General features: G+C 32.3%; 52 protein-coding genes, 1 rRNA gene and 2 riboswitches. Of the genes, 44 read left to right on the top strand and 9 right to left on the bottom strand.

Annotation, left to right across the window (positions count from 1 at the left end; genetic code table 11):
- Positions 1 to 298 precede the first annotated feature (298 nt).
- Positions 299 to 718, bottom strand: a complete 420-nt coding sequence (locus tag B8965_RS03315) for an LAGLIDADG family homing endonuclease (RefSeq protein ID WP_084052443.1) — start codon at positions 716 to 718, stop codon at positions 299 to 301.
- A gap of 762 nt (positions 719 to 1,480) precedes the next feature.
- On the opposite strand from B8965_RS03315, the gene B8965_RS03310 reads away from it, so the two are divergent.
- The 5 genes from B8965_RS03310 to B8965_RS03295 all read left to right on the top strand — a co-directional run bounded on the left by B8965_RS03310 (position 1,481) and on the right by B8965_RS03295 (position 3,416).
- A complete protein-coding gene (locus B8965_RS03310; RefSeq protein WP_278336328.1) occupies positions 1,481 to 2,092 on the top strand; it encodes an IS3 family transposase in 612 nt (203 codons plus the stop codon).
- Between the two features lie 133 nt (positions 2,093 to 2,225).
- The gene (locus tag B8965_RS03305; protein ID WP_084052441.1) at positions 2,226 to 2,546 is read left to right on the top strand and encodes a hypothetical protein; all 321 of its coding nucleotides are present in this window, start codon (positions 2,226 to 2,228) and stop codon (positions 2,544 to 2,546) included.
- A 147-nt stretch (positions 2,547 to 2,693) separates the two neighbouring features.
- Entirely contained in the window at positions 2,694 to 2,816 is a 123-nt protein-coding gene (locus B8965_RS12910) for a hypothetical protein (RefSeq protein WP_278336324.1), read from the top strand.
- A 26-nt stretch (positions 2,817 to 2,842) separates the two neighbouring features.
- Entirely contained in the window at positions 2,843 to 3,103 is a 261-nt protein-coding gene (locus B8965_RS12730; protein ID WP_242941918.1) for a hypothetical protein, read from the top strand.
- 43 nt (positions 3,104 to 3,146) lie between these two features.
- A complete protein-coding gene (locus tag B8965_RS03295; RefSeq protein ID WP_084052440.1) occupies positions 3,147 to 3,416 on the top strand; it encodes a 50S ribosomal protein L7/L12 in 270 nt (89 codons plus the stop codon).
- A gap of 454 nt (positions 3,417 to 3,870) precedes the next feature.
- Here B8965_RS03295 and B8965_RS03290 read toward each other — a convergent pair whose 3' ends face one another.
- Both B8965_RS03290 and B8965_RS03285 read right to left on the bottom strand, forming a co-directional pair.
- Positions 3,871 to 5,577 carry a sensor histidine kinase gene (locus tag B8965_RS03290; RefSeq protein WP_084052439.1) on the bottom strand — a complete coding sequence of 569 codons (1,707 nt, stop codon included), beginning with the start codon at positions 5,575 to 5,577 and terminating at the stop codon, positions 3,871 to 3,873.
- Positions 5,578 to 5,579: 2 nt separating this feature from the next.
- The gene (locus B8965_RS03285; RefSeq protein WP_084052438.1) at positions 5,580 to 6,260 is read right to left on the bottom strand and encodes a response regulator transcription factor; all 681 of its coding nucleotides are present in this window, start codon (positions 6,258 to 6,260) and stop codon (positions 5,580 to 5,582) included.
- A gap of 118 nt (positions 6,261 to 6,378) precedes the next feature.
- On the opposite strand from B8965_RS03285, the gene B8965_RS12420 reads away from it, so the two are divergent.
- The 11 genes from B8965_RS12420 to B8965_RS03230 all read left to right on the top strand — a co-directional run bounded on the left by B8965_RS12420 (position 6,379) and on the right by B8965_RS03230 (position 17,110).
- Positions 6,379 to 6,543, top strand: coding sequence for a hypothetical protein (locus B8965_RS12420; protein WP_159446256.1), 165 nt, complete (start codon positions 6,379 to 6,381; stop codon positions 6,541 to 6,543).
- Positions 6,544 to 7,245: 702 nt separating this feature from the next.
- Positions 7,246 to 8,556 carry a TRAP transporter large permease gene (locus B8965_RS03275; RefSeq protein WP_084052436.1) on the top strand — a complete coding sequence of 437 codons (1,311 nt, stop codon included), beginning with the start codon at positions 7,246 to 7,248 and terminating at the stop codon, positions 8,554 to 8,556.
- Positions 8,557 to 8,760: 204 nt separating this feature from the next.
- The gene (locus tag B8965_RS03270; protein WP_084052435.1) at positions 8,761 to 9,852 is read left to right on the top strand and encodes a TRAP transporter substrate-binding protein; all 1,092 of its coding nucleotides are present in this window, start codon (positions 8,761 to 8,763) and stop codon (positions 9,850 to 9,852) included.
- Positions 9,853 to 9,897: 45 nt separating this feature from the next.
- Entirely contained in the window at positions 9,898 to 10,446 is a 549-nt protein-coding gene (locus B8965_RS03265; RefSeq protein WP_084052434.1) for a TRAP transporter small permease subunit, read from the top strand.
- Positions 10,447 to 10,643: 197 nt separating this feature from the next.
- Positions 10,644 to 11,591, top strand: a complete 948-nt coding sequence (locus B8965_RS03260) for a sensor domain-containing diguanylate cyclase (RefSeq protein ID WP_084052433.1) — start codon at positions 10,644 to 10,646, stop codon at positions 11,589 to 11,591.
- Positions 11,592 to 11,614: 23 nt separating this feature from the next.
- On the top strand, positions 11,615 to 12,664 hold the full coding sequence (locus B8965_RS03255; RefSeq protein ID WP_084052432.1) for an AI-2E family transporter: 1,050 nt from the start codon (positions 11,615 to 11,617) through the stop codon (positions 12,662 to 12,664).
- Between the two features lie 235 nt (positions 12,665 to 12,899).
- The gene (locus B8965_RS03250; protein WP_084052431.1) at positions 12,900 to 14,414 is read left to right on the top strand and encodes an N-acetylmuramoyl-L-alanine amidase family protein; all 1,515 of its coding nucleotides are present in this window, start codon (positions 12,900 to 12,902) and stop codon (positions 14,412 to 14,414) included.
- Positions 14,415 to 14,609: 195 nt separating this feature from the next.
- A complete protein-coding gene (locus B8965_RS03245; RefSeq protein ID WP_084052430.1) occupies positions 14,610 to 14,984 on the top strand; it encodes a GntR family transcriptional regulator in 375 nt (124 codons plus the stop codon).
- A gap of 2 nt (positions 14,985 to 14,986) precedes the next feature.
- On the top strand, positions 14,987 to 15,835 hold the full coding sequence (locus B8965_RS03240) for an ABC transporter ATP-binding protein (protein ID WP_084052429.1): 849 nt from the start codon (positions 14,987 to 14,989) through the stop codon (positions 15,833 to 15,835).
- A gap of 1 nt (position 15,836) precedes the next feature.
- Positions 15,837 to 16,445 carry an ABC-2 transporter permease gene (locus B8965_RS03235; RefSeq protein ID WP_084052428.1) on the top strand — a complete coding sequence of 203 codons (609 nt, stop codon included), beginning with the start codon at positions 15,837 to 15,839 and terminating at the stop codon, positions 16,443 to 16,445.
- Positions 16,446 to 16,456: 11 nt separating this feature from the next.
- Positions 16,457 to 17,110 carry an ABC-2 transporter permease gene (locus B8965_RS03230; RefSeq protein ID WP_084052427.1) on the top strand — a complete coding sequence of 218 codons (654 nt, stop codon included), beginning with the start codon at positions 16,457 to 16,459 and terminating at the stop codon, positions 17,108 to 17,110.
- Positions 17,111 to 17,218: 108 nt separating this feature from the next.
- On the opposite strand, the gene B8965_RS03225 is transcribed toward B8965_RS03230, so the two are convergent.
- Together B8965_RS03225 and B8965_RS03220 are read right to left on the bottom strand one after the other, a co-directional pair.
- Positions 17,219 to 17,491, bottom strand: a complete 273-nt coding sequence (locus B8965_RS03225) for a type II toxin-antitoxin system YafQ family toxin (RefSeq protein WP_084052426.1) — start codon at positions 17,489 to 17,491, stop codon at positions 17,219 to 17,221.
- Positions 17,478 to 17,750 carry a type II toxin-antitoxin system RelB/DinJ family antitoxin gene (locus B8965_RS03220; protein WP_084052425.1) on the bottom strand — a complete coding sequence of 91 codons (273 nt, stop codon included), beginning with the start codon at positions 17,748 to 17,750 and terminating at the stop codon, positions 17,478 to 17,480. Before B8965_RS03220 ends, B8965_RS03225 begins: the two co-directional genes overlap by 14 nt.
- A 321-nt stretch (positions 17,751 to 18,071) precedes the next feature.
- Here B8965_RS03220 and B8965_RS03215 point away from each other — a divergent pair, with 321 nt between their 5' ends.
- The 10 genes from B8965_RS03215 (at position 18,072) to B8965_RS03170 (ending at position 30,396) form a co-directional block, all read left to right on the top strand.
- A complete protein-coding gene (locus B8965_RS03215; RefSeq protein WP_084052424.1) occupies positions 18,072 to 18,461 on the top strand; it encodes a GntR family transcriptional regulator in 390 nt (129 codons plus the stop codon).
- Entirely contained in the window at positions 18,454 to 19,353 is a 900-nt protein-coding gene (locus B8965_RS03210; RefSeq protein WP_084052423.1) for an ABC transporter ATP-binding protein, read from the top strand. The genes B8965_RS03215 and B8965_RS03210 overlap by 8 nt, the downstream gene beginning before the upstream one ends.
- Entirely contained in the window at positions 19,328 to 21,343 is a 2,016-nt protein-coding gene (locus B8965_RS03205; RefSeq protein ID WP_084052422.1) for an ABC-2 family transporter permease, read from the top strand. Before B8965_RS03210 ends, B8965_RS03205 begins: the two co-directional genes overlap by 26 nt.
- A 167-nt stretch (positions 21,344 to 21,510) precedes the next feature.
- Entirely contained in the window at positions 21,511 to 21,843 is a 333-nt protein-coding gene (locus B8965_RS03200; RefSeq protein ID WP_084052421.1) for a cupin domain-containing protein, read from the top strand.
- A 16-nt stretch (positions 21,844 to 21,859) separates the two neighbouring features.
- Positions 21,860 to 22,192 carry a cupin domain-containing protein gene (locus tag B8965_RS03195; RefSeq protein WP_084052420.1) on the top strand — a complete coding sequence of 111 codons (333 nt, stop codon included), beginning with the start codon at positions 21,860 to 21,862 and terminating at the stop codon, positions 22,190 to 22,192.
- 215 nt (positions 22,193 to 22,407) lie between these two features.
- Positions 22,408 to 24,579: a type IA DNA topoisomerase gene (locus tag B8965_RS03190; RefSeq protein ID WP_084052419.1), complete on the top strand. Its 2,172-nt coding sequence runs from the start codon at positions 22,408 to 22,410 to the stop codon at positions 24,577 to 24,579.
- Positions 24,580 to 24,724: 145 nt separating this feature from the next.
- Positions 24,725 to 27,871, top strand: a complete 3,147-nt coding sequence (locus B8965_RS03185) for a DEAD/DEAH box helicase (RefSeq protein WP_084052418.1) — start codon at positions 24,725 to 24,727, stop codon at positions 27,869 to 27,871.
- Positions 27,872 to 27,903: 32 nt separating this feature from the next.
- Positions 27,904 to 28,170: a DUF1294 domain-containing protein gene (locus tag B8965_RS03180; RefSeq protein ID WP_084052417.1), complete on the top strand. Its 267-nt coding sequence runs from the start codon at positions 27,904 to 27,906 to the stop codon at positions 28,168 to 28,170.
- 61 nt (positions 28,171 to 28,231) lie between these two features.
- Positions 28,232 to 29,146 (top strand): ABC transporter ATP-binding protein, encoded by a 915-nt coding sequence (locus tag B8965_RS03175; protein WP_084052416.1) that lies wholly within the window; start codon positions 28,232 to 28,234, stop codon positions 29,144 to 29,146.
- A complete protein-coding gene (locus B8965_RS03170; protein ID WP_084052415.1) occupies positions 29,146 to 30,396 on the top strand; it encodes an ABC transporter permease in 1,251 nt (416 codons plus the stop codon). Before B8965_RS03175 ends, B8965_RS03170 begins: the two co-directional genes overlap by 1 nt.
- Before the next feature lie 48 nt (positions 30,397 to 30,444).
- Here B8965_RS03170 and B8965_RS03165 read toward each other — a convergent pair whose 3' ends face one another.
- The gene (locus B8965_RS03165; RefSeq protein WP_084052414.1) at positions 30,445 to 31,383 is read right to left on the bottom strand and encodes a DMT family transporter; all 939 of its coding nucleotides are present in this window, start codon (positions 31,381 to 31,383) and stop codon (positions 30,445 to 30,447) included.
- 271 nt (positions 31,384 to 31,654) lie between these two features.
- Between B8965_RS03165 and B8965_RS03160 the strand changes: the two genes are divergently transcribed.
- On the top strand, positions 31,655 to 31,972 hold the full coding sequence (locus B8965_RS03160; RefSeq protein ID WP_084052413.1) for a hypothetical protein: 318 nt from the start codon (positions 31,655 to 31,657) through the stop codon (positions 31,970 to 31,972).
- 41 nt (positions 31,973 to 32,013) lie between these two features.
- On the opposite strand, the gene B8965_RS03155 is transcribed toward B8965_RS03160, so the two are convergent.
- Positions 32,014 to 33,360 carry a YeiH family protein gene (locus B8965_RS03155; RefSeq protein ID WP_084052412.1) on the bottom strand — a complete coding sequence of 449 codons (1,347 nt, stop codon included), beginning with the start codon at positions 33,358 to 33,360 and terminating at the stop codon, positions 32,014 to 32,016.
- 207 nt (positions 33,361 to 33,567) lie between these two features.
- On the opposite strand from B8965_RS03155, the gene B8965_RS03150 reads away from it, so the two are divergent.
- The 3 genes from B8965_RS03150 (at position 33,568) to B8965_RS03140 (ending at position 39,010) form a co-directional block, all read left to right on the top strand.
- The gene (locus B8965_RS03150) at positions 33,568 to 34,230 is read left to right on the top strand and encodes a LuxR C-terminal-related transcriptional regulator (RefSeq protein ID WP_084052411.1); all 663 of its coding nucleotides are present in this window, start codon (positions 33,568 to 33,570) and stop codon (positions 34,228 to 34,230) included.
- Positions 34,231 to 34,411: 181 nt separating this feature from the next.
- Positions 34,412 to 34,494, top strand: a riboswitch (cyclic di-GMP riboswitch).
- Between the two features lie 120 nt (positions 34,495 to 34,614).
- A complete protein-coding gene (locus B8965_RS03145) occupies positions 34,615 to 36,666 on the top strand; it encodes a methyl-accepting chemotaxis protein (protein WP_084052410.1) in 2,052 nt (683 codons plus the stop codon).
- 244 nt (positions 36,667 to 36,910) lie between these two features.
- A complete protein-coding gene (locus B8965_RS03140) occupies positions 36,911 to 39,010 on the top strand; it encodes a stalk domain-containing protein (protein WP_084052409.1) in 2,100 nt (699 codons plus the stop codon).
- A gap of 8 nt (positions 39,011 to 39,018) precedes the next feature.
- Here the strand turns inward: B8965_RS03140 and B8965_RS03135 are convergent, their stop codons facing one another.
- On the bottom strand, positions 39,019 to 39,411 hold the full coding sequence (locus B8965_RS03135) for a hotdog fold thioesterase (RefSeq protein ID WP_084052408.1): 393 nt from the start codon (positions 39,409 to 39,411) through the stop codon (positions 39,019 to 39,021).
- A 122-nt stretch (positions 39,412 to 39,533) separates the two neighbouring features.
- Between B8965_RS03135 and B8965_RS03130 the strand changes: the two genes are divergently transcribed.
- From B8965_RS03130 to B8965_RS03085, 10 genes are all read left to right on the top strand, one after another.
- Positions 39,534 to 40,928 (top strand): isochorismate synthase, encoded by a 1,395-nt coding sequence (locus B8965_RS03130; RefSeq protein ID WP_084052407.1) that lies wholly within the window; start codon positions 39,534 to 39,536, stop codon positions 40,926 to 40,928.
- A 4-nt stretch (positions 40,929 to 40,932) separates the two neighbouring features.
- Positions 40,933 to 42,687, top strand: a complete 1,755-nt coding sequence (gene menD / locus B8965_RS03125) for a 2-succinyl-5-enolpyruvyl-6-hydroxy-3-cyclohexene-1-carboxylic-acid synthase (RefSeq protein WP_084052406.1) — start codon at positions 40,933 to 40,935, stop codon at positions 42,685 to 42,687.
- Positions 42,677 to 43,492, top strand: a complete 816-nt coding sequence (menH, locus tag B8965_RS03120) for a 2-succinyl-6-hydroxy-2,4-cyclohexadiene-1-carboxylate synthase (protein ID WP_084052405.1) — start codon at positions 42,677 to 42,679, stop codon at positions 43,490 to 43,492. Before menD ends, menH begins: the two co-directional genes overlap by 11 nt.
- Positions 43,482 to 44,300 carry a 1,4-dihydroxy-2-naphthoyl-CoA synthase gene (gene menB, locus B8965_RS03115; protein WP_084052404.1) on the top strand — a complete coding sequence of 273 codons (819 nt, stop codon included), beginning with the start codon at positions 43,482 to 43,484 and terminating at the stop codon, positions 44,298 to 44,300. The genes menH and menB overlap by 11 nt, the downstream gene beginning before the upstream one ends.
- A gap of 56 nt (positions 44,301 to 44,356) precedes the next feature.
- Positions 44,357 to 45,925 carry an o-succinylbenzoate--CoA ligase gene (locus tag B8965_RS03110; protein WP_084052403.1) on the top strand — a complete coding sequence of 523 codons (1,569 nt, stop codon included), beginning with the start codon at positions 44,357 to 44,359 and terminating at the stop codon, positions 45,923 to 45,925.
- A gap of 74 nt (positions 45,926 to 45,999) precedes the next feature.
- Complete coding sequence (menC, locus tag B8965_RS03105) at positions 46,000 to 47,109, top strand: o-succinylbenzoate synthase (protein WP_207651165.1); 1,110 nt, start codon at positions 46,000 to 46,002, stop codon at positions 47,107 to 47,109.
- 10 nt (positions 47,110 to 47,119) lie between these two features.
- Positions 47,120 to 47,737 carry a LysE/ArgO family amino acid transporter gene (locus tag B8965_RS03100; RefSeq protein ID WP_084052401.1) on the top strand — a complete coding sequence of 206 codons (618 nt, stop codon included), beginning with the start codon at positions 47,120 to 47,122 and terminating at the stop codon, positions 47,735 to 47,737.
- A gap of 29 nt (positions 47,738 to 47,766) precedes the next feature.
- Positions 47,767 to 49,089, top strand: coding sequence for an MATE family efflux transporter (locus tag B8965_RS03095; RefSeq protein WP_084052400.1), 1,323 nt, complete (start codon positions 47,767 to 47,769; stop codon positions 49,087 to 49,089).
- A gap of 147 nt (positions 49,090 to 49,236) precedes the next feature.
- The gene (locus tag B8965_RS03090; protein ID WP_084052399.1) at positions 49,237 to 50,556 is read left to right on the top strand and encodes a nucleobase:cation symporter-2 family protein; all 1,320 of its coding nucleotides are present in this window, start codon (positions 49,237 to 49,239) and stop codon (positions 50,554 to 50,556) included.
- 23 nt (positions 50,557 to 50,579) lie between these two features.
- Positions 50,580 to 51,941 (top strand): amidohydrolase, encoded by a 1,362-nt coding sequence (locus B8965_RS03085; RefSeq protein ID WP_084052398.1) that lies wholly within the window; start codon positions 50,580 to 50,582, stop codon positions 51,939 to 51,941.
- A gap of 48 nt (positions 51,942 to 51,989) precedes the next feature.
- On the opposite strand, the gene B8965_RS03080 is transcribed toward B8965_RS03085, so the two are convergent.
- Entirely contained in the window at positions 51,990 to 52,196 is a 207-nt protein-coding gene (locus tag B8965_RS03080) for a zinc ribbon domain-containing protein (protein ID WP_084052397.1), read from the bottom strand.
- Positions 52,197 to 52,457: 261 nt separating this feature from the next.
- On the opposite strand from B8965_RS03080, the gene pepV reads away from it, so the two are divergent.
- From pepV to B8965_RS03060, 4 genes are all read left to right on the top strand, one after another.
- A complete protein-coding gene (pepV, locus tag B8965_RS03075; protein ID WP_084052396.1) occupies positions 52,458 to 53,831 on the top strand; it encodes a dipeptidase PepV in 1,374 nt (457 codons plus the stop codon).
- A 117-nt stretch (positions 53,832 to 53,948) separates the two neighbouring features.
- A riboswitch (ZMP/ZTP riboswitch) is annotated at positions 53,949 to 54,033 on the top strand.
- Between the two features lie 70 nt (positions 54,034 to 54,103).
- A complete protein-coding gene (gene pflB / locus B8965_RS03070; protein ID WP_084052395.1) occupies positions 54,104 to 56,338 on the top strand; it encodes a formate C-acetyltransferase in 2,235 nt (744 codons plus the stop codon).
- A 9-nt stretch (positions 56,339 to 56,347) separates the two neighbouring features.
- The gene (pflA, locus tag B8965_RS03065; RefSeq protein ID WP_084052394.1) at positions 56,348 to 57,049 is read left to right on the top strand and encodes a pyruvate formate-lyase-activating protein; all 702 of its coding nucleotides are present in this window, start codon (positions 56,348 to 56,350) and stop codon (positions 57,047 to 57,049) included.
- Positions 57,050 to 57,503: 454 nt separating this feature from the next.
- Positions 57,504 to 57,671 (top strand): 16S ribosomal RNA (locus tag B8965_RS03060); the annotation flags it as partial.

The raw sequence follows: 57,671 nt of genomic DNA, 5'->3' as shown, positions 1-57,671 counted from the left end.
AGATAGTGGAAAATTTGGCTTGATCGGTGAAACCTAAGTCCTATATGGATATGGCAATACCGAGGAGTATGAGGCGAAAGCTTACAGCTCTGTATCGACTTATAGGCTCCTAAATTCATAAGAACATGGAGTACTAGGATGAAAGTTAAAAGGTTAAAAGGTTAAAAGAATATAGCTTTCATAATACGCCAGATAGCTCAAAGAGCTAAAGATATAGTCAGTACCTATAGAAATATAGGATTAATACGTCCCCTCACCTCCACCATTAAAAAAGTACTTAGCATTGGCTAAGTACTTTTTAATTTAATTCCATAAATTTTTTATAAAAAAGTCCTTTTTGATTTAAAGTTTCTTCTGAATATCTTCCATTTCTAGGTGTTAACTTTTTATATTCATTTAAAATAAGTTCTGCTCTTTTCTTTTTGTTTACAATAACTAAATATGGCTCAATATATTCTAACAATGTTAATACATTATTATATTTAAGGACATATGACCAAGAATCCTTGTGTTTATCAGGATTATAATTTTTCTTTTTAATAATTTGACCAGCATTTATAGTTTTTTTCAACCAAGAAATTAATTCATAATCTGAAGATGCAACGGTAATAGTTGGAGAAGGATAACAGCCCTTTTTATGCGTAGTTAAGGTTATAGTTCCTTCACCATCAATGATGCCAGCAATATAAGCTATTTCAATTGGGGAGAGAATATTCATGATAAGTACCTCGAAAAATAAATGTCTTAATATTAGTATTAACTATATATATTTTAATATTACATATAAAAAATTATTTCCCAGTGAGTAAACTAAATACGATCATTAATATGTTCTGGACATTCGTCTATACTAGTGACAAGAAGCCTTTTAGTGTTAGTATAAAAACATAGACACGAAAAGTGAGATATAATATAAATATTTGAAAGGACGTGTCTATTATGAAAAAAAGTAAAAGTAGTAGATATAATCAAGAGTTTAAGCAGATGATTGTTGATATCTACAATTAGGCGGAACGTAGTTATGCAAGTCTTGAAGGCGAATATGGCGTCCCAGCTGCAACAATCCAAAGATGGGTAAAGCAACTTACACCTATACAAGTTGATACTGATGAATCCGTAACTCCTCAGGAAATAAAAGCATTTCAAAAGGAAATGGCAAAACTTCGAGAAGAGAACGAAATATTAAAAAAGGCTATGGCCATATTAGCCAAAAAGTAAGTAGATCTAACTTATTCGAGACTGCAAATAAATTAGGAGAAATATTTCCCGTTAAAAGTATATGTAAGGATTTAGGTCTTTCAAGAAGTTCTTTTTATGCCTTAAAACAGGTTAAACCTTCAAAACGTTCATTAGAAAGTAAAGTAATTAAAGAGCATATCCAAAGGATGTTTGACCAATCTAAAGGACGTTATGGTGCTCCCAAAATACGAGAAATTATGAAAAAGAAAATTTATTAAACTTAACTCCTAGTTTAAAGCGAATCGGGCGTTTTATGAAAAACTTAGGTTTATTTGCTGTGGTTTTTAAGAAGTTTCGTCCTCAAAGTTCAAAACCTGAAGAAAAAAATTTACCTAACCTATTAAAACAAGATTTTAAAGCACAGACAATTAATCAGAAATGGGTAGCTGATATTACTTATATTCATACTTTAAGTGATGGCTGGTGCTATCTAGCTTCTATAATGGATTTAGCTTCACATAAAATTATTGGTTATGAATTTAGTCGCTCCATGGACTCGAAAATTGTTACCGATGCACTACATAATGCTATGCTCAGTCAAGGAACTCCAAGGGATGTAATAATACACACAGACCGCGGCAGTCAGTACCTTAGTTCAAGCTATCTAGAAACTACTGATAAATATAATGTCAGACGTTCTTACAGCGCAAAAGGAAACCCCTATGATAATGCAGTGATAGAATCTTTTCACTCAATTTTAAAAAAGGAAGAAGTTTACCAAAAAACATATTTAAGCTTTGAACAAGCAAAATTAGCTTTATTTGAATATATAGAAGGCTGGTATAACAGAAATCGAATTCATGGAAGTATAGGATTTATGACTCCTGATGAATTTGAAAAATCAGTTGCATGAAATATCTTATTTTTTGTGTTTAAAATATTGACTCAAGTCCATAATATGAAAAAGGTATTAGGAATCATGGCATTTTTTATTATGGTTATGATTTTTGGTGGTGGAGGTATTTGCATTGTAATGGAGGGTTGAAATGAAGAAAACAATATTTTATCTACCTGCTATTATCTTTACAATTTTTTATGGTTTTGCGGTAACTGCTTGGAGTATTGGAGCTGTTTCACCCATTGTTGTTATTTGGCTATCTTTGTTTTTTATTAGTGGCTTTATTCTAAGTAGGAATGTATATTGGGGCGGTTTATTGGGAGCATTACCCGCGATTAATTTAATATATATGGGAACACAAGAAACAGGGCAAATTATCAATGAAATGCCAATAGGAGTTACTATATTAATTTATTATATTACTTGTGGATATATAGTCCTTATAAATAACAGAAAAGGCAATGATTAAATTATATCACTCACCTCTGTTATAGGAATTATTTGGAGAAATACTTATTTTCATATAAGTAGATAAGTGTAAAGTAACCGTAGAAACACGATAACTGTAATTATAACTAGAATACTTACGATAATTTAAGTATAGAGAGGATAAAAAATGAAAAAGAATATATTCTTAGTTTTAACAAGAACTTTTTACACCTTATTTATAACTGGAACTATAATTTCACTTTTTATTGTTTATAAAGATATAGATAGTGCCTTGCTTTTAAATACATGATATGATATTTACTTTTAACCTTCTTCATGATATTATATGTTCCTTTCGTTACTATTTTAAATTCAAGAAGGTTAAAATGGATTGAAATACGGAAAAGACTATTAAAGTTTATTGCCTTGTTTGCTATGTTTGGAGTTGTTAACTATGTTTTTGATTATGTTTTTAGACCTTCAAATATAGATTTATTTAGAGCATTTTCTAATGCTCTTGGTTTATCTTTTGGTATTTCTTTTGTCGATGTTATATTTCTAAAAAAGAAAAATGAAAGTCACATTATTTATAAATAGTTTTGTCGGGGTTTAAAAGAAGGAATTAGGGAGGATTTAAATTATGAACGATAATATTATTTGGTTATTAATAGGAGCTTTTGCAGTTTTAATAGGTTATATCGGTAAAATGCAAAGTGATATTACACGTATAAATAAAAAGATAAATTGGATTGCTAAACAATTAGGGGAATCTGATACGATAACAGATGATTTAAAACAGCTTCTTTCTGAAGGAAAAAAAGTTGAGGCGATTAAAAAATATAGAATTGCTTCTGGAACAGGATTGCTTGAAGCTAAAGAGTATGTAGAATCATTAAATGAAAAAGAATAAATGGACAACATTAGTATTTAGTGTTGCCATAAACAGGTTGAAATCCACCCCTTAATCAAGTATATAGGAATATATGAATATTAGCCAAAAACGCACACAGCAAAAGCAAAATGCACATCCTTTTTCGATTTTGCACCCACTAAAACAAAAGTGCACACCCCCAAGGTGCATATTCTGAATAATAGTTAAATTGTATCAATCTGGCTTACTATAGACAAAAAAGATAATTAATTAAACAGACCTATTAGGTCTGTTTAATTAATTATAAAACAAATTCGTAAAAATCTAGAAGGTTTAGAAAAAAAAGTTAGAATACTTTATCAAAAAGTACGTTAAGCCATAGACAAATAGCTAAACTATTAGATATTAATAGCAATACTGTTCATAAGATAAATTTAATAGAAAAGACTAATAAATACTTAAAAAGCAAAAAGAACTGTCCCCAGTGCTTTCACTACTGATTAAACTTAAACCAAAAAACCACACCATCATCATTATTTTTAGCACCATAAGGAAATTTATATTTTTCTAGAATTGTTCGGGCAATAGAAAGGCCAAGACCTGTACCTTTTGTATGGCTTCGTGATATATCAACTTTTTTATAGGCATCCCAGATTTCGTTTATCTTTTGTTCTGGAATGTGGCTACCACTATTATAAAACTCAAGTCTATCACTTAATATTTTTATACGTATTATCCCGCCATTAGGGGTATGCTCAAGTGCATTTACAAAGAAATTATCAATTACTCTTTCAATTAATACTGCGTCAGCTTTAATAACCCCATCACCTTCAAGATGAGTTGTAATATGCTTTTCAGTACAATTTTGACTATAACGATTAATTATCTTGCTTGACACTTCATTCAGTGATACATTTTCTAGCTTGGTCGAAAACGAATCTGCTTCTAGTTTAGATAAATCAAGCATTTCTAGGATAATCTTGTCCATGCGATCTACATTTGTCTTAATATTACTCGCATACTGCTCTCTTTTATCTGTTTGCACATTTTCGATAAGATTTTGTGCATATCCGGAAATAATACTTAAGGGAGTTTTTAGATCATGGGCTAATGCTTTGGTCATTTCCTTACGGTTATTTTCAAGTTCCTCCCGCCTTTTATAGAGTTTATAAGTTTGATTAGAAAGTATAAAAGCCACTGTTAAAAATGCTATAAGACAGCTAAGCCATAGAAAGGCTAAAGTAGGAGCACTTCTTTCTAATAAATTAACATCACGGGCAATAACTGTCCAAAACTCGCTATATTGTTTGTTATTATCTATCATAGTAACCGTATGTTGATAAGGAATAGGTAAGTAATAGCGGTATGTTAATAAATCTATTTTTACAATTTCAGTAGAAGTAACTGCTGGTAACTGCTCAATATGTGTTTTAAGCTTTTCCTTATCCTTTACCATATTACGTAATTCGGTCTGTTTTTCCCCCTTACCGTAATCATTATAAACGGGACGTATATGGCCATGTTTAAAATATGGCAAATCTCTAGTGTCTTCATATCCTGAAGAGTATGAAATATCATCTGTGGGAGTTCCACTACCTGAAACGACATCTCCATTTTCATTAAAGCTATCAGCTAGCATTGGATATATAATTACTTTATCAGGAATGATCATTTCTTCATCAAGCCAAAAACCTTCTATATCAACATAATATCCAGCAATGTCACCTTTCTTTTTAGCTTTGGGGTTAGCATATAGATAGCCTTCAATTTCTTTTATCTCTTGTTCACTAAACCAGTCTTTGGGGTTTAAATAAGCATCAACAGTGGAGAATTCGTTATTTCCCTTATCTACTGAATAACCGCACTGCCAATCATCTTTGGTGTGGTAAATTAAATTATAATCACCAGTGAATAAAGCCATTTGTGTATCTGAATGCGTGAAGTAAGAAGTTAGATCAATTAGTTCACTTTTTACCTTAGATATATCGGTAATTTGAAGATTGCTACCAATATGATCCTTTAGTAGGTTTGTAATAGTATTACTTATTTGAGAAGCATATGTCCCCATTTCCAATTCTACAACTTGTTTTTCCCGTAATATCTGGAATGTGCTAAAGACTACCATAAGAATTAAATATGTGACTAGTAAGGCAGAAAAGGTTCTTATGTAGATAGTTTTTTTCATCTGGTTTTCTTGCATATTTATCCCTCCAGTTTATAACCTTGTTTAAATACAGTTTTGATTTGTTGGGCAGCACTACCGAGTGATTTACGAAGCTTTTTCACATGATTATCTACTACTCTTTCATTACCTTCAAAATCGTAGCCCCAAACTTGGATTAAAAGCCTTTCTCGTGTCACAACTTTACCTTGATTCTCCATTAACATTTTTAAAACTGTAAATTCCATTGGTGCTAGTATAACCTCTTCATCATCTACAAAAACTGTGTGACGATATGGATTTAACTTTATTCTGCCAACTGACATTATTTCATCACTTCTAACCATACCTTTGGAGCGTTTTATTAAAGCCGTAGCTTTGGCAAAAAGCTCTGCTAAGGAAAAGGGTTTGGAAATATAATCATCACAACCTAAATTGTAACCATACAACCTATCACTCTCGTTATGCCTGGCAGTTATAAAGATAATAGGAATATCGCTATTTTTCCTTAGCTCCTTGCAAATTGTAAATCCATCGACATTAGGGAGCATTACATCTAAAAGCACTAAATCATATTCCTTTTCATAACATTTAGGCAAAACCTCAGCACCATTTTGGATATAATCTATCTTGAAGGCTTTTTCGCTTTTCTCCACAAAATAATCTGTGATGATTTCTACTAATTCTGGATCATCTTCAACGAGTAAAATTTTATAAGCCATTTTTTCACCCCCATCTATAGATTAACATTTAGATATGTCTTTCTTGTATCCATTTGAATTTTAGCAATATAAGGTTTTATAAGAGAAGTAGGTTTTGCAATCGACAGATTTGAAGGTTATGAAGAAACATCGTCAGGCGGTATACCCTCAAATAGTGAAAGCTAATCTTCCTGAAATAATAAATATTCTCTCCCAGATAAAAGTGGATGATAATTTTGATGATACAAATGCTTTGTTAAGGTTAAAAGAGATAATTACAGAAATGATGCACACTACAAAATGAGTCTTATCTTAGGTGGGCAAATATCGCGTCATTTATATTTAGTGCCACGAACAGGTTGGAATCCACCCCTTAATTAAGTATGTAAGAGTATATGAATGCTGATAAAAAATGCACCCAACTATGTACCGACCCCCAAAAGTTAGACCAAAAATCTAACAATTGGAGGTCGGTACACTAAGTTGGGTGCTTTTTGATTTAAATCCATGAATCTTTTGTAGAAGAGTTCTTTTTTATTTAAAGCTTCTTTTGAGTATCCTCCATTGCTTGAAGTTAACTTTTTATATTCATTTAAAATAAGTCATGCTCTCTTCTTTTTGCTGATAATAACTAAATAGGGCTCAATATATTCTAAAAATGTTAATACATTACATCATGGAATCCACTCATTTACTATTAATGAATATAGCAAACCGTCCTTAAGGGGCGGTTTTTTAGTGCTCAAAAACAGCAGAAGGACAAAGATACTAATGCAATGGATTAAAATATTTTATATAACTGTCATCATTATTTAAATACCACATATAATGAAATACAAATTAATTAAATAAAGGATATATGATTTTAAAGAAATCATATCAGTATATTTAGGAGGTGATATAACATAAAAAAATATTAAATTTCACAGTTATTATAACATTTTTAATTGTAATATTTCATTAGCTCAAATCAAGTCATAATATTATTTAGGAAGGAGAAAGTACAATGAGCGTTGAGTTGATAACCTTTTTGATGTTTATTATTCTTTTTATTAGCTTGTTTTTAGGATTACCTGTTGCTCTTGGTTTAGGAGGTACCGCAATTTTATTTGCAGTTATTTTAAGTCCACATACTTTATTAGCTGCTCCCAGTGCCTTCTTTTATACTCCTTGGCAATATGTCCTAGTCACGATACCCCTTTTCCTGTTTATGGGTAATTTAATTCGGTATTCTGGTATTGCTGACGCTGCTTATGAAGCAGCATATAAATTAATCGGTCATATAAATGGCGGATTAGCCATGGGAACAGTTATTATCTGTACTCTTTTTGCTGCTATCACTGGAACAACACCTCCTGCTACTATTACAATGGGGCAAATTGCTTATCCATCTATGATGAAGTATAAATATCATAATGGAATAGCTATTGGTGCAATTGGTGCAGGTGGAGCCTTAGGTGCTCTTATTCCACCGAGTGTTCCCTTTATTTTCTATGGTCTTTTAGCCAAAGTATCAATAGGTTCTCTATTTTTAGGTGGAATCATACCAGGAGCTATGCTGGCTACCTTTTATGTAGTTTATATAGGTGTGAGATGTAAATTACAGCCACATATGGGCCCTCCTACACCACCTGATGAAACATTCTCTAAAAAGGAAAAGATTGCTGCAGTACTTAGTATTTGGCCGTTTATAATACTTATTTTCCTCGTTCTCGGTGTTATTTGGCTAGGCGTAGCAACACCTCAAGAAGCTGCCGCTTTCGGTGCTGGTGGTGCTTTAATTATTAATATTATATATCGTCGATTAACCTGGGATATCATGAAATCCTCTCTAGTATCTACGGTTCAGCTAACAGCAATGGGTTTATGGATATTAATAGGTGCTAATCTATTTACTAATGTATTTAGTGCCTTAGGTTGTCAAGAGGTAATTACCAGCGCGGCCTTGGCGATGCCAGGAGGAAGATTTGGCGTTTTAATTGCAATGATGCTCATTATCATGGTATTGGGAATGATGATGGATGACTGGGCTATTATCATGTTATGCACACCTTTATTTATTCCAATAATTACTCAATTAGGTTTTGATCCACTCTGGTTTGGTGTATTATTTGTTGTTAATATCCAAATTGCTTATCTGTCCCCACCTTTTGGCTTTGTTTTATTCTGGATTAAGAGTATCTTGCCCAAAGATGTCCATATGGGAGAAGTCTATCGTTCTGTTCTTCCTTTTATAGCTCTACAAATAGTAGCTTTAATATTAATTATAATCTTTCCTCAAATAGCTACATGGTTACCGAATTATGTTTTTAATTAAAAGATTACTTTGAAATAAGTAGAATATTCATTTTAAAAACTCAAACAATTCCTTTTTATACTTTAAAATTACCCTGGTAATTGCCAGACTTTGATTTCAACAATTACCAAGGATGTTACGAGGAGGTGATTTTCAAAGATATTAGAGAATTGCCATTTACTTTATCCTAGTAAGACAAAAATATAAAGGGAGGTATATTAAAAAATGAAAAAATATTCTAAATTAATACTTGCTTTACTTTTAGTTTTTAGTTTAGTTTTATTTGCTGGTTGTTCACAAAGTCCGAAAACTGCAGAACAAGGAAAGGCGGATGGGGATAAAAACCCTAAAGATGGCCCACCTGCTGAAGTAACTAAATGGGTAATGCAACCTTGCTTTGATTCATCAGATGCTGGCTGGGGATCGGGTGTTGTACCTTGGGTTAAAGCTGTAGAAGAAGCAACTCAAGGCTCAGTTAAAATCGAGCTACTTCCTGGAGGTTCAATAACTAGTAGTGATGAAGCTTTTAGTGCTACTGCAGCTGGAATGATAGATGTATATGCAGGTTGGGCAACAGTATATGGTGGGGAAATGCCCGAAGGAATGTTAGCTTATGGAATGGCAATGGGTGCTGATACTCCTGAAGAAGCTTGGGAAGCTATGTGGGGTGACAAATATCGCATTGGAGATATTGTCCAAAAGGCTGCTCACGAAAGAAATGTCCATTGGGGAGGCTGGACTAGTCAAGGGCCAAATGCTGCTTTCACTAAATTCCCTGTACAGAAATGGGAAGATTATAAAGGACATAAGATGAGAGCTGGTGGCCCTCAAGCTATATTCTATGAAGCAATGGATGGTGTACCAGTTGCGCTACCAGGTTCTGAAATATACATGTCTATTAGATTAGGTACTATTGAAGGTACTTTATGGGATGTAAGTGGTGCTAGTGATATGAAATACCATGAAGTAGTAGACTATGCTATTCTTCCAGGTTGGTGTCCACAACAGCATCAGGAAACATTTATCAACTTAGATAAATGGAATGCTCTTACTGACTGGCAAAGAGAACAAATAGAGGGAGTATTTAAGTCAACTTATTTTGAAACTAGTCAAATGCACGCAGAGGGTGTACAAAAATCTTTAGATACTCTTGTTGAAAGTGGTGGCGAGATAATTACTTTATCTGATGAAGAAGTAGCTAGAATGCGCGCTAGATGTATAGAAAAAGTATGGCCTAAAACAGCTGAAAAATCAGAAGCGGCAGCTAAGGGAGTAGAAATCTGGACACAATTCCTTAAAGATAAAGGCAAAATATAACGGTAAAAATATTAAAGGTATTAAAAAGGAGGTGTATTAGGCAAAATGAAATTTTGGAGTAAAGTTGAGCAAGGAATAGACCTTATGGCAGAATACTTAGGTAGAATTGGATGGGTGCTAGTTATATACTGTATGTCCCTTGGATTATTTGACGTTATCATGAGATACGCATTTAATAAACCTTCCTTATGGATAGGTACAACAATTCAGTACGCTATGGTTTTGTTGGCTTGCGTATCTGGGGCCTACGCTCTCAATAATGATGCTTTTGTTAAGCTAGATGTTTTTTATGCTAGCTTTTCTCCAAAGGTTAAAGCAATTTGTGATATTGCTACTTATGCGCTTACATTCCTTTATTTGTACGTATTAATTACAAAAGGAATAGATGCGGCTCAAGCATCATTTTTTACAAAGCAAGTGACAACAAATGCTGTTCCTATTCCACTTTATCATCTAAAAGCTGTAATCCCATTTGGAGCCTTCGCCGTACTATTAGTAGCAACGAAGAAACTTGTTCAAGATATATTAACTGTAACCGGTGTAAGAAAAGAAGACACTCCATCTGGTTCAAAGCTTTTTGACTCTCAAGTTTAGGTGATAGAGTAGAGAAAACCGTAGAAAGACTTAAATTACAAGTTTTTCTACGGTTTTATTATACCCAAATATATTAATAATTACCTCTTGAAAGATTATCTTAATAATAGTATGGTCTAAATATAATTAATTATAAGTTATTAGGAGATAAAAGATAGGATATGTATTATTGAAGGCATTTTTTAGGGAGGGATATCATGCCAGAACAATCAAAGAAAATGTTTCAGGCAGTTTTTGAGAACTCACCGGTTGGACTTGTTATTATTAATAAGGATACTACTTTGCGTAGTGTGAATAATTATATGTTTAATATGTTTAAACTCTCCCCAAAAGCTATTGAAGGTCAAAGGTTTGGAAATGTATTCAATTGTTCGATCGTTAGTGGTCAAGATGAAATTTGTGGAGATATAGAAATATGCAATCATTGTGGTATGAGAGCAGGTGTGCAGGCGGTTCTTAATGAAGGAATAACTATACCTGATACCGTTATGGATCATAACTTTACGATTAAAGATTTAGAACAGAAAAAATGGTTTAAAATCAGTGCATCACAAATCGTCTCGGAAGGAGATATTTTTGCTATAGTATCATTTGTAGATATTACTACGCAGAAGGAATATGAAGATCTTCTAAATAATCAATTATCACTTGATATGGCTACAGGTACAACAAATAAATATTCCCTTTTAAGTACTTTGAAGTTATTGACAGCTGGTAAGGAAAATTTAACAATCGCTATGATAGACTTTGATGATTTTAAAGTTATAAATGATACTTATGGACATGTAGTAGGTGATAAGGTTATTGATATTTTTTGTGTTGCAGCCTCAGCCAATACTAGGAAAAAAGATATTTTGGGTAGATTTGGTGGTGAAGAATTCATGCTAGTATCTACCGGGTCCTCTACTGGTTTACTCATAAAAGCATTGCGAAGAATTTACCAACTATTCCAAGAAGAATGCAATAAAAAACTTAATATCAACCCAACCTTTAGCGTGGGGATAGCACAATTTTCTTCTGAGAAAATGGCTGAAATGAATGTTGATGACATTATTGCTGAAGTAGATACCAATCTCTATCTTTCTAAGAGTAGAGGCAAAGATAAAATTACCGTTGAGGGTATTAGTATACCTTTTAAGAATTGAATTAGGCCTAAGGGGTGCGTGTTTTGAATGATAAAATAACAAAAACATTGGTTCAAATATTAATAACTATAACTATAATAATGTTATTTATGAAAATCCAACCAATTATACATCCTATACTTGAAATTATAGGGATAATTATTATACCTATAATTATAGGTGGTTTCTTTTATTATGCTTTGAGACCCTTAAAAAAGTTATTACTTAGATTCATAAAAAAGGATGGAATTGCATCCTTAATTACTATATTAATTGTTTTAATCATTATAATGGTTATTACTATATCTGGTGGAGAGGTAATAAAGGATCAATTTGAAGATGCCTTTATAAAAAACCAAGATAAGCTATTAAATTATAAAGAGTATTTAAATGGGAAACTTCATGAAGTTCTCCCAGATTTAAATATCCTTGAAAAAATAAATAATAACATTAAAACTTTAGTAACTAGTATTGCCTCAAACGCAACGGGTATATTTTCTGGCGTGGGGGATTTCACCACTCAATTAGTATTGATTCCCTTTATGTTATTCTATCTTTTAAAAGATGATAAGTATTTTAAAGAAAAGATATTTTTAAAGGTTCCTGGAAAATACAAGCCTGAAATAAAAGACATGTTTAAAAAATCGGATGATGTATTATCCACATATATAAATGGACAGCTTTTAGTAGCTGCAATAATTGGAAGCTTAATGTTTATTGGCTACTTAATTATTGGTATGCCAAATGCTTTACTCATGGGATCCTTTTCTCTTATAACCGCAGTTATACCCATATTAGGTGCCTTTTTAGGGATACTGCCTGCTATACTTGTAGCGCTTACTATAGACTTTGGACTGGTAATAAAAATAGCAATAACTGCTATAATAGTACAACAGTTAGAAGGAAATATAATTACACCTAAAATTATGGGAAATAAATTAAATTTACACCCCTTAGCCGTCATTATTATAATAATTGTAAGTATGAAATTACTTGGATTACTGGGTGCATTCATAGGAATCCCTTTATTTTTAGTGTTGGTGATTATATTTAAAACCTTGTTTAATTTAATTAAAAAAAGAGGGGAAAAGTAAAGATTTATAGATTATTTGCAGAAGCTAAATGATTAGCTTCTTTTTTTATACACATGAAAAGCATGTTAAAATATATATAATATTGCCTTTACAGGGAACTATGAGTAATGTTAAAACGTCTTAATAATATGTGCATTCTACTAAGAATTAAATATTACTAAATTTTAATAGCAGATTTTACATATGTTTTTTCTTTTATGATAAAATATGTGTATTTCAATATGGGAGGGATAATATGAAAAATATTCATAAAATATTCTTGTTATTAATTATATTATTAATTATGTCTACACCTGCGGTTGCAGCTAGTAATAATATGGATAATAACACGGAGCAGGTAAAGGGGATACCCATTTTACTAGATGGACAAGCATTATATACAAATCCGATGTCGTTTATAGACCCAAAGGATAGCTATACATTAGTTCCAGTGAGGTTTATAACGGAATCCTTAAACGCAAAGGTTGAGTGGGAAGAAAAGACTAAAAAGGTTACTGTAGTGCAGGGGAAAAATACAATTATAATGAATATAGATAGTAGAGTTGTCTATATAAACGGTACTAAAAAGACATTGGAGAAAGGAATTACCCCTAAACTAGTGAGGAATAGCACGATGGTTCCACTTAGATTTTTGAGCGAAACTTTTGGATATAAGGTAGATTATGATGATAAACTGAGAATGCCAATTATAGAAACATTTAAGATTGAGGAATCGAAAGTACATAATATAGTAGAAAAAAGTGGATATATTCATATAGATAAATCTGGCGAAATAGAATTTAAAAAGACTAAGTTAGAAAATCCTAAAAGAATTGTACTAGATTTATTAGATACAAGCGTGGATAAAAATTATGCAGAATATAATTCTAATATTAATGAATTAAAAAAGATAAGAGTGTCACAATTTGAATCAGATATATATGGTAAAGATAGAAAAGTTGTGCGCTTAGTTCTGGACCTAGATGAAGATTACATAGATTCAAATGTAGAAATAAAATCAGAAAAGGATAAAATGAGTTTATTTCTTAAATCTGGAGGAAAGGTTGAGGTAAAACCACCAGTAATTGCAAAGCCTTCTGAAGATAAAAAACCTTTGGAAAATACAAATCCTTCAGAAGACAAGAATTCCTCAGAAGAGGAGAAACCATCAGAAGACAAACAAATAATTATACCAAGACCACCAAATCCAGGTAAGAAGGTAATAGTAATAGATCCTGGTCATGGGGGAAATAAACCAGGTTGTTTTCAAAATGGTATCTATGAAAAAGATTTAGTTTTAGAGATTTCAAAGAAATTAGATAAAGCTCTGGTTTCTAATAATTATACTTCGATTATGACTAGAGATGATGATTTTGATGTGGACTTTAAAGATAGATCAGGGATAGCTAATAAAAATGTAGCAGATTTATTCGTAAGTATACATGCAAATTCGGCTAACCCAGCAGCTTCAGGAGTGGAAGTCTGGTATAATTCTAAGGATAAGAAATATAGTAGTGGAGATGATTCTAAATATTTAGCAAAAACATTATCTGAAGAAATTTCAAAAGCAACAGAGGCTAATAACAGGGGGCCTAAGGTAGGAAATGGATTGATTGTGTTAAAACCTACAGAAAGTGCATCCGTATTAATTGAAGTTGGTTTTTTAAGTAATGCAGAAGAAGCAGAAAAACTTCAACAGGAAGAATACCAGAATAAGGTAGTTGGGGCCATAATTAGGGGTATAGATAAATACTTTAGAGAAATATATTGAATGTATAAAGCAGAGCCAATTCTTTGATATAAGAGGGCTTCTGCTTTTTTTATGGGTAAGTTAACCTTTAATTTACCATATAAATACTTTTAAAACAGAAATTTGTTGACATCACTGTTAACTGTACATATACTGTATATATAATTTATAAACAGTATATACCGAATAAACAAAGAGTACAGAAGGAGAGATACTATGAGTATTATTATCTCTAATTCTTCTAATGAACCTATTTATGAACAGATAACTAATCAGATAAAAGGCATGATAATAAAGGGAGAGCTTCAAGAAGGGGAGGGGTTACCTTCTATTCGGGCGCTTGCTAGAGATTTGCAGATATCTGTTATCACTACTAAAAGGGCATATGAAGAATTAGAAAAGGAAGGTTTTATAGTAACTATGCAGGGCAAAGGTTCCTTTGTTGCACAGCAAAACAATGAGCTATTAAAGGAAAAAAAATTAAAAATAATTGAAGAAAAACTATTAGATGTGGTTAAGGAAAGTAAATTATTAGGAATTGATTACAAGGAAATAGAAGAAATGCTCCAAATTTTATTTCAGGAGGTATAAAGATGTTAAAAATAGATGATCTTAGCAAAGGTTTTAAGAATTTCAAATTAGATAATGTATCTTTTAATTTAGAGCCAGGATATATCATGGGCTTTATTGGCCCTAATGGCGCAGGAAAGAGTACGACCATTAAGCTTATTATGAACCTTTTAAAAAAGGATTCAGGTAGTATAAAAATTTTTGGTAAAGATAATGTAAAACATGAAAAAGAGATTAAAGATAGAATTGGGTTTGTTTATGATTCTTCCTATTTTTATGAAGACCTTTCTATAAAGCAAATGAAAAATATTATCGCCCCTTTTTATAGTAAGTGGAGTGATAATACCTTTGAGATGTATGTAAAAAGATTTGAATTAGACCCTAAGCAAAAAATTAAAAAACTTTCTAAAGGAATGAAAATGAAGTTCTCTCTTGCTATTGCTCTTTCGCACGAGGCAGATTTAATAATAATGGATGAACCAACTTCTGGTCTTGATCCTGTCTTCAGGAGAGAAATTTTAGATGTTTTATATGACATTATTCAAGATGAAAACAAATCTATCTTCTTTTCTACTCATATTACCACAGACTTAGAAAAAATTGCAGATTATATTACTTTTATTAATAAAGGTAATATTGAGTTTTCTAAAGCTAAAGATGATATCTTAGAGTCCTTTAGCATTGTAAAAGGTAGCCCAGATCTTTTAGATGATGATATGCGTAAGAACTTTATTTATATCAGGGAAACAAAAGTAGGTTTTGAAGGTTTAACAGAAAATATAACAAAGGTGAAATCCTTAACACATGATAAAGTATTAATAGAAAAGCCAAGTCTGGAAGATATTATGGTTTATACTGCGGGGAGGAAGTAAAATGCTTGCATTATTAAAAAGAGATTTTATTTTAAGTTATGGGAATAGGCAAACATACTTTTTAATGCTTATCTTTCCGCTAATGATGTTAGTGATTATGAGTATGGATAATCCTGAAACACTAGTATCATTAAGCATTGTGGCTTCTACGTACTTTATATCAATGATGCCTTTTGCCTATGAATGGAGTTATCGTAACCGTCTATTTTTTGATTCTTTACCCATAAAGAAGTGGGAGGTTGTCTTTAGTAAATATATTTCTATTTTAATTAACTATGGATTTTCTGTTGTTTATATTTACTTATTCTTTGGAGCTTTAGAAATTTTAGGATTAAATATCGGATATAATTTTTCTCTTTCAATGATAAAGCATACTTTTTTTATTTCTTTATTTTCGTTATCGATAGCAGTACCTTTAATATATCTACTACCTGCTAAAATTGCTCGTATTATTTATATTTTTATCTATGTAATAATCACTAATATATTTGTGCTAGGTGATGCAACTACAATAGTAGAATTAGTGCAAGGACCATTTTTTATTACAGGTATTTATTTAGTTTCTGGACTTATCTCTACTTTTATTTATAAGCACAGGGATCTACGTTAGGAGGTGTAAAAGTGAAGGCTTTAATTATCAAAGATTTTCGTTTATTAAAATATTTAAATATTTCCCATGTAATAGTAGGAGGTATTTTTGCCTTTGTTGGGGTAACCATGAAAGAACCATTTTTATCACAAATAGTGTTTGTTTTTCTTGTTTTTTTATTAACATACATGTCTGCGATGTTTATCTCAGTTAGGGAAGCAAAAATCCAGGGAGATATTATTTTAAACTCTCTACCTGTTAAAAAAGGTGAAATAGTCAAAGCTAGGTATCTATCCTTGTTTTTTTATAGCATAATTATCAGTGGTTATATTTATGTAGTTGGTTTTTTTACGGATATTTTTATGGGGCCAGTTAATTTTCCTAACTTTTCTACTATTTTGGTGGCTATAAGCCTTTCCTTAATGTTTTTAGTTTTTTCTTTACCCTTTCAATATTATAGTATTGGAAAGGTGCAAATATTTAATGGAATATTTTACATGTGCTTAATTCTAATTCCGAATATTTTTAATCGCTATAGAGATGATATTTTTGAGACGGATTTTGTTAAGTATTTATTATCATTAGATTTTACAATCGTAAGTATTATATTATTTGCACTTGCGATAGCACTTTATGTTTTTTCATTTACAGTTTCTCTTACAATTTATAAAAATAAAGAGTTTTAATGAGGAAGAAAGTGTCCTGATATAATATTATAATATTTTATCAGGACACCTTTTTTAGAATAATTTAAAAGTTAATCTATAAATTTCAAATATTTTATGTTCATTTATTTAAAATAAATCACTATGTGAACCTGCTCGTGTTAAGGAGAGTGTCAGCATATCATCTTCAATTTTATAAATAAGTAACCAATCGGGTAAGATATGACATTCTCTATGTCCAGCATAACGACCAACCAATACGTGATCTTTATATTTTGGAGGTAATGGTTTTTCAGTACAAAGCATTTCTAATACTTCTTCTAATAATTTTATATTATACCCTCGTTTTACTAATGTTTTATAATCCTTCTTAAACTTGTTAGAATATCTAATTTTCAGCATTTAAGTCCACCATCAGTTCTTCAACACTATTAAATGTCCTACTCATGCCTCTATTATTGTTAACATCATCTATTGCTTGGAGGGTTTCTCTGTTGGGCTCATCAAGACGTAGCTCGAAAGGAATGCCGCCATAACGTACAGATGTTTTTAAGAAGATAGTCAATGCTGTTGACATATTCATTCCAAGTTCAGAAAAAACCTTCTCAGCTTTTGCCTTTAATTCTGCGTCTACACGTACATTTAAGTTTTTCATTGACATAAAATAAACGCCTCCTTTTGATATTAGTATATTCACTTATGTAGATAATGTAAATACAATAGCATGGATTTATCATTATTATTGTGTAGATAACCATTACTTTTATACTTGTAATACAGTAGGGATGATTTTATCAATTTCTATCACCTCGATAGTAGCAGGGGTTTTATTATGGTTCAAAAGGTAAGATCCTTTTAGAATTAAACCTTGACAAAAGGAAGTCTATGGAATAAATTAAATGTGTACTACATATGATAATACAGATAACACACATAACACGCATAACACACGAAATACACAAAAGGGATAGGGGGGTGAAATATGTTTCAGTTAGATTTTAAAAGTAGAAAAGCCTTATATGAGCAAATAATAGATAAATTCAAACAAATTATAATTAAAGATGTTTTAAAGCCTGATGAACAAATGCCTTCAGTAAGGGATTTAGCAAAAGAATTAACAATTAACCCCAATACAATTCAAAAGGCATATCGAGAGCTTGAGCGGCAGGGTTATATTTATACTGTAAAGGGTCGGGGCAATTTTGTTTCGCCAATGATAGAAAAGGTTGATGATGCTAGTATGAATCAATTAAAACAAGAAATTCATAAAAACTTATCGGAGCTTATTTATTTAGGTGTAAAAAAGCAAGAATTAATAGAGCTAGTTGAAAAAACATTTACGGAGCTGAAAGGAGGAAGTAACGATGATTGAAGTAAAAAACTTAAGTAAATCCTTTGAAGCCTTTAAAGCACTAAAGGATGTCAATCTTAAGGTAAAGAAAGGATCAATTTATGGGTTAATTGGAGCTAATGGCTCTGGTAAAACTACTTTAATAAAACACCTCGTGGGTGTTTACAAGCAAGATGAAGGCGAAGTTATTATAAATGGAAAAGATATTTATGAAAATAATGAAGTAAAAAGTACTCTGGGATACATAGCTGATGATTTATACCATTTTCCAATGTATAGTATCAAGGATATGGCTCACTTTTATAAAAAATTATATCCTAACTGGAATGAAGATAGATATAAAAGTTTATTAGAAATATTTGAATTAGATGCAAAAAGACGTATCAGTAGATTGTCTAAAGGTATGCAAAAACAGGTAGCCTTTATTTTAACTCTTTCTATTATGCCAGACATTATGATTTTAGATGAACCAATTGATGGTTTAGATCCTTTAATGAGAAAAAGGGTCTGGAAACTTATTGTCGAAGACGTGGCTGAAAGAGAGATAAGTGTTCTTATTTCATCTCATAACCTCAAAGAACTAGAAGACATCTGTGATCATGTAGGAATTATGAATAAGGGAACGATTCTTTTAGAAAGGGACTTAGATGAAATGAAAAGCGATATTCATAAGATTCAAGTTTCCTTTAAAACAGATAATTTAAAGGATTTAAGAGAGCAAGTAGAAATTTTACATGAAGAAAAACGTGGAAGTGTAAGTTTATTAATAGTTAAAGGTGAGAAAGAAGAGGTAATAAAAATATTCAATAAATACAATCCTATTATTATGGATATTTTACCCCTTACTTTAGAAGAAATATTTATTTATGAATTAGGAGGTGCAGGATATGAAATACAAAACCTCATATTTTAATATGCCAATGATTTTAGAAGATTTTAAAAGGTTATGGGGACTATCAGCTCTCTATTTTATTTCGCTTTTTTTTACAGGGCCTCTACCAATAATGCTCAGAATGGGAGATAAAGACAGAAGTATAACATACATAGTTGAAAGTTTCTTAAAGCCTAGGGGCTTTGAAATTCAAGGGTTTTATTCTATTGTGTTTGCAATTTTACTATCTTTGTTAATATATAGATATCTTCATACTATTAACTCAACAACGGTTATTCACTCCTTTCCAATTACTAGAAAGCAATTGTTTCACAGTCATAGTGTAGCAGGTTTTATACTTATCATTATTCCTGTACTTATCAATATGCTATTTTTACTAGGATTAATGGTAGCAAGTAATGATGGTAGTATATTTTATCAAGAAGTATTTACCACTAATGCTATAATGGCTTGGACGGGTAAGACATTATTAGGAAATATTATCGTATATTTAATCTCTAGCTTAGTAGCAATGGTAACAGGAACTAGTATTGTTCAAGGAGTTTTATCACTTATCTTTATCTTTTTACCTATAGGATTAGGTAGTCTGATACTAGTAAATTTAGATCAATTGGTTTATGGATTTGCAGGAATTCATAGTGATGTTGAAAGTTTTCTACTTAAGATTATACCAGTAACCGGTATTTGGACTATTGAAAAAATAGACATAAGTCAAATATTATGGTATTTAATATTAGGTTTAATTTTATACATAATAGCCTTACAGTTTTACAAAATAAGGAGTTTAGAAAGAGCAACAGATCCTATTACTTTAGAAGGTTTAAAGCCAATTTTTAAATATGGTGTTACATTTTGTTCAATGGTATTAGGTGGTGCATATTTTTACTCCGTAATAAGAGTAGATGCATGGCTTTATCTAGGATACGCAATAGGAGGATTTCTAGGATATTTAATTGCGGAGATGCTTCTTAAAAAAACTATTTGGGTATTTAAAAATATAAAAGGTTTTGTAATTTACTCTTTAATAATCATGATTGTCTTTGTAGGCATAAAGCTTGATTTTACGGGATATGAAAAAAGGATACCTGAGGTAGGTCGAGTGCAAAATGCCTACTATGGGAATGGTTCATCCCACCAGTATAGGTATGGAGAACAAGAAGGGTTAAAAAAATTAGAAAATATTGAATTAATAAGAGAACTTCACCAGGAAATGATAGAAAATAAAAAAGAGTTTATGAATATGGCAAAAAAACGTGCTTATAATACAGTGAGTATAGCTTATGAGTTAGAAAATGGTAAGAAGATATATAGAGATTATGAAGCACCAGATGAATTTGTACAGAAAAATCCTACTATTAAGAAGATATTTGAAACTATGGAGTATAAGAGGAAGTATCACAATATCTTTAAAGTAGATACTGAGGCGATAGACTATATTGAGATCAACCCAGATTATATTTACCAAGTTAATAAAAGTATAAAAATTATCAATAAAGATGAAATAAAAGAATTAACTCAGGCATTAAAAATGGATCTTTTAGATGAATCTTATGAAGAACATTATAGTAATATTATTCCCTGGGCTAGTATAAATGTAAGGACTAAGGCCAGTGTTGAAATGGAAACAAATGACGAAAAGGAATCGAAATATAGTCATATTGATGTAACTTGGAAAAAATCTTATAGCATGACAGCTAAATGGTTAAAAGACAAAGGTTATTATGAAAAGGTAAGGGTTATGCCTGAGGATATTAACTCTATAGTAGTAGGAAAAGTAGAAAAAGAGATGGATAGAGTATATTCTGCATTTGAGTTAGAAAAGTTAGCTAAAGATCAAACGGTAAAAATTAAGGATAAGGAAAAGATTGAGTATCTTTTAACTAATCAAGAAGGAGAATCATATTTGGGTAATTCATATTATATGGGTGTATACCTTAATAATGGCAATAAGATTTTAGGTTATATTAGTGAAGAAAAGGTACCGAGAGAAATAAAGGATGCTTTAAAATAATACATTAAAAAAACACTCTGCTATGAATTGCCTGTCTACTTTAAGGCAAAATTATTAAGCCGAGTGTTTTTCTATTTAACAAGAAGGAAGAAAGCATTAATTATTGAATTAAATGATATAAGACTAGAGATAATATCTATTATGATGCTTAAAGGGGTGAAATATTAATGGCTACTTTAAGAAATTTACCACAGGATATGCCTAAATTATTAGCAGAGTTAATAAGTCCAAAGAAAAACCAAATAATTAGTATGGCTCTTGCCCAAAGTGAGCATTTACAAATTACGTTGCTTACCTTTGCAGATAATGAGAACGTGAGTGAAGAAGAATATTTTGGTGATACGATGTATTACATTGTTGAAGGTGAAGCAATAATTACCCAAGGAGAAAATGTACATCACTTAAAGGCAGGAGATGTATTTATGGTACCAGCACATGTTTTACATGAAATCGCTGCTAAAGGTGCCTTTAAGGTTTTGCAAATCACAGTAAATGAATAAAAAGGAGGATTATATTATGGATGAAATGATTAAAAATATTGAACATAGCACAGCATATACACTTACCGATTTGGTAGAATATGAACCAGGAAGAGTTGCAAGTCTAACTCTTGCACAAAAGCCTGGAGTAGGAATTACGCTTTTTGCTTTTGCGCAAGGAGAAGGCGTAAGTACTCATGCAGCTCCTGGAGATGCAATGGTTATTATTTTAGACGGAGAAGCAGAAGTTACTATTGATGGAAAGTCACAAGTAGCTAAAACAGGACAGACAATTGTATTGCCAGCTAATATACCGCATGCAGTAAAATCAATTACTAATTTTAAAATGTTATTGACTGTTGTAAAATAAGGTTAGTTTAAGATTTAAGTATTAGCTTAAATTAATAAATACTCACACTATTGATTTTTTAAATAAAGTAATATAGATTGTAAAAGAATGGAGAGCTGATGCTAGCCATTCTTTTTTGTTTAGTATAAAATATTTTATTATGCCATTTTATCAAATATTTAACTTATAAATAAAAAAGCTGTTCTTTTAACTAAATTACTTATGGAGGTGGGAATATACTTAAATTAATTATCACAGAAAAGCCTTCTGTTGCCAAAAATATTGCAGACGCTTTAAAAATTAAACATAAGAGTGACGGTTATTTTGAAGGTAATGGCTATATTATTACATGGGCATTTGGACATTTACTAGAACTTTATGATGCAAAGGACTATGATGAAAAGATGGCAAGATGGAGTCTAGCAAACTTCCCTTTTATTCCATCAAATTTCCGGTACAAGGTCAAAAGTGATCCCCGAAATCGTGGAAAAGAAGATCTAGGAGCTAAAAAGCAGTTGAAAATAATTTATAGTTTAATGAAAAGAAATGACGTAGAGATGATTATTTCAGCGTGCGATTTTGATAGAGAAGGCCAAATTATAGGAGATACGATTATTTACAATTTTAAGACCCAGAAAAAAGTATACAGGCTTCTGCAAAATGAATGGACCCCAGATGAAGTGCTGAAAGGACTTCAAAACATTAAGCCTAATATTGAAATGAAACCACTTCAAGATGCTGGTATTGGTCGCCAGTGGGCTGACTGGGTTATCGGAATCAACTTAACTTCAGTAGCAACACTTCAGTATCAAAAAGGCTCCAGAAAGGTATTGAATATTGGAAGAGTATTAATGCCGACCTTAAAGGTTATTTATGACCGAGATAAGGAAATTGAGAATTTTGTTCCAAAGAAGTTCTATAAACTTGAAGCTACTTTTAAAACTAGAGATGAAAAAGAATACAAAGGAACATATCTTGAAAATGAAATAGAAAAGTTCGAATCAAAGGAAGTACTTGAACTGATTAAACAAGCTCTTGCAAATCAAATGGCATCCATCGACGATAAACAAGTTGAGAAAAAAAGGGAGTATCCCCCTTACTTATTTAATCTTTCAAATTTACAAGGCTATATTACCAGCAAATACAAAGGTTGGACATCTGAAAAAGTTTTAAAGATAGCCCAGTCGCTTTATGAAAAGAAGTATATTACTTACCCAAGGACTGCAAGCGTGGTATTAGAGGAAAGTCTAGTAGGCAAGTCTGCAAAAGTACTAGACACTTTAAAAATAGGATTGCCATATGAGAATGAAATTAAATTTGCTAAATTAAAACGTGTTTTTGACAATTCAAAGGTCGAGAGTCATAGCGCAATTATACCAACATATTTAATTCCTAAAAGTTTAACAATTGATGAACAAATGGTGTATACAGCTATAAAAAACCGTTTTATTATGCAATTCATGCCCGTCGCGGAACATGAAGAGACAAAGATAATTACAAAGGTTAATAATAGTGAAATAAAGGGACGGTTTATATCTAAAGGACGGGTCCAATTGGTCGAAGGTTGGAAAAAAGTTGAGAAGATTGAATCAAAAGATACAATTTTACCATTAGTGAAGATAAATGATAGCGTAAGTATTGAAAATAATAAATTATCATCGCACACTACAAAGCCACCTAAGTATCATACTGAAAAAACTTTACTAAGAGTGATGGAGACATGTGGGAAAGGCTATGAGGATGATGATAGCGAAGAAATGATGGCTGCAATTTTAAGTGGTTATAGTATAGGTACGCCAGCTACAAGAGCAGGGACAATAAAAAAATTAAAAGATGTCGGTTATATTGTGGGACAAAATAAAAACTTAACCTGCACAGAACTGGGGAAAAAAATTGTAACAGCTTTTCCAATAAAAGAATTATTTGATTTAGAGTTTACGGGTAGATTAGAGAAAACCTTATCTGATATTGAAAAACAAAAGTTTACTAAAGAAGCATTCCTTGAATTGATTTATGAATTTACTACTACTGCTGTTAAGAAAATAAAAAGCGAACAAAAGGTAATTATTAATGAAGTCCAATCAACTAAAGGTCAACAAATCGAAAAAGAGTATGAAGTACTGGGAAAATGTCCCCTGTGTGGTCAAGGAATAATTGAAGGAACTAAAGGATACGGTTGTAGCAACTGGAGAAACGGTTGTAAATTTGTTATTTGGAAAAATGATGAGTTTTTAGCTTCTGTGAAAAAGAAACTAACAAAAACGATGGTGAAAATGTTTTTGAAGAATGGAGAAGTAACAGTCAAAGGACTAACAAGCAAAGATGGTAATAAGTTTGATGCTGTTATGAGTTATGAAAAAAATGAAGAAAACGAAATTTTCAGTTGGAAAATGAAGCTTGATAATTAAAGAAACAATGAAATAGCATAGCTTTAGGGCTTATTATATAATGGAATTTGATGGGCATTACATGTTAATCTAAACTGTGAATACATATAGAGAGTATAAAGATTAGGTTAAGGAGATTGTTTTCTATTATTAAGGAGGATTAAAAATGCTAAAACCAGGATTATATGAACTAGTCATCAATAAAGAGTTGGGACAAGAACTTGATAAAAATAAGGACAAGTTAATTCAGACTGCGCCTATTGATAATGCAGAATCCTCCAAAATTTTAGCAAAGTACATATCTGAAATTATTGAAAAAGGCCTAGATAATGTCAAGGATAATGGGGGAGATATGCTGGCTCAAATTGTACTTGCAAATAAGATTGTGACTACTATAAAAGAAGAAACTAAAGAAGCTATCTTTGATTTATTGTCTGTGGATGAACGTGCTGAACAACTTCTTGCACTTTTGGATATTAAAAATAATATATATGCAATTAATAAAAAAGCTGAAATTATTAGACCTGAAACTTCTATAGCACAAAGTTCTCTTTTTACTGGTGCTGTGCATGAACCCCAGATGTTTACTGAACTTAAAAAGGAAATAATTTCATGTAATAAAATTGATATGTTAGTATCTTTTATTAAGTGGAGTGGATTACGTTTAATTATAGATGAACTCAGAGAATTTACAAATGATGGAGGAAAACTTCGTATTATAACTACATCTTACATGGGTGCTACGGATGTAAAAGCTATAGAAGAATTAAGAAAATTACAGAATACAGAAATAAAGGTTAGTTATGACACAAAACGCACACGACTTCATGCAAAAACATACGTATTTTATCGTGGCACAGGCTTTACTACTGCATATATTGGCTCATCAAATCTTTCGAATGCTGCTATTTCTAGTGGACTTGAATGGAATGTAAAAGCAACTCAAAAAGATCTACCAGATACAATTAAAAAGATTAACGCTACTTTTGAAAGTTATTGGAATTCCACTGAATTTGAGGAATATTCTAAGGATCAAAGAAAACGTTTAGAACTTGCTTTAAAAGGGGAAAAATATTTTGAAAATAATATCGACATTCCTTATGCTTTTGATATAAATCCTTACCCTTATCAGCAAGAAATTTTAGATCAATTGAAAGCTGAACGTGAAGTTCGTGGTAATTATAGAAACTTAATTGTTGCAGCAACAGGTACTGGAAAGACTGTTATTTCAGCATTTGATTATAAAAATTTTTGTAAAACGTATGGAAATAGGCTGGTTAGAATTTTGTTTGTAGCTCATCGTGAAGAAATATTAAAGCAGGCTAGAGCTTGCTTTAAAGGTGTTTTAAAAGATGCCAATTTTGGTGATTTATTTGTTGGAGGTCATAAGCCAGAAAATATCGACCATTTGTTCATTTCTGTTCAGACTTTTAATTCCAAAGACCTAACTAGTAAAACTACCCCAGACTTTTATGACTTTATTATAATAGATGAATTTCATCATGCAGCGGCACCAACATACCAAAAATTATTATTTTATTATAAGCCAAAAATATTATTAGGTCTTACTGCGACCCCTGAACGTATGGATGGTAAAAATATCTTAGAGTATTTTAATAATCGTATAGCCGCAGAAATCCGTTTACCAGAAGCTATTAATCGTAAACTATTATGTCCATTTCAATATTTTGGTGTAACAGATACCGTTAACCTTGATAGTCTGAAATGGGTACGTGGGGGATATGATAAGGCAGAACTTTCAAAAATATATACTTTTTCGGGTATGATTGCTAAAAAGCGTGCTAATATGATAATTGAGGCTATTTTAAAGTACGTTACAGATTTAAATGAAGTAAGAGGATTAGGATTTTGTGTTTCGATTGAACATGCAGAGTTTATGGCGAAATTATTTAATGAACATAATATTCCATCTATCTGTTTATCAGGGAATTCACCACAAAAAGAAAGAGATTCAGCACAGCAAAAACTTGTGTATGGTGAAATTAAGTTTATTTTTGTGGTTGATATATATAACGAAGGTATAGACATTCCTGAAGTAAACACTGTTCTATTTTTACGTCCAACAGAGTCATTGACCGTATTTTTACAGCAGCTAGGACGTGGGCTGCGTTTAGCTGAAAATAAGGATTGTCTCACTGTTCTTGATTTTATTGGTCAAGCAAACAAGAAGTATAATTTTGAAAATAAGTTTGCTGCACTATTAGCAAATTCTACAAAAGGAATAGATAGGGAAATTAAAGATGGTTTTATTTCTGTTCCTAAAGGATGCTATATTCAGCTAGAACGTAAAGCAAAAAAATATATATTAGACAATATTCGTTCATCCTTTGGAACAAAGGTGGGTATCATTTCACGTATTGCAAATTTTGAAGAAGATACAGATAAAAAGTTAACCTTAGAAAATTTTATTAATCATTATCAGTTAGACATTCGCACTATATATACAAGGAATAGTTTCTCACGGCTTTGTGTTGAGGCGGGGGTAAGGGAGAATTTCGATGAAAAATTAGAAAATATTTTAACAAAAGCATTTGCGAAAATTTGTGCTATTGATTCAAGAAGGTGGTTGTCATTTTTGATTGAAGTTTTGCCGGAGGTAGGAAGTTTAGACCTTAACAAACTAAGTAAAGGGCAAATAAGAATGCTTCAAATGTTTCAATTTACTGTATGGCAGAAATCCTACGAAGAATGCGGATTTTCTAGTCTTAAAGATGGTTTGGTGGAGATCCAGAAAAATTTAGTTTTATATAGTGAATTAATAGAGATCCTTAAATATAAATTTGATCATATCAATTTTATAGATATATCAATTGATTTAGGTTTTGATTGTCCTCTTGATGTCCATTGTAAATATACAAGAGATCAAATCTTTGTGGCACTTGATTATCTAAAACCTAGTGTCATACGTCAAGGCGTAAAATGGCTACCTGAAAAGAATTTGGATGTCTTTATTATCACGCTAAACAAGGCTCTGAAAGATTATTCTCCAACTACTATGTATAATGATTACTCTATTAATGAGTGGTTATTCCATTGGCAGAGTCAAAGTACAACGTCCGAGGAATCGATAACAGGAAAACGCTATATTAATCACCGTAAACAAGGTTTTAAGGTGCTTTTATTCGTTCGTGAATTTAATACTGATTTAGCTGGGACTGCTCCATTTACTTTTTTAGGCACCGCAAACTATGTGAAACATGAAGGAAGTAGACCAATGAATATTACTTGGAAACTAGACAACCCAATACCAGCTAAATTCTTAAAAAGAACAAATAAGTTAGTAGTGGGATAAAAGTTCATAAGACATATTATCAAGGAGGCACAATGCATAAATACATTTCCTATTATTTAATTTGCATCAATATTCTTGCTTTTATAGTATCTGGACTTGATAAAAAGGCAGCGATACAACATAAAAGAAGGGTGCGAGAAAAGACTCTTTTTTACCTAGCTCTAATAGGGGGTTCGGTGGGCCTTATCGTGTCTATATATTATTTTCGACATAAGACAAAGCATAAATCTTTTACGCTAGGGGTACCGATAATAATTATCGTACAAATGTTGATTATTTATTATTTTTACTTCCTTTAATGAATTTATAAATAAAAATTAATTATACTATTAAAAGACACAAGACATATTGGGGGGTCATATGAAATTAGAAATAAAAAGTTTGACCAAAAGCTTTTCAGGGAAAGAGGTTATACATGGTATTTCCTTTTCGGTCACAAGTGGTAAGGCTTTAGGTCTTTTAGGTAGAAATGGAGCAGGAAAAACTACTACTATACGAATTATTATGAATTTATTTGAAGCAAATCAGGGTGAAATTATTTTAAATGGAGAAAAATTTAATGCACGTAACCAAAAGATAGGATATTTACCCGAGGAAAGAGGATTATATCCGAAGAAAAAGGTTTTAGACCAATTGCAGTATTTAGGCAAGCTGAAAGGGTTAAGTAGTAAGGAAGCTAAAACTAATGCATTATATTGGTTAGAAAGATTAGGTGTAGAAGAATATAAGGATAAAAAGTTAGAAACCTTATCTAAGGGAAATCAACAAAAGGTGCAATTAGCCGAAACCTTTTTAAGTAATCCAGATATCATTATTTTAGATGAGCCTTTTAGTGGCTTAGACCCTGTAAATTCTCAGATTTTAAAGGACATTATCACAGAGTTAATTATAGAAAATAAGTTATTAATATTTTCAAGCCATCAAATGAATTATGTAGAAGAGTTTTGTGAAGAAATTGCTTTAATAGATCAGGGGAATATCGTTTTAACCGGCAATTTAAAAGAAATAAAATTAGAATATGGTCAAAATAGATTAACGATTAGTGCCGTTAATTTAAGCTCAGAACAATTAAAAGACACACTAGAAAGTAAGTTAAACAAAATTGTAAAGGTAATCGAAAAGAGAAAAGAATATTTAGTTATAGAGTTATTAGGGTCACATACGAAAAATGATTTTTTACAGGCACTTGGTGAAATTGATATAGATATTGAACAATTTTCTGTGTATGAACCTAGGCTAGAGGATATATTTGTCCAAAAGGTAGGTGCTAACTAATGAGAGATTTTTGGATTGTTTTAAAATTTGAATTAATGGGATTTATGAAAAACAAGTCTTTTATAATTCCAACTATAATTCTTTGTTTGCTTCTAGCTATTGGACTTTCTGTGCCAACGATCCAGGATGCCTTTTTTAGCTCTGATTCTAGCGATGGAATTAATGGGGATACAGATAATGTAAGCGAAGACACGGGGGATCGACTTTATGGCTATGTTGATGAAAAAGAGCAAATTTCTAATATAACAAAGCTACAGGATAGCTTTCTAGCGGGTACTTTGGTTAAAGCAAATACTAGTAAAGAATTAGAAGAAAAGGTTACCTCTGAGGAATTTACAGCAGGATATATTATTAAAAGTCCCACCAACTATGAGTATGTAATTAAAAATAATCAAATGATGGATTTAGACCAGATTAATTTTGAAGATGCCTTAACAGAAGTTTATCGCACAGCTGAACTAGAAAAGAGGGGTATAGAATATACAGAAATCGAAGGGATAATTTATCCTCAAATAGAGGCTGATACTAAGGTTTTAGGAAAAGATAGTGAGAAAAATTTTGTATATACTTATATTTTGATCTTTGGTCTTTATTTTATGATTATTCTTTATGGCCAACTGATAGCGACGTCTGTGGCTAGTGAAAAAAGTAACCGAACTATGGAAGTTTTAATTACGAGTACAAAGAGTAGTAATTTAATGTTTGGTAAGGTAATTGGAGGAGCTTTAGCAGGAATCATTCAATTCGCCTTAATCATTTTAACGGGGATTATAGCTTATCATTTAAATAAAGGTGCCTGGAACAATAGTTTGGATTTTATTTTTGAAATGCCAGAAAATATTTTACTAACATTTTTTGTTTTTGGAACTTTGGGTTATCTTATTTATGCCTTTATCTATGGAGCCTTAGGAGCTTTAGTATCAAGAACTGAGGATATAAGCTCAAGTTCAGCCCCGATAACTATTTTATTCGTCGTAGTGTTCTTTATTGCGATTGTAGGTATGCAAAATACGGAAGGGTCATTATTAAAGGTTGCGTCCTTTATCCCATTTAGTTCCTTTATGGCTATGTTTGTGAGAATATCTATGGGAACTGTTTCAAATTTAGAAATCATAATTTCTTTAAGCATTTTAATTTTAACAACAGGGTTAATAGGATGGTTAGCAGCTAAGATTTATCGTATGGGCACTTTAATGTATGGGAATAAGGTTAAATTTAAGGATATTATTAAGATTTTAAAAAGTGCATAAGGATTGTTTAAATTTAAAAAGATAGTAATTAAATTTACTATCTTTTTGTTATGAATTTGAAGTTAAACTATTTAAAATCATCCCTAAAATTACTAAGAACATTCCAAATAAAGCATATGAGTTAGGCAAATTACCACCTAAGAGGATAACTTCACCTAATAGGGCAAAGATAATTTCTGCTGATTGGGTTGCTTCGATAGCAGCTAATTTAGGAGGATTAGTTCGTACCATTTCAGTTGCTTTAAAAAATAAAATAGTAGCAATAACCCCAGAAAAAATAGCCACTATAAGTGATTGTACTACTTGATTGTGGCTTGGTAATCCTACGGTGTAAATTCCGTAGCTCGATAAGATTAGCCAAAAAGGCAGCGAACAAAGGGTCATCCCATAAACTCTTTGAAAGGTGTTAAGCCTATTACCACACACTTCCATCATCTTTCTATTTCCTAGAGGATAAGAAAATGCAGCAATAACAACAGGTATAATTCCTATTAAAGTATTAGATAAAGAAATAGCCTGAGCTTGTTGAAACTGAATTAAGAAAATTCCGGCTAAAATAATTATTGACATTATTAAGCCTTTTTTAGGGAGCTCATTTCTTTTTTTTATGATTCCCTCTCGTGTCTGAATATGTGTATAAAATAAGGGCGTTAATAATGCTCCAGCTATAATAGTAATTTGCCATGTACCTGCCACCATCCATGAAGCTCCGTAAGTAGAACCTAGGCAAAGGGGGGCGTAGAAAAACCCAAATCCGACTGTACTCCAGACAAACCATGGGACAGGGTTTTCTTTTATATTTAAATAGACTTCTCTTAGCTCGTTTTTATATCTGACAATGCCAAATAAAATTGGAAACATAAAAAGATATCTTAAAGATGCACTCCAAACCCAGCTACCTCCAGCAAGATTCATTTGACGATTTAAAATAAAGGTAAAGGCAAAGAAAAATGATGCAAATATTCCGAATAATAATGATTTTTTCATTTCAATACTCCTATTGTGTTAATTCTTTATTAAATACTTATAAATCATAAATTTATTTATGCCAATCAAGTATTATTATAATATTAGATATTTTTTATTGCACGAAGAAATTTTACTTACTATATAAAAAGTTGATTTAGATGATAAACATCAGAACCTTTACGCAAGGGATAAATATTCTTAATATTAAAAAGGAATTAGAGATTTAAAAATGAAATAGAATACATAAGATGTTCATGTATATGTTCAATAAGCATAAGTTATATAGGGGGTGAAAAAAATCGATTCGCAAAAGGATAATAATATAAAGAAAGTTAAGAAGAAACGGAGTATTTTTGTTACAGTTAATATTATTATATTAGTTCTCGTTTTAATTGCTGCAGTTACAACAATTTTTATGGATCCAGGTAATATGAGTGATGGAGATTATGGAGCAGGAGATTATTATTATACTGATTTAGAAGGATTTGAAAAGATTTTTTATACTATGAATCTTGGGACTAATCATCCAATTATATTTTTTAGTTTATTTTTAGGATGGGGCCTTATTTGTTGGCGTATTCTTAAATATTTTGATAAAAGGTTTTAAAAAAGCAACACCATTTAAATGGTGTTGCTCAGTATTTAATATTAAAATACTAGGGTTGGTACTGGGAAAATAATACCACTTAATAATAACCATGCAACTAGTAAAGTTAAAACTAAGTTAAATGTTTGACCCACAAGGTATAAAGTTAGAGGTTTACCACCTTGCACTGATTCAGCCATCTCTTTAAAGTTAGATTCTAAACCGATACTAATAAATGCTAAACAGAAGAACCATCCTCTAAAACCTTTAGTCATTTTTAAAACACTATTAGTTGTTTCAGTTCCAAGGCCAGGTTCGATTATGAAAGAGAAGAAAAGTGAAGCAAAGATAAATCCTAGGATAAACTTAGGGAATCTGTGCCAGATTTCACTTATTCCAACACTAGGACCATTAGGATCTCTTTCAACTCTAGTTACCCAGAATATAGCGATAGCAAAGGCGATGACTCCAATGAGTACGTTTTGAATCATTTTAACCATAGCTGCTACTTGACCTGCTTCTGGACCTAAGGCTTCACCAGCTAGAACAACTGCACCTGTAGCATCAATTGTTCCACCCATCCAAGCTCCACCGATTATTGGATCCATACCAATTGCTTTTAGACCAAGAGGCATAAATACCATCATTAGAACTGTAAAGATTAAAGTTAAGCCAATTGCGAATGTTAAGTCTTCTTTTTTTGCTTTAGAGGCTGCGGCTGCGGCTATCGCTGCTGAAACCCCACAAACAGAAGTTGCAGCTGCGATTACCATAACCATAGGCTTACTAACCATTTTTAGAACTTTTGTACCAAAGAGCCACATAAATATTACTACTACTGGAGTTACAAACCAAGCAATACCTAAACCATACATTCCAAAGCTGACAATATTAGAGAATAAAATTTCAGCTCCTAATAAAACTAATCCAGTTTTAATATAAAACTCTGTTTTAATTGCTGGTTTTAACCATTCGGGTGTTTTAACTGTATTACAAATTAGTAAACCTAAACCTAATGCCCAAAAGGCATACCCTAAATAGGTTCCAATTAAATAATGATTAGCAAAGAAATATGCAAATGTAGCTAGAATGAATATTCCAACAAAACCGATTGAGAATTTAGTGGATTTACCTTCCATTATTTTTATACCTAAACCAAAAAGGATCACTAGACCAATTAAGAGAAATAGTAAGTTAGGCATTATACCGTCAAATGAACTGAGGATAGATGGAGCTTCTGCTGAACCCCATTTTTGTGGTTTTACAGCCTTTAAATTAAATAATTCCGTAAAGTTACTGATAAATGCTAGGCTTATAATTATAAAAGCAGCCCAGATTGCCCACCAATCTTCCTTTTTCAGTAAATCAGACCATGTGAACTTACTAGCAACAACCGTATCATCAGACATGATAAAAACCTCCTTTTATTTTTTATGCTTGTGATAAAAATCTTATATCTTAATAACAGTATATAAAAGGTGGGAGTATTTTGATATGGTACTTATAGGCTATTTTTATATATAGCATAATAAAAACTTATAATAGAAAGTGGTTATACAAATTTAGTTGCGATGTATGTAATTCTTAAAATTAATAAAGATAAGGAGTGATGTAGTTTGGTTGAAGTAAAAACCCTACTTATTTATAATCATGATTTGTTTCGACAAAAATTAAAAAAGGTGCTAACCACAATTAAAGGCTTTCAAATAATAGATGAAATTAGACTTGATTTAGATAAGTTAGAAAATAGTAACTCATTAAGGCCGGATGTTATTTTTTTAGATATAGAAGACATAGAGGTAGATGAAATTAAGATTATTCAAAGAATTAAGGGCCTTTTTCCAGAGAGTAAATTAGTGGTTTTAAATGATTATAAAAATGAAAATAATTTAATTGAGTATATAACTTGTGGTGTACACGGCTTACTTAATAAGGATATAGAAGTAACTGAGTTAATTTTAGAAACTAAGGAAATTTTAAACGGAGAAGTAGCCTTGGATAAATCTATCGGTAAACAAATATTCAAAGAATTACTGGAAATTCATACTATAGAACCAAATTATAAGACCCATAATATCACAGAAAGGGAATATGAAATAATTAGATTGGTCGCTGAGGGTGTTACGAACAAAGAAATAGCAAACTCTTTATATATCTCTGAAAACACGGTAAAAAATCATTTATGTAATATAATGGAGAAGCTTGATGTGGATAATAGAGTAAAAATCGCTTCATTTGCCTGGACAAAAGGTTTAATAAATCTAACTCCAACACAATAAAATATAGTAGAAAAAATCCTTGGTACAATAGAAATATTGACCGAGGGTTTTTTGTTATAAATTGTAAAGAGTAAAATTAAAAAAGATGATTATATTTTTATTTAAAGTATGCTAAAATGCTATATGCAGGGAAAATTCGACAAAATATAATAAATATACCAAATAATTACTATATACAATTTATTGAAAAAGGCAAACTATTTGAAAAAGTAGGACGCAAAGCCATGGATCTAAGGCGCAAGCTATGATAGCCAGGTTACCGTTAAATGTTTTGTCTTTTGACAGCCATTTATGGGCTGTTTTTTAAAGTCCACAAAAGAAAAAAAATATGAAATTAAAGAAGAAAGGTGAAATTATGGAATATTATATAAAGGGGTGTAGCCAATGAAATGGAGTAATAAGTCTTTAGCGGCAAAAATTATTGTTCCAGTAATTCTTGTAATAACTATTGGCCTAGTTTTCATCATCAGCACAAATATTAAAGGCATTAAAAATGTAGGCTGGGAAGGAGCACATAATACTGGGGTACAAGCTGCAAAGGGAGCAGCAGCGGAAATAGATTCCTATTTTACAAGATACATGGGTATATTAGAAACCTTAGCAGACACAAATGATATTATTGATTTTGCGAAAAAAGTAGAGTTGGCTAGAGATCGTAATCCGTCCACTTACATGGGACAAGCAGAATATAATTCTTACATATCTACTATAAAAGCTGTGGTGGAAAGGGATAAGAATATTTTTAATATTTACTTTGCTTCTGAAAGTACCCAAAATATTTATGATGTCAGCGAAGCATATCATGGTGATGACTATATCTTAAGTCAAAGGGATTGGTATGTGGAAGGAAAGCAAGAAAATAAGACATATTATACTAATCCGTATATAGATAAACTTACAGGAAAACCAGTTGTAACCTTATCAACCCCTGTTTATGATGGAAATCATTTCTTAGGACTTATGACTATAGACCTTTCTACAGAAGTGGTAAATAACATAGTTAATGCCTTAGATCCGTATGAAGGTAGTTATGCTTTTTTAGTAGATAGAGGCGGAATTTTTACAGCTCATAAAGATGAGTCATTAATCTTGTCAACTAATATAACAGATCTTGAAGATGAAGCAGGTAAAATTGGACAGGAAATGGTTGCTGGAAAGGAAGGTTGGGGTTTAGCTGATTTTAAGGGTGAGATGCAATATACCTTTTACCAACCCATCAAATCGACAGGATTTGCGTTAGGAGTAATTATTCCTGAACAAGTACTTGATGATCCCGTAATTAAACAAGCTCGCTCAAGTATAACTATGGGAATAGCAATAATTATTTTATTAGTCGTGATAGTTTTATACTTATTAAGACGGATATTAATACCGTTAAAGAATCTTTCCCAAATTACAAGTGAGGTTGCTAGTGGTAATTTAATAGTAGATATAGATGTTAATGGTGAAGATGAAATTGGAAAATTAGCTGGTAATTTTAGAGAAATGATTACTAATTTAAAGGATTTAATTCAAGAAATAAGAGTAAGTTCTGAGGAATTATCTGCTTCTAGTGAAGAACTTTCAGCAAATACTGAAGAAATTACAGCTCAAGTAGAAGGAATTAATGCAAGTACGCAAGAAATAGCCGCTGGTATGGAAGAGACAAGTGCGATAACTGAACAGGTTTCAGCTTCTTCTCAGGAAACATTTTCTATCGTAACTAATTTAACTAAAAAAGCAGAAGAAGGGCAAAAGATAGTAAATCAAATTGAAAAAAGGGCAGAAGAAATCAAAGAAAATGCTACTAATTCGCAAAAGGTTGCCAATGAATTATATACCGAAAAACAAGCAAATATCTTAAAGGCTATTAAAGAAGGACAAGTTGTAGATGATATCGTAAATATGGCCCAGGTTATTTCTGATATAGCAGAACAAACAAATCTATTAGCCTTAAATGCTGCTATTGAAGCGGCAAGAGCGGGAGAACAAGGCCGAGGATTTACTGTAGTAGCTGATGAAGTACGCAAATTAGCAGAACAATCTAGTAGCACAGTAGGTAAAATTGATGTGGTAATTAGACAAGTCCAAGAAGCCTTTCAAAATCTATCAGATAATGCAAATGGTGTTTTGGGATTTATTGATAATCAGGTTAAAGCAGATTATCAAGAGATGGTCGATATCGGAGTACAATATCAAAAGGATTCAAGTTTAATCTATAATTTAATGGATGAATTTGCTAGCAGGTCTCAAGATATAGAAGAAAGTACCAAAGAATCAAGTGCAGGTATGGAAACAATTTCTTCTACAATAGAAGAAACTAATGCTGGAACTCAAGAAATTGCCACAAATATGAATGAAGAAACTAGAGCCATTGAAGGTATTGTCACCATTACCCAAAAGCAAGTTGAACTAACAGAAAGATTAACTAATTTAATTGGAAGATTTAAAGTTTAGGGGCTAAGGGCCCCTTTTTTTAGTTCATTTTACTTCTAAAGCATAAGAATTCATGAAGGATATTTTTAAACTCCAAGAGAGTTTAAAAGGTATATAATATAAATATGAAACTTAAAAAAATTAGAAACGTCTTTAATTAAAAAGGAGACCTTTAAATAAGATGAAAAAAGGGGAGATGATAAAAAACTAAATCATTAAATTAAACAGAAAATTAGTTAAAGGATAATGTAGAAGGAGGATCTTAATGTTTAGATTTTTAACAATATTATTAATGACATTAGTAATGATGATACCAAATGTGTCAGAGGCGGCACAGAACGGAGTTCCACAACTAACTGAACAAACACCAATTACAGCAGGTGCTGTGTTAAAAAAATATGATTGGCAGACAAAACCAGGGTTAGCGAAAATTCATGTTATGGAGATAGATTTACGAAATCCTTATGTGCAGATTAATTCAATATCAGGATCTGGAAAACTAACTCAGCGCTTAAATGTATCTGCAATGGCAAAATATACAGGAGCTATAGCAGCTATTAATGGAGATTTTTACAATACTAAAGCAGAAGGATCTCCTATTGGACCTATGGTTATGGGAGATAGACTTGTTACTTCTTCTTCACACTTACAAGGTTGGTATGCCTTAGGGATTACTAAAGATAGAAAAGCAAGTATAGATGCTTTTTCTTTTGATGGAAAGGTAGCTGCACCTACAGGAGCGGTATTTAAATTATCTGGACTTAATAAGACCATTTATTGGGAGGAGCCAGGAGGAATCCATAGCCACGCCAATAAATTACATCTTTATAATGATTTATGGGGAGGAACAACTAGAGGTAATGATGAACACACAATTCCAACTGAAATGCTTATAAAGAACGGTGTAGTTCAAGCAATATCACAAGATAAGTACTTTGATTTCGCTGTACCAGAAGGAATGTACATTTTACGTGGTCATGGTGATTCTGCTAAGTTTATTTTAGATAACTTTAAAGTAGGAGACCCAGTGGATCTTGATTATTCAATCAGTCCAGATAAAAACTGGTCCATGGTTGTAGGGGGACATGCCCTATTAGCTGATAATGGCAAAGCGGTTCCTTATACAAAGGATTTATCATCTTTAGGTGGTATTCGTGCTAGAACTGCTGCAGGGATTTCTCAGGATGGTAATATTCTTTATTTGGTTGGTGTAGAAGGACGTACTACAAATAGTGTTGGAATTAGTCTTAAAGATTTAGCATCATTTTTTGAACATATTGGAGTATGGAAAGCTTTAAATCTTGATGGTGGTGGATCAACTACCATGGTATCTAGACCCTTAGGAGATAGCGAAACCCAGAAGGTTTTTGCTACAGAACAAAAAACTGAACGGATGGTAATTAGTGGAATAGGCGTTTATTCTGATGCACCTACAGGTACTAAAATTCAGGGCTTAAAAGCACCTGAAAAAGAACAAATGTTTTTAATAAATGAAGAAGCAAGATTTTCTCTAAAGGCTTATGATGAATATTATAACCCAATAGATGCAAATAACTTCCCTATAATTTGGCAAGAAGTTGGAAACCTAGGGAACGTTGTAGAAAATAAATTTATTCCTGCTAAATCTGGAAAGACAGAAATAAGTGCAAGTATTGATAATCAAAGTATTAAATTTCCTATAAAAATAATAGGAAGAGATGATATTGACCAAATGGAGGTTACAGGAACACCAGGAGCTAATGCTGCAGGAGATACTAAAGAGTTAAGTATTACTATGAAGACTAAATATGGAGAAACAAAAAAGGTGCCTGCTTATTCAGTAGATTGGGAATTCTTTAACTTTTATGGACAAGTTTCACCAGATGGAACTTTAACAATTAATGATACTATGGGTAACGCTGTAGGCTTTGTAGTAGCTAGATACGAGGGCTTTAGTGCACCTTTTATCTTACAATTTAGTGGTAATGAACAAGGGACAGTACCTGGAGCGGGAGAACATAAAACATTAGAATTAACAATTGGCAAAAAGACATTACAAGCTGGTGGAGCTAACCTTGAAATGGATGTAGCGCCAGTAATCATTGGTGGACGTACATTAGTGCCTGTAAGATTTATCTCTGAAGCCCTTGGCGCAAAGGTTAACTGGGAGGCTGAAGCTAACAACGTAACTATTGTAAAAGAAAAAAACTGGATTGACCTTTGGCCAGAGAATAATTTCATGGTAGTAAACGGAAAAACAAATAGTCTTGATGTCGCACCAAAGATAATTGAAGGAAGAACAATGCTCCCATTAAGAGCTGTATCTGAAAGTCTTAATTTAAAAGTTGAGTGGGATGAAAAGAATCAAACAATAAAATTATATTAATTAAGGGGCTAGGTGCCCCTTTTTTTTGTTACTATGCCAATTGTGCAGCGGCAAATACAGATTTTTTCATCTTGTTCATCCAGTATTTCAATATTCCAGACCATGATAGTCCTTCCTTTATGAATGGGGGTAGCCACTGCTCTTACAAGTCCATCTTTTTTACTTTTTAGATGATTGGCATTTATTTCAATGCCAACAGCCGTTTCCTTTTCTAAATCAAGATATAATAATGTCCCCATACTCGCTGCTGATTCAGCTAAAACTACTGATGCCCCTCCATGAAGGTAACCCATCGGTTGATGAGTTTTTGGTCCTACGGGCATACTTAAGATTACCTTTTCTTTGGTTAACTCTACAGTTTTAATTTCTAAAGATTCATGGATAGTATTTTTAAAATTCATTTTACCCCTCCTGATTTTTCAGTTTCTTTTAATTTGTGAGTATATTAGATATAATTAACCTTAGTATAATATTTTAAAGATTAAAATGCACGATTGATGAAAAGACGTGGAGGTATTTTCAAGTGAAAGCTGAAAATAAAGAATTATACGATTTGATACAAATGGCAATAAATCGCGCTAAAGATAGAAAGACTAATATCTTACTTAGTTATGTACAAGAAATCGATGAAATTAATCCCTTAACCTTTTTTACCCTAGGAAGTTTATTTAAAGGAACCCGGTTTCTTTGGTCTGAACCTTCGAGAAATCAGTATTTAGTAGGATTAGGACATGCTTATACAATTAGCAATGACTTTTCCCAGCAAAGGTTTTGGGCTGTGCAATATGAATGGCAAAGATTAGTGGATAATCAAATAAGTAATATAGAACTAAAGCCAAGTTCGGGTATAGGTCCTATTCTCTTTGGTGGGTTTTCATTTGACCCTGATAAAGATAAAACGGATTTATGGAAAAACTATCAAGAGGCAAAAATGGTAGTACCAAGTTATATGCTTACTATTAATAAAGGAAAGACTTTTTTAACTTTTAATGTCCTTATTCATGCCAATGATAGATTAGAAGAAGTTATTAAGGATATGAAGGAAAAAGAAAAAATCATTTTTCAAAGGAAAACAATACAGGACAATAACGAAAATATAGTTATAAATAAAGAAAATATAAATGTCGAATCCTGGTTAAATTCTGTAGCAGGTGTAGTAAGTGAGATTAAACAAGGATATGTAAATAAAGTGGTATTGGCAAGAGAATTAAGACTGCAAATGCGGGAAAAGATAGAAGTAGCCACGGTTTTAGAAAGACTCTTAGATGAGCAACCTAAAAGCTATATCTTTGCTTTAGAATGTGAAGAGGATTGCTTTATAGGAGCATCGCCTGAACTATTAGTTAAAAAGGAAAAAAATGAGTTTAAGTCAATGTGTTTAGCTGGGACGATTGGAAGGGGCAAAACTCCTGCCGAAGATGAAAAACTTGGAAATGAATTATTAAATGATCATAAAAACTTATACGAGCATGCTTTAGTGGTAGAGATGATAAAAAATGCAATGGAAAAAGGATGCGAGGAAGTAGAAATAGCCAAATCACCTAGTTTATATGATTTAAAAAATGTTAAGCATTTACATACACCAGTAAAAGGATTGGCTAAAGAAGGGGTTACTATATTAGATATGGTAGAAAGATTACATCCTACTCCAGCTTTAGGGGGATATCCCAAGGAAATAAGTATGAATATTATTAGAAAAAAAGAGGTTTTAGATCGAGGATGGTATGCAGGCCCTATTGGCTGGCTAGATAGTAAATGTGATGGCGAATTTGCTGTGGCCATTCGTTCTAGTTTAATAAAAGGAAATATAGTATCTTTATTTGCCGGTGGTGGAATTGTTGAAAGGTCAAATCCGGCACAAGAATATCAAGAAACAGAAATGAAATTTAAGCCTATGTTATCAGCTTTAAGGGGATGAGAAGATGAATACCCGTGATGCTATGACGAAATATATAGCAAGTTTTGTAGATGAATTAGCAAAATCTGGGGTCGAGGATATTGTAATTAGTCCAGGATCTAGGTCTACTCCCATCTCTATGTTAATGATGGAGCATCCTAAAATAAAGACGTGGATTCAAATAGATGAACGCTCAGCTGGATATTTTGCTTTAGGAATAGCAAAGGCCAAGAAGAAACCAGTGGCGCTTGTGTGTACTTCAGGAACTGCGGTGGCAAATTACCTGCCAAGTATTGTAGAGGCTCATTATCAAAGAGTACCACTTATCGTGCTTACAGCAGATCGCCCTCATGAATTACGAGAAGTAGGAGCCCCACAATCTATTGATCAAATTAATATTTTTGGTAAATATGCTAAGTGGTTTGTGGAAATGCCTTTAGCAGAAGACAGTGAAAGAATGCTTAATTATGTGCGCATGGTTGCAAATCGAGCAGTGGGAATAGCAAAATTTGATTGTAGTGGGATAGTACATTTAAACTTTCCTTTTCGGGACCCTTTAATCCCTAATTTAGAATTAGAAAATTTATGGGATGGTGGCAGGGGGGGAGATGCCTATACTCAGGTTTTAGCTGGTTCGAGAAAAATAGATAAACTAGAGCTTAACTTAGTAGCTGACAAACTAAGAACCAAAGATAAGGGTGTAATTATTTGTGGACCCGATATTAAAGCTGAACTGATTAATGAAATAATTAAGCTTGCTAAAATCTTAAAATACCCGATTTTAGCCGATCCTTTAGCCAATTTACGCTGTGGTGTTCATTCAAAAGAGTGGATAATTGATAGTTATGATGCCTTTTTACGTAATGATAATTTTAAAAAGCTAGTAAAACCAGAGCTAGTATTAAGGTTTGGCGCAATGCCCGTTTCCAAAGCAGTATTATTATATTTAGAAGGATCTAGCGAATGTGAGCAAATAATTATTGATGAAAATACTAGCTGGCGAGAACCCACGCTAAAAGCTGCACAGATGATTTATACTGACGAAGCAGAATTTTGCAGGAGTTTAGGAGAAATGTTACCTGAGAAGATTCCCACTAAATGGGGTGAGTTTTGGCAAAAAATTAATACTTTAGCAGCTGAGCATATGGTAAGTGAAGGAACAAAAGCAGAATTATTTGAAGGTGGAGTGATGATTGAACTGCAAAAAATCTTACCTGAAAAGTCTATCTTGTTTTTAGGTAATAGTATGCCTATAAGAGATGCTGATTATTTTTTTACTTGTACCGATAAAGAAGTGAAATTTTTAGCTAATAGGGGAACAAATGGGATAGATGGGGTAATTTCAAGTGCCCTAGGAGCAAGTACTGTTCATAATCCTTTAGTGCTTGTAATTGGAGATTTATCTTTTTTCCATGATTCTAATGCTTTATTTTTAACTAAACTATATAATCTTGATATAACTATTATTCTAGTTAATAATGATGGTGGCGGAATTTTTTCCTTTTTACCACAAGCAAAATATGGTAAACATTTTGAAGAATTATTTGGTACACCTATGGGTTTAGATTATGAAAATTTAGTAAAAATGTATCAAGGGTCTTTTACTAAAATAAACTCTTGGGAAGAATTTAGGGAAGGTGTCTCTAAAGGATTTACAAGCAAAGGGCTATCGGTTATTGAAGTGCCTTCAAATCGAGAGACTAATGAAAAGGCTCATTGTGAAATTTGGAGTTCTTTGATGCCAAAAATAGATCAAGAGCTTAAAAAAAATGAAAGTTAATCACCTGGATTATCATGTTGAGGTACAAGGAGCGGGAGAACCTGTCTTAGTATTACATGGTTTTAGTGGATCTAGTAAGAGCTTTAGTAAATTTAGTGATTTATGGTCCCAAGATTATCAAGTAATTTTAGTTGATATCCTAGGACATGGAAACTCAGCTAAACCTGCAGATTATAGGCGCTATGAAATGGACAAGGTAGCTGAAGATTTAAAGGTAATCTTAAAAAATTTAAACATTGCTAAAACTCATCTCTTTGGCTATTCCATGGGAGGAAGGCTGGCTCTCAACTTTGTGTTTAAATATCCACAGATGATCGCTTCTTTAATTTTAGAAAGTAGCTCACCAGGGTTAGAAAATGAGGAAGAACGTGAGCTAAGGCGAGAACAGGATTACGAATTAGCCACATTTATCGAAGAAAAAGGCATAGCGGAGTTTGTCTCCTACTGGGATAGCTTACCTTTATTTAATTTAAAAGAGATAGCAAAAGAAAAGAAAAATGCCTTACATCAAGAACGTTTAAATAATGATACTAAAGGATTAGCTAATAGTTTGCGTGGTATGGGAACGGGAAGGCAAAAACCTTTATGGCACGCCTTGCAAGAGATAAAAGTTCCGGTTTTACTCATTGTAGGTGAAAAGGATAAAAAGTATTGCAAAATAGCAGCTGAGATGGCTAAGCGTTTGCCAAATGCCCAGAAAGAAGTAGTTCAAGAAGCAAGTCATATAGTGCATTTAGAAAAGCCACACATATTTAGTAATTTAATTTTGGAATTTTTACAGGGGAGGTATAAAAATGACAATTAAATGGATACAAGAACGTGAATATGAAGACATTTTATATCATACGCACGAGGGAATCGCTAAAATTACAATTAATCGTCCTGAGGTACATAATGCTTTTCGTCCTAAAACAGTAAGTGAAATGATAGATGCTTTTGCTTATGCTAGAGATGATGAAAACATTGGTGTAATTATCTTAGCTGGTGCAGGGGGAAAGGCTTTTTGTTCAGGTGGTGACCAAAAGGTACGAGGTCATGGCGGTTACATAGGAGAGGATAAAATTCCTCGTTTAAATGTATTAGATCTTCAGCGTTTAATTAGATTTACGCCAAAGCCTGTGGTAGCAATGGTAGCTGGATATGCTATTGGGGGAGGACATGTTTTACATATTGTTTGTGATTTAACTATTGCAGCTGATAATGCAATTTTTGGACAAACTGGACCAAAGGTAGGAAGCTTTGACGCAGGATATGGTGCAGGTTATTTAGCTCGTATTGTTGGACATAAAAAGGCCCGTGAAATTTGGTATTTATGTCGTCAATATAATGCCCAGGAAGCTTTAGATATGGGACTTGTAAATACAGTTGTTCCTTTAGAACAATTGGAAGAAGAAACTGTAAAATGGTGTGAGGAAATGTTAGATAAATCTCCTACAGCTTTACGCTTTTTAAAAGCATCTTTTAATGCAGATACTGATGGTCTTGCAGGGCTGCAACAATTTGGCGGGGATGCTACTTTATTATATTATACTACTGATGAAGCCAAAGAAGGTAGAGATGCCTTTAAAGAAAAAAGACAACCAGATTTTAAAAAATTCCCACGTTTTCCGTAAACAAAATTCAGCTTGATTATTCAAGCTGATTTTATATTATTTAAAAGGAGAAAAACATGAGTAGTGAAACAATGCCTAATTGGTTAGCTAAAAGAGCTGATTTGACTCCGAAGCGAATTGCAATTGAAAATGAAGAGGAAAAAATGACCTTCAAGGAGCTAAATGAACAGGCAAAGATAATGGCTAGGCAAGTAGCAAGTTTAGACATTGAAGATGAGGAAAATATAGCACTATTACTAAAAAATGATTTCCCGGCGATTATTTTAATTCATGCCCTAGCCTATTTAGATGTTACTTTAGTCTTTTTAAACACGAGATTATCGCCTAAAGAATTAGCCTTTCAAGTACAAGATGCAGGGGTAAAAAGATTAATTTATGCTGATAATTATGAGGAACTTGTGGTGAAAATAAATCTAGCATGCCAGCAAGAAAAAGTTAATCTTAAATTTAAATTAGAAACAATTAGTATAAAACAACTTTCTACGTTAAAGGAAATGGAAATTCCTTTACAAACAGAAATAAATTTAGCTAAAATCCATTCCATTATTTATACTTCTGGAACTACAGGTACGCCTAAAGGAGTTACGTTATCTTATGGCAACCATTTTTGGAGTGCAGTAGGATCTTGCCTTAATTTAGGTCTAGATAATAATGATACTTGGTTATTAGCCCTGCCGATATTTCATGTAAGTGGATTATCAATTTTAATGCGTAGTGTAATTTATGGAATTAGGATAGTAGTACATGAGAATTTTGAGGCGCAAAAAGTTAATCAGTCTCTTTTAAATCATGGAGTTACTCTTATATCTGTGGTTAGTATTCAGCTACAAAAAATGCTGGATAATTTAAAACAAGATTCTTATCCCAGTTCTCTTCGGTGCGTGTTACTCGGTGGAGGATTTGTACCTCGAAGTTTACTAGAAGAGAGTCAAAAAAGAAAAATCCCTGTTTTTCAAACTTATGGTATGACTGAAACAGCCTCGCAAATAGTTACCCTTAGTCCGGAATATTTAACATCTAAACTGGGCTCAGCAGGCAAGCCTTTATTTCCAGCGCAGTTAAAAATCATGAGTAAGGATCAAGAAATAATTAACGAAGTAGGCGAAATAGTAGTTAAAGGACCAAGTGTGACTAAAGGATATTATCATAATGAAAAGGCGACAAAAGAAGCTTTTAAAGAAGGATGGATCTACACTGGAGATTTAGGTTATGTAGATGAAGAAGGATTTTTATATATTGTAGACAGGCGTAGTGATTTAATTATTTCAGGAGGGGAAAACATTTATCCTGCTGAAATAGAAACTGTGTTATTAACTCATCCTGATGTCGAGGAAGTAGGGGTTACGGGTATGGATGATGAAAAGTGGGGCAAGGTTCCCATTGCCTTTATTAAGGTTAAAGAAAGTAAAAATCGTAAAAATAATCAAGCTATTATAGATAATAAAAATAATGAAGATATTAAATATTTTAAAGATACAAAGCTTTTAGCCCACCAGTTACAGCATTATTGTGGTGAGAGACTTGCTAAATATAAAGTTCCAACCCGGATTATCTTTGTGGAAAGTTTGCCACGTAATGCTAGTAATAAATTATTACGACGCAAACTTTTAGAATACTTAAATTAGGATAACTCAATTAACAATGAAAAATATACTTAGACAATTATATAAGGATTATATACAAACTAAACGAGGTGATTATGATGAAAATTAAAAAGATTACCTTATACCAGATTGCCTTGGAATTAAAAAATCCCTTTGTCACAAGTTATGGCAAAGTAACTAAGCGCCCTAGTATCGTTATTGAAATAGAAGATAAGGATGGATTTATCGGGCTTGGGGAATGTGTAGCCTTTAGTGATCCTTTTTATACCGAAGAAACCTTACACACTTGCCTACATATTATGAAAGAATTTCTAATTCCTCTATTATTTAAAGAGAGGATTAAGCATCCAGATGAAGTAGGGGCAAGATTTATTCCTATTCGGCGAAATAATATGTCTAAGGCAGCTTTAGAGGGAGCAGTTTGGGATTTATATGCTAAAAGAGAAAGGTTATCCCTGGCTAATGCAATTGGAGGAACAAAAAAAGAAATAGAAATAGGCATTGCTATTGGACTTAAAAAGGTTCCGGAAATGTTAGCCCAAATCGAAAAATCCTTAGCACAAGGATATAAACGAGTAAAGATTAAAATAAAACCCGGAATAGAACATGAAATATTAGAAGCCATTCGTAACTCATTTCCTCATTTACCTTTAATGGTGGATGCAAATTCTGCTTATACAGTAAAAGATTTTGAGATATTAAAATCTTTAGATAGGTACGATCTCATGATGATTGAACAACCCTTAGCCTGTGATGATCTGTTTTATCATGCCAAATTACAAGAAAAGATCACTACTCCTATTTGTTTAGATGAAAGCATAACTTCAGTACATGATTTAAAAGTCGCGTTAGAAATGAGAAGTTGTAAAGTGGTCAATCTTAAACCAAGCCGAGTTGGAGGAATTAGTGCAGCTAAAAGTATTCATGATTTATGCAAGGAACATAATATTGCTCTTTGGGGTGGGGGTATGTTAGAAGCAGGGATTGCAAGGGCACAGGCTCTGGCTCTTTATTCATTGCCGCATTTTAGCCTGCCTGCTGATACAGCAGGGTCTAATAAATACTGGGAAAATGATATTATACTTCCAGAAATAAAGATGAATAATGGTATAATTAAGGTTTCAGAAAATATAGGCATTGGTTATAAGTTAAATCAGGATATTTTAAAAAAGGTATTAGTACATAAAGAAATATTTTATAATTAAGGAGTAGCAAATGTTCACATATATTGTTCAAGGATTTTTATTAGGGTTAGCTTATTTAGTTCCAATTGGTATGCAAAATCTCTACATAATTAATTTTTCTTTACGAAAAAATTGGCTTACATCTTATCAAGTAGCCTTAGCTGTAATCTTCTTTGATATAACGCTTGCTCTTGCTTGTTTTTATGGAATGGGAATTATAATTGAAAAATCACTTATGCTAAAAGCAGTAATCCTCTTAGTTGGTAGTATAGCGATTATTTTTATTGGTTACGGACTTATTAAAAGCACCCCTACTTTTGAAATAAAGCTAGAAATAGATAAACCTTTTAAACAAATTCTTTTAGCCTGTTTTCTAGTTACCTGGGCCAATCCTCAAGCTATTATAGATGGATCATTATTATTAGGAGGATATCGAGCATCTCTTCCTATGGAAGGTGTTAAATTATTTATTTTAGGAGTTTGCTTAGCCTCGTTTTTTTGGTTTATGGGTCTTACAACGGTAATACAATGGACAAAGAAAAGTTTTACTACTAATATTTTAAAAGCGCTAAATAGAATATGTGGAGTTATAGTGATTATTTATGGTTTGAAATTAGCGTATAATTTTATTCAAATGATTTTACTTTAAGATAGGATAATTAGTAGGGAGAAGGTTTAATGACGAAGAAAATTGACTTAGAAAATGATTCAATCGCACGTTTATTTTATAAATATTTTATTCCATCCTTAATTGGAATGTTGATGATGTCTATTAATATTGTTATTGATGGTATTTTTGTCGGGAGGGCTGTAGGAAGAGAAGGTCTAGCTAGTGTAAATATTTGTTTTCCTATTTTTATGCTCTTAATTGCTCTTGCTCTTTGGATTGGGATCGGAGGGGCTACTGTAATATCAGTATATTTTGGACAAAAAGAATATCAAAAGGGACAAAATATTTTTGGACAATGTATGACTTTAGCGGTCATTATTACGATAATAATAACGATATTAGGAAATATATATTTGGAAAAAATAGCATATCTTTTAGGTGCTGATGCAAAACTATTACACTATGTAACAGGATATTTACGCATCTTATTTTTTTTCAGCTTTACCTTTATTTTAGGAGATTCTTTAAATGCATTAATCAGGAATGATGGAAATCCTAATCTAGTTATGTACGCTATGAGTGCAGGCGCAATTATAAATATCATCTTAGATTATCTTTTTATATTTATATATAAATGGGGATTAGAAGGCGCTTCTTTTGCTACGGGATTAGGTCAGCTTGCTGTTTTTGTAGTATTATTAGTACATTTTATTTTTAAAAAGGGTTCCTTGCGATTGAACTTCGCTAAATTAAAAATGAAGGATACAGCACGGATTTTCAGTAATGGTACGCCAGTTTTTATTACGGAGATAGCTACAGGCGTTATAGCTCTTATCTTTAACCTAGTATTAATGGATTTAAGTGGTGATTTAGGAGTTTCGGTGTATAGCATTATTAATTATATTCATGCCTTAGTAATTATGGTTTTTATTTCTATCTCTCAGGCTATTCAGCCGATAATTAGTTACAATTTTGGGGCTAATAATTTCAAAAGGGTTAATAAAGTTTTATGGCTCGGAATAAAGGTTTCAATTTTTCTAGGAATCTTTTTTTACACGATTGGCTTATTCTTTGGTAAAAATATTACAATGCTCTTTAATAATGAAGACTTGGAATTAATTAATTTAGCCTCAGCAGCAATAAAAATTTATTTTAGTGCTTATTTATTTATGGGCATAAACGTAGTAATTGCTTCCTTTTTTCAATCCATGGAAAAGTCTAGGGTATCTACGATTATTTCTTTATTAAGAAGTTTTATTTTTATTATTTTAGGTTTACTGGTCTTAACTAAGTTCTTCCATATAAAAGGTGTTTGGCTTGCTACCCCTTTTTCAGAAATTTTGACTTTGATTGTTTCTCTATATTTAATGAAAATGTATAAAAATGCCTAAAACTTAAGACGTAAATAAAGAAATGCTTTTCATACACGAACTATTATAATGACTTTTATAATAATATACGATTTTACTAGGAAACTCCCACATATCTGGTTATAATGGAGATGCAATATTCGACAATATTTACGAGGGGGAGTTTAAATGGACAAGGGTGGAACTAATATTTTAGTAGGGGTAGATGAAAAAATAAGTTATAAAGAAGCTTTTATTTTAGGCTTACAGCATGTATTAGCCATGGACTTATATATAGTACCCATTATTTTAGCGAGTTTGTTAGCCTTAGATCAAAGTAATACGGCCTTTTTTATTCAAATGAGCTTTTTAGCAGCAGGTATTGCTACTTTAATACAAACTGGTTTTTGTATGCGTTACCCTATTATGCAAGGACCTTCGTATATACCGATTGCAGCTCTTGCTGCTATTGGAAGTGAGTTAGGTCTTAGGACAATGATTGGAAGTTTAATTCCAGGCGCTATTATTTTAATTTTATTAGGTTTTCCTTTGCGTTTTTTAGCGAAAATAATAAGTAAATTTATTCCTCCTATTGTAGGGGGAACGGTAATCATAATTGTCGGAATTTCTTTAATGCCGGTAGCTATGAATAATATATTTACAGCACCTGGTAACTTAGGGAATAATGCTATAATTGGCTTATTTTCAGCAGCATTGTTAATTACTTGTATGTTAATTGGCACAAGATTTACTGGAGCAGGAAAAGTATTACGAATTGCTTCGGTAATTATTGCATTAGTAGGGGGTACTCTCTTTGCTTCAACTTTTGGAATACTTGATTTTAGTGCTGTAAAAAAGGCTGCTTGGTTTTCGTTACCAAAGCTATTTCCTTTTGGGACTCCTATATTTGAATTAAAGTCAGTTTTAACGATGATCTTTATTTATTTGGTAGTTTTAGTAGAAACAACAGGAACCTGGTTTGCGGTATCAGCAGTAACAGGTACAGAGATTCCTGAAAAAAGACTCAATAGTGCAGCTGTCGGAGAAGGTCTTGGTTGCTTGGTTGGAGCATTATTTGGAGGAACACCGATGACAGGTTATTCTACAAATGCTGGAATAATCGCGGTAACTGGTGTGGCAAGTAGAATGGCAATCATGGCAGGTGGAGTTATTTTAATACTTTTAGGATTTATCCCAAAAGTAATGAATATTATTGCTTGTATTCCAGGGGTTGTAATCAATGGTATATTTGGAGTAGTTTGCGTTATTATTGCGATGAATGGATTTAGAGCTATTCAAAACATAGAATTAAATGAACGTAATATGATGGTAATCGGGATTCCTATTTTATTTACTTTGGGAGCAAATGCATTTCCAAAAGATGTATTATACACACTTCCTAGTTATGCAAATTATATTTTATCTTCAGGTATGGCAGTAGGAGCATTATCAACTGTAATTTTAAACATAATTTTGCCTCCTGTTAAAAGCAGCTTGGATAGTAGATAATAACGTAAAAAAGAGGGGATTAAATGAATCAAATATTAATTAAAAATGCTTATATTATTTCCATGAACCAAGAAAAGCAAGTTTTTACTAACGGTGATATTTTAATAGAAGATGATAAAATTAAAGAAATAGGCAGAGTAAATGTAGAAATAGTAGGTGCTGATGCAGAAATAGTAGATGCTACAGGTAAGATTATTATGCCAGGATTAATCAATACTCATGTGCATTTATCTCAACAATTAGGTAGAGGTATAGCAGATGATGTGGATTTACTAACTTGGCTACGCGAAAGAATTTGGCCATATGAAAGCAATTTAACTTTAGAAGATTCCTATATATCGTCTTTAGCATGCTCGGTTGAATTAATTAAAAGCGGAGTTACTACTTTTGCCGAAGCAGGGGGACAAGAAGTTGACGGAATGGGAAGAGCGGTAACTGAAGCTGGACTGAGAGCAATGTTAACTCGCTCCACTATGGACTGTGGTGAAGGTATTCCTAAGAAGTGGCAAGAAACAACAGAAGAATGCTTAGAAAAGCAAATAGAATTATATGAACGCTGGCATAATAAAGCAGACGGTCGAATTAAGTCTTGGTTTGGACTTCGCACTATTTTTAACAATACGGATCAATTAATTATAAAAACCAAGGAATTAGCGGACAAATATGGCGTAGGAATTCATATGCACGTAGCAGAAATCGAAGGAGAAGTACTTTTTGCGAAAGAAACTAAAGGTGCAACAACCGTACAGCATTTAAATAATCTTGGAGTTTTAGATAAAAACTTCTTAGCCGTCCATACCGTCTGGCTATCAGATCAAGAAGTAGATTTATTTAAACAGCATAATGTTAAGGTTTCGCATAATCCAGGTGCAGCTATGAAGGTTGTTTTAGGATTTGCTAAAGTTCCAGAAATGTTAGCTAAAGGCATCCCAGTTTCGATCGGGACAGATGGAGCACCATCTAATAATAGAATGGATATGATGGGAGAAATGTATCTAACGTCCTTAATTCATAAAGGAAGAACATTAGACCCAAAAGCAGTTCCAGCAGAACAAGTATTAGAAATGGCAACTTTAAATGGAGCAAAGTCAGTTCTTTTAGAAGATGAAATTGGCTCATTAGAAGTAGGGAAAAAAGCGGACTTAATTATTCTAAATCCAAAATCAATAGGTAGCATACCTATGCATGATCCTGTGGCAAATATAGTATATGCGATGCAGTCAAGCAATGTAGAGTCATCCATGTGTAATGGTAAATGGCTCATGAAAGAGCGGAAGGTTTTAACCATAAATGAAGAGGATATTGTAAAAGAAGCAGAACAAAGAGCAAAAGACGTAATTAAAAGAGCAGGTATTATCTTGCCTGAACGGTTTAAAATGATATAGAGAAAAAGGCTAACCATAGTGAATATGGTTAGCCTTTTTAAATGCATCTTAACCACCAAAGAAAAAGTCAATTACATTAGAAGCTAGGGAAGCTTCTTTATTATAAAATTCACAGTAACCACAATTTTTACAATAAACCACTAAGAATTTATTATTTTGTACGTCAAATAGTTTTGAAAGACCAGTACCTGTAGTGGAAATTTCTTTGGTAGCAGCATCTGTACTACCGCATTTGATACAACCTTTTGTAGCCATTTATTATCTCTCCTTTTTTTATCTAGTGTATAAGATAGTTTGTGCTTTGCTGTATAGATATTTATACATAGAATAGACTACATATAATTAATGTAATCTGCATTTCAATTACTTTATAATTATATTTATGAGCAAGAATGTAGGTAAATAACCCTATTTTTATTATAACCTAAACTTAAAGGTTTTTTAAAATACTATTTGGGTTTAAAGTAAGTAATTTTAAGGATAATATATGTATAAGGAAATATAGGGAGTGATTTTATGCAGTTTACTGAAACTGTGGAAAAATATCAAGAAGAAATGATTAAGTCAACGAAAGAATTAATTAACATTAGAAGTGTGGAAGAAAGTCCTAGAGAAAATATGCCTTTTGGTGAAGGTGTAGATCAGGCGTTAAAGTACGTTTTAAATTTAGGTCAAGAGCTTGGTTTTAAGGTAGAAAATATTGATAATTATGCTGGTCACATTGATTATGGTGCAGGTGAGGAAATAATAGGAGTCTTAGTGCATTTAGACGTTGTGCCTGAGGGGGATGGATGGACTTACCCTCCTTATGGTTCTGTGGTGGAAAATGGAAAAATATATGGGCGGGGTGCGATCGATAACAAAGGGCCAGCGATTGCTAGTTTATACGCGATGAAAGCGTTAAAGGATTCTGGTCTTTCTATTAAGAAAAAAATCCGCATAATTCTTGGAACGAATGAAGAAACTAATTGGAAAGGGATCGATTATTATCTCAAAAAGGTAAAAGCGCCTGATATGGCTTTTGTGCCTGATGCTAACTTTCCCGTAATTCAAGGCGAAAAAGGGATTTTGATTTTTGATTTAGAGAAGAAGTTAGCTCAAAAAGAAGGATCTAGGCTTAAAATAAAAGGTGGTAATGCGCCTAATATGGTGCCAGATAGTTGTGAGGCTAGCATTCAGTTAAGTAAAAGTGATCAGGAAGTTTATCAGAAAAGGCTATCAGAGGTAAAAGAGGCCAAGATAGAATTTAAGGAAAATGAGTTAATTATTAAAACTACGGGTATTTCAGCTCATGGTAGTACGCCAGAGGCAGGACTTAATGCAATTTCGCTCATGATGACGGTTTTAGGTGAATTACCGTTAGAAGGAGAAGCTAAGGAATTTGTTGATTTATATAATGGTAAAATAGGGATGGGCTATCATGGGGAGAATATAGGATGTGCCCTCCAAGATGAAGTATCAGGAAAGTTAGTTTTTAATGTAGGAATGATAGATCTAGATGAAAGTAAAGTTAAGCTTACTGTAAATATCAGATATCCGATTAGTTATGATAGTAAAAGGGTCTACACTGGTATACAAGAAAAATTAAAAGGTACAGGTCTTGAAATTACTCCTTTAGAAGAAAAGTTGCCGATTTACCTACCGGAAGATCACGAATTAGTGCAAAAACTTATGGCTGTTTATAGGGAGCAAACTAGGGATATGGAAAGTAAACCACTGGTTATAGGTGGAGGAACATATGCAAGAGCATTAAAAAATGCGGTAGCTTTTGGAGCTTTATTTATGGGTGAAGAAGAAGTAGCACATCAAAAGGATGAATATATTAAAATAGAAACTTTAACTAAGTGTGCAAAGATTTATGCCCATGCTATGTATGAGTTAGCGAAATAAACGAACATTATATCTCAAATTAATATAATAGTTAAGATAAGACACAACAATAAATACATAATCAATGTGTATTGACAAAATGTTCGCCTATTGTTATTATAAAGACAACAATTAAAGACGTAATCACATGACTGGCGGAGAAAAATGTGGAATTAACCACGTGAAGTGTGATTACTTGAAGCCGACCGCCTGGGCCAAGAATATAATCTAGCCTGGGTGGTCTGTTTTTTACCCCCAAGGCTGAATAATTTTTAGTCAAGGGGGTCATTTTTATGTTTAGAAATGAGTGGAATGGTTTTAAAGAAGGTATTTGGACGGAAAAAATTGATATTCAAAACTTTATTCAAAAAAATTATACTCCTTATTATGGGGATGAAAGCTTTTTAGAAGCGGCTACTATAAAAACGGAAAAGTTAAATACTAAATTTAATTACTTACTTTTAGAGGAACTTAAAAAAAGTGTACTAGGTGTTGATACGAAAAATGTTTCGGGTATTGATAATTTTGAGCCAGGTTTTCTCGATAAAGAAAATGAAGTAATTGTCGGACTGCAAACAGATGCACCTTTAAAAAGAATGATTAATCCTTATGGCGGAGTAAGAATGGTGGAAAGTGCTTTAAAGGAATATGGCTATAGTATAGATCCTGAGATAAAGGAAGTATTTTCAAATTATCGTAAAACTCATAATCAAGGAGTTTTTGATGCATATACAGAAGAAGCAAGACTAGCGAGAACAGCGGGACTATTAACGGGTTTACCTGATGCGTATGGTAGAGGCAGAATTATTGGGGACTTTAGAAGAATCGCATTATATGGAATAGATCATTTAATTGCAGAAAAAAAGAAAGATTTAAAAAATGCGAAAGGTTCTATGAACGAGCATTTAATTCGCCAAAGAGAAGAAATATCTGAACAAATTAGAGCCCTTGGAAAAATGAAAAACATGGCTAGTTCTTATGGGGTAGATATTTCTGGTCCTGCTAAAAATGCTTTAGAAGCAGTGCAATTTGTTTATTTTGGCTACCTAGCAGGAATTAAAGAAAATAATGGAGCGGCTATGTCTCTTGGTAGAGTGAGCACATTTATTGATATCTATATTGAAAGAGATTTAAAAAATGGTAGTTTAACAGAAAAAGAAGCCCAAGAAATAATTGATCAATTTATTATTAAATTAAGAATGGTTAGACATTTAAGGACTCCGGAATATAATGACTTATTTGCAGGAGATCCTAATTGGGTTACTGAGTCTATTGGAGGCATGAGCATAGGTGGAACTGCTTTGGTTACTAAAAATTCATATAGACTTATGCATACTTTAATTAATTTAGGTCAGAGTCCAGAACCGAATATTACAGTACTATGGTCAGATAAGTTACCAGAAAACTTTAAAAAATATTGCGCACAAATGAGTATTAAAACAGACGCAATTCAATATGAAAATGACGAAATTATGCGTCCCATTTATGGTGATGATTACGGTATTGCATGCTGTGTTTCGGCGATGGAGCTTGGAAAGCAAATGCAATTTTTTGGAGCAAGATGTAATTTAGCAAAATCCCTTCTATATGCTATTAATGGCGGAATTGATGAACAAAATGGAACTTTAGTGGTTCCAGGTATCGAAAAAATAGAAGGTGAAATTTTAGATTATGAAAAGGTTAAAGCAAACTACTTTAAAGTTTTAGAATATGTAGCTGAACTTTATGTTAATACCTTAAATATTATCCACTATATGCATGATAAATATGCATATGAAGCAGGGTTAATGGCCCTTCATGATACAGAAATAAAAAGAATTATGGCATTTGGAGTAGCAGGTTTATCTGTAACCGCTGATTCATTAAGCGCTTTAAAATATGCAGAGGTAAAGGCAATCAGAGAAAATGGAATCGCCACTTCATTTGAAATAACGGGAGAATTCCCAAAGTACGGAAACGACGATAATAATGTTGACGATATAGCGGTAGAAATAGTGCACAAATTTATTAGCGAATTAAAAAAACATGAAACATATCGGGAAGCCGAACATACTTTATCTGTTTTAACAATTACCTCTAATGTGGTTTATGGCAAAAAAACAGGCAGTACTCCTGATGGTAGAAAAAGTGGTGAGGCCTTTGCTCCAGGTGCTAACCCAATGCATGGACGAGATATAAATGGTGCACTTGCTTCTTTAAACTCTGTAGCCAAGATACCATATCGTGGTGTTTGCCAAGATGGAGTATCTAATACATTTTCAATTGTACCAGAAGCTTTAGGTAAAGATGAAGAAATGAGAATTAGTAATTTAGTTAATATATTAGATGGGTATTTTTCACAAGGAGCTCAGCATTTAAATGTGAATGTGATTAACAGAGAAACATTATTAGCTGCCATTGAAAATCCAGAAAATTATCCAAACTTAACCGTAAGAGTATCAGGTTATGCTGTAAACTTTAATAGATTAACAAGAGCACAGCAACTAGAAGTAGTTAATAGAACATTTCATGAAAATATGGCTGGGTAGGTGATAATAATGGGAAAAATACATTCTATAGAAACAATGGGTTTACTAGATGGTCCGGGTATAAGATATGTTGTTTTTTTTCAAGGATGTAAATTAAGATGTAGTTATTGTCATAATCCTGATACTTGGAATGTTAATGGAGGAACGGAAATCTCAGCAGAAGAATTAGTAAAAAAGGCTATCAGATTTAAACCTTATTTTGAGAAATCAAATGGAGGGGTTACTTGTTCAGGAGGAGACCCCCTCTTACAACCAGAGTTTTTATTAGAGTTTTTGAAGTTATGTAAAAAGAATAATATTCATACAACTATCGATACGGCAGGTTTTGGACAAGGTAACTATGCAGAAATTTTAAAATATACTGATTTAGTAATTTTAGATATCAAGCATGTTAATGCCAGGGGATATAAGGATTTAACTGGTGGAAGAATTGAAGAGTATAAAGAATTTAAAGAAGAAGTTTTAAAGGCTAATAAAAAGCTATGGTTAAGACATGTTGTTGTGCCAGGGGTTACAAGTTCCAGAGAACATTTATTAGGTTTAAGAAAAGAAATTAAAACTTTTAAGAATGTTGAAAAGATTGAATTACTACCTTATCATAATTTGGGCGAAAATAAATATACAGGGCTGGGAATAGATTATAAGCTAGCAGGCATAAAGCCTTTAGATAAAACTAAAGTAAAAGAATATGAAAAACTACTAGTAAGTTAGCGGTACTTTAAAGGTACTGCTTTTTTTATTTAGAAAGATGTTAATCATAAAAAGATGATTATTTTAAAGATGATAATATTAGCACTATAAAGGAAGATTAATTGTATGTTTAAAAATGTATTAAGAAAATGTCGAAAATAATAATAAATAAGGTTGACCAAATATTTAAATGATGGTAAGATAAATCTTGTCGCCAAGAGGGGATGCCAAACATTTTAAACACATAAATAAATGTTGACACAAACAATTTAAAATGATAAGATAAGTTTTGTCGCCACAACAGGGCGTGAAACAAAAGAAAATATTAGAAGAGTGCTACAAAGCAAGACAAGCACTTAACGCAAGTCTTCTAAACAAGTTGTTCTTTGAAAATCAAACAGTTATAAAGAAACAGACCACAAGTAACAAACGGATAAATAACAAAGCCAAATGTTGGTTTTGAGCTTGCAGGATATTAATGGAGAGTTTGATCCTGGCTCAGGACGAACGCTGGCGGCATGCCTAACACATGCAAGTCGAACGGACTTTTAGTATTTAGTTTACTAAATACTAAAAGTTAGTGGCGGACGGGTGAGTAACGCGTGGGTAACCTGCCCATAAGTTGGGGGATAACTCCGGGAAA

Source organism: Desulfonispora thiosulfatigenes DSM 11270, assembly GCF_900176035.1.
GTDB lineage: Bacteria > Bacillota > Peptococcia > Peptococcales > Desulfonisporaceae > Desulfonispora > Desulfonispora thiosulfatigenes.
The sequence above is the reverse complement of the archived record's forward strand: the minus strand, read 5'-3'. Positions and strand labels throughout refer to the sequence as shown.

Coding starts and splice junctions, on each gene's coding strand:
- B8965_RS03175 (WP_084052416.1), top strand. CDS start 28,232: ATGAAATTAGAAATAAAAAGTTTGACCAAAAGCTTTTCAGGGAAAGAG.
- B8965_RS03285 (WP_084052438.1), bottom strand. CDS start 6,260: ATGGCTTATAAAATTTTACTCGTTGAAGATGATCCAGAATTAGTAGAA.
- B8965_RS12420 (WP_159446256.1), top strand. CDS start 6,379: ATGAAGAAACATCGTCAGGCGGTATACCCTCAAATAGTGAAAGCTAAT.
- B8965_RS03295 (WP_084052440.1), top strand. CDS start 3,147: ATGAACGATAATATTATTTGGTTATTAATAGGAGCTTTTGCAGTTTTA.
- B8965_RS03275 (WP_084052436.1), top strand. CDS start 7,246: ATGAGCGTTGAGTTGATAACCTTTTTGATGTTTATTATTCTTTTTATT.
- B8965_RS03225 (WP_084052426.1), bottom strand. CDS start 17,491: ATGCTGAAAATTAGATATTCTAACAAGTTTAAGAAGGATTATAAAACA.
- B8965_RS03210 (WP_084052423.1), top strand. CDS start 18,454: ATGATTGAAGTAAAAAACTTAAGTAAATCCTTTGAAGCCTTTAAAGCA.
- menB (WP_084052404.1), top strand. CDS start 43,482: ATGACAATTAAATGGATACAAGAACGTGAATATGAAGACATTTTATAT.
- B8965_RS03260 (WP_084052433.1), top strand. CDS start 10,644: ATGCCAGAACAATCAAAGAAAATGTTTCAGGCAGTTTTTGAGAACTCA.
- B8965_RS03215 (WP_084052424.1), top strand. CDS start 18,072: ATGTTTCAGTTAGATTTTAAAAGTAGAAAAGCCTTATATGAGCAAATA.
- pepV (WP_084052396.1), top strand. CDS start 52,458: ATGCAGTTTACTGAAACTGTGGAAAAATATCAAGAAGAAATGATTAAG.
- B8965_RS03145 (WP_084052410.1), top strand. CDS start 34,615: ATGAAATGGAGTAATAAGTCTTTAGCGGCAAAAATTATTGTTCCAGTA.
- B8965_RS03305 (WP_084052441.1), top strand. CDS start 2,226: ATGAAGAAAACAATATTTTATCTACCTGCTATTATCTTTACAATTTTT.
- B8965_RS03185 (WP_084052418.1), top strand. CDS start 24,725: ATGCTAAAACCAGGATTATATGAACTAGTCATCAATAAAGAGTTGGGA.
- B8965_RS03165 (WP_084052414.1), bottom strand. CDS start 31,383: ATGAAAAAATCATTATTATTCGGAATATTTGCATCATTTTTCTTTGCC.
- B8965_RS03250 (WP_084052431.1), top strand. CDS start 12,900: ATGAAAAATATTCATAAAATATTCTTGTTATTAATTATATTATTAATT.
- B8965_RS03235 (WP_084052428.1), top strand. CDS start 15,837: ATGCTTGCATTATTAAAAAGAGATTTTATTTTAAGTTATGGGAATAGG.
- B8965_RS03195 (WP_084052420.1), top strand. CDS start 21,860: ATGGATGAAATGATTAAAAATATTGAACATAGCACAGCATATACACTT.
- B8965_RS03085 (WP_084052398.1), top strand. CDS start 50,580: ATGAATCAAATATTAATTAAAAATGCTTATATTATTTCCATGAACCAA.
- B8965_RS03240 (WP_084052429.1), top strand. CDS start 14,987: ATGTTAAAAATAGATGATCTTAGCAAAGGTTTTAAGAATTTCAAATTA.
- B8965_RS03110 (WP_084052403.1), top strand. CDS start 44,357: ATGAGTAGTGAAACAATGCCTAATTGGTTAGCTAAAAGAGCTGATTTG.
- B8965_RS03265 (WP_084052434.1), top strand. CDS start 9,898: ATGAAATTTTGGAGTAAAGTTGAGCAAGGAATAGACCTTATGGCAGAA.
- B8965_RS03315 (WP_084052443.1), bottom strand. CDS start 718: ATGAATATTCTCTCCCCAATTGAAATAGCTTATATTGCTGGCATCATT.
- B8965_RS03100 (WP_084052401.1), top strand. CDS start 47,120: ATGTTCACATATATTGTTCAAGGATTTTTATTAGGGTTAGCTTATTTA.
- B8965_RS12730 (WP_242941918.1), top strand. CDS start 2,843: ATGATATTATATGTTCCTTTCGTTACTATTTTAAATTCAAGAAGGTTA.
- B8965_RS03270 (WP_084052435.1), top strand. CDS start 8,761: ATGAAAAAATATTCTAAATTAATACTTGCTTTACTTTTAGTTTTTAGT.
- B8965_RS03090 (WP_084052399.1), top strand. CDS start 49,237: ATGGACAAGGGTGGAACTAATATTTTAGTAGGGGTAGATGAAAAAATA.
- B8965_RS03095 (WP_084052400.1), top strand. CDS start 47,767: ATGACGAAGAAAATTGACTTAGAAAATGATTCAATCGCACGTTTATTT.
- B8965_RS03155 (WP_084052412.1), bottom strand. CDS start 33,360: ATGTCTGATGATACGGTTGTTGCTAGTAAGTTCACATGGTCTGATTTA.
- B8965_RS03180 (WP_084052417.1), top strand. CDS start 27,904: ATGCATAAATACATTTCCTATTATTTAATTTGCATCAATATTCTTGCT.
- menC (WP_207651165.1), top strand. CDS start 46,000: ATGATGAAAATTAAAAAGATTACCTTATACCAGATTGCCTTGGAATTA.
- B8965_RS03205 (WP_084052422.1), top strand. CDS start 19,328: ATGAAATACAAAACCTCATATTTTAATATGCCAATGATTTTAGAAGAT.
- B8965_RS03080 (WP_084052397.1), bottom strand. CDS start 52,196: ATGGCTACAAAAGGTTGTATCAAATGCGGTAGTACAGATGCTGCTACC.
- B8965_RS03200 (WP_084052421.1), top strand. CDS start 21,511: ATGGCTACTTTAAGAAATTTACCACAGGATATGCCTAAATTATTAGCA.
- B8965_RS12910 (WP_278336324.1), top strand. CDS start 2,694: ATGAAAAAGAATATATTCTTAGTTTTAACAAGAACTTTTTACACCTTA.
- B8965_RS03290 (WP_084052439.1), bottom strand. CDS start 5,577: ATGCAAGAAAACCAGATGAAAAAAACTATCTACATAAGAACCTTTTCT.
- B8965_RS03170 (WP_084052415.1), top strand. CDS start 29,146: ATGAGAGATTTTTGGATTGTTTTAAAATTTGAATTAATGGGATTTATG.
- menD (WP_084052406.1), top strand. CDS start 40,933: ATGAATACCCGTGATGCTATGACGAAATATATAGCAAGTTTTGTAGAT.
- B8965_RS03220 (WP_084052425.1), bottom strand. CDS start 17,750: ATGTCAATGAAAAACTTAAATGTACGTGTAGACGCAGAATTAAAGGCA.
- B8965_RS03135 (WP_084052408.1), bottom strand. CDS start 39,411: ATGAATTTTAAAAATACTATCCATGAATCTTTAGAAATTAAAACTGTA.
- pflB (WP_084052395.1), top strand. CDS start 54,104: ATGTTTAGAAATGAGTGGAATGGTTTTAAAGAAGGTATTTGGACGGAA.
- B8965_RS03140 (WP_084052409.1), top strand. CDS start 36,911: ATGTTTAGATTTTTAACAATATTATTAATGACATTAGTAATGATGATA.
- B8965_RS03245 (WP_084052430.1), top strand. CDS start 14,610: ATGAGTATTATTATCTCTAATTCTTCTAATGAACCTATTTATGAACAG.
- menH (WP_084052405.1), top strand. CDS start 42,677: ATGAAAGTTAATCACCTGGATTATCATGTTGAGGTACAAGGAGCGGGA.
- pflA (WP_084052394.1), top strand. CDS start 56,348: ATGGGAAAAATACATTCTATAGAAACAATGGGTTTACTAGATGGTCCG.